The organism is Catenulispora sp. GP43 (genome assembly GCF_041260665.1).
Lineage (GTDB): Bacteria > Actinomycetota > Actinomycetes > Streptomycetales > Catenulisporaceae > Catenulispora.
This window is the reverse complement of record NZ_JBGCCT010000029.1, coordinates 1-55873: the sequence shown is the minus strand read 5'-3', so window position 1 is coordinate 55873 and position 55873 is coordinate 1. Positions and strand designations below refer to the sequence as shown.

At 70.8% G+C, this 55873-nt stretch carries 54 protein-coding genes (1 of these 54 cut by a window edge); 36 read left to right on the top strand and 18 right to left on the bottom strand.

Features of this window, described 5'->3' with window-relative positions:
- Positions 1-1026, bottom strand: partial view of a LacI family DNA-binding transcriptional regulator gene (locus ABH926_RS40935; RefSeq protein WP_370371675.1) — the 5' portion only. The gene continues 6 nt to the left of window position 1, outside the view; only the first 1026 of its 1032 coding nucleotides appear in the window; the start codon lies at positions 1024-1026; the stop codon falls past the left edge of the window.
- A 174-nt stretch (positions 1027-1200) separates the two neighbouring features.
- On the opposite strand from ABH926_RS40935, the gene ABH926_RS40930 reads away from it, so the two are divergent.
- The 21 genes from ABH926_RS40930 to ABH926_RS40830 all read left to right on the top strand — a co-directional run bounded on the left by ABH926_RS40930 (position 1201) and on the right by ABH926_RS40830 (position 23328).
- A complete protein-coding gene (locus ABH926_RS40930; RefSeq protein WP_370371673.1) occupies positions 1201-2499 on the top strand; it encodes an ABC transporter substrate-binding protein in 1299 nt (432 codons plus the stop codon).
- 48 nt (positions 2500-2547) lie between these two features.
- Entirely contained in the window at positions 2548-3429 is an 882-nt protein-coding gene (locus ABH926_RS40925; RefSeq protein ID WP_370371672.1) for a carbohydrate ABC transporter permease, read from the top strand.
- A complete protein-coding gene (locus tag ABH926_RS40920) occupies positions 3426-4367 on the top strand; it encodes a carbohydrate ABC transporter permease (RefSeq protein ID WP_370371671.1) in 942 nt (313 codons plus the stop codon). Before ABH926_RS40925 ends, ABH926_RS40920 begins: the two co-directional genes overlap by 4 nt.
- A gap of 64 nt (positions 4368-4431) precedes the next feature.
- The gene (locus ABH926_RS40915) at positions 4432-5817 is read left to right on the top strand and encodes a glycosyl hydrolase (protein WP_370371670.1); all 1386 of its coding nucleotides are present in this window, start codon (positions 4432-4434) and stop codon (positions 5815-5817) included.
- Positions 5818-5821: 4 nt separating this feature from the next.
- Positions 5822-8881, top strand: a complete 3060-nt coding sequence (locus tag ABH926_RS40910; RefSeq protein ID WP_370371669.1) for an alpha-mannosidase — start codon at positions 5822-5824, stop codon at positions 8879-8881.
- A gap of 5 nt (positions 8882-8886) precedes the next feature.
- A complete protein-coding gene (mgrA, locus tag ABH926_RS40905; RefSeq protein WP_370371667.1) occupies positions 8887-9897 on the top strand; it encodes an L-glyceraldehyde 3-phosphate reductase in 1011 nt (336 codons plus the stop codon).
- Positions 9898-10018: 121 nt separating this feature from the next.
- On the top strand, positions 10019-10936 hold the full coding sequence (locus ABH926_RS40900; RefSeq protein ID WP_370371665.1) for an ROK family protein: 918 nt from the start codon (positions 10019-10021) through the stop codon (positions 10934-10936).
- Positions 10937-11198: 262 nt separating this feature from the next.
- Complete coding sequence (locus tag ABH926_RS40895) at positions 11199-11789, top strand: hypothetical protein (protein WP_370359938.1); 591 nt, start codon at positions 11199-11201, stop codon at positions 11787-11789.
- 298 nt (positions 11790-12087) lie between these two features.
- Entirely contained in the window at positions 12088-12774 is a 687-nt protein-coding gene (locus tag ABH926_RS40890) for a DUF4328 domain-containing protein (RefSeq protein WP_370342321.1), read from the top strand.
- Positions 12775-12870: 96 nt separating this feature from the next.
- Positions 12871-13602: a helix-turn-helix transcriptional regulator gene (locus ABH926_RS40885; protein WP_370371810.1), complete on the top strand. Its 732-nt coding sequence runs from the start codon at positions 12871-12873 to the stop codon at positions 13600-13602.
- Positions 13599-15011 carry a Fe-S cluster assembly protein SufB gene (gene sufB, locus ABH926_RS40880; RefSeq protein WP_370371664.1) on the top strand — a complete coding sequence of 471 codons (1413 nt, stop codon included), beginning with the start codon at positions 13599-13601 and terminating at the stop codon, positions 15009-15011. The genes ABH926_RS40885 and sufB overlap by 4 nt, the downstream gene beginning before the upstream one ends.
- Positions 15012-15075: 64 nt before the next feature.
- The gene (sufD, locus tag ABH926_RS40875; RefSeq protein WP_370371662.1) at positions 15076-16299 is read left to right on the top strand and encodes a Fe-S cluster assembly protein SufD; all 1224 of its coding nucleotides are present in this window, start codon (positions 15076-15078) and stop codon (positions 16297-16299) included.
- On the top strand, positions 16296-16622 hold the full coding sequence (locus ABH926_RS40870) for a non-heme iron oxygenase ferredoxin subunit (RefSeq protein ID WP_370371660.1): 327 nt from the start codon (positions 16296-16298) through the stop codon (positions 16620-16622). Before sufD ends, ABH926_RS40870 begins: the two co-directional genes overlap by 4 nt.
- Before the next feature lie 5 nt (positions 16623-16627).
- Entirely contained in the window at positions 16628-17386 is a 759-nt protein-coding gene (gene sufC, locus ABH926_RS40865) for a Fe-S cluster assembly ATPase SufC (protein WP_370371658.1), read from the top strand.
- A gap of 5 nt (positions 17387-17391) precedes the next feature.
- A complete protein-coding gene (locus tag ABH926_RS40860; RefSeq protein ID WP_370371656.1) occupies positions 17392-18648 on the top strand; it encodes a cysteine desulfurase in 1257 nt (418 codons plus the stop codon).
- Positions 18649-18669: 21 nt separating this feature from the next.
- Entirely contained in the window at positions 18670-19158 is a 489-nt protein-coding gene (sufU, locus tag ABH926_RS40855; protein ID WP_370371655.1) for a Fe-S cluster assembly sulfur transfer protein SufU, read from the top strand.
- Positions 19155-19478 (top strand): metal-sulfur cluster assembly factor, encoded by a 324-nt coding sequence (locus ABH926_RS40850; protein ID WP_370371654.1) that lies wholly within the window; start codon positions 19155-19157, stop codon positions 19476-19478. Before sufU ends, ABH926_RS40850 begins: the two co-directional genes overlap by 4 nt.
- 177 nt (positions 19479-19655) lie before the next feature.
- A complete protein-coding gene (locus tag ABH926_RS40845; protein WP_370371652.1) occupies positions 19656-20183 on the top strand; it encodes an NUDIX domain-containing protein in 528 nt (175 codons plus the stop codon).
- A 91-nt stretch (positions 20184-20274) separates the two neighbouring features.
- Positions 20275-21873 (top strand): ABC-F family ATP-binding cassette domain-containing protein, encoded by a 1599-nt coding sequence (locus tag ABH926_RS40840; protein ID WP_370371650.1) that lies wholly within the window; start codon positions 20275-20277, stop codon positions 21871-21873.
- Positions 21874-22116: 243 nt separating this feature from the next.
- The gene (locus ABH926_RS40835; RefSeq protein ID WP_194897647.1) at positions 22117-22335 is read left to right on the top strand and encodes a helix-turn-helix domain-containing protein; all 219 of its coding nucleotides are present in this window, start codon (positions 22117-22119) and stop codon (positions 22333-22335) included.
- Positions 22336-22551: 216 nt separating this feature from the next.
- Positions 22552-23328 carry an enoyl-CoA hydratase/isomerase family protein gene (locus tag ABH926_RS40830; RefSeq protein WP_370371648.1) on the top strand — a complete coding sequence of 259 codons (777 nt, stop codon included), beginning with the start codon at positions 22552-22554 and terminating at the stop codon, positions 23326-23328.
- Positions 23329-24580: 1252 nt separating this feature from the next.
- Here ABH926_RS40830 and ABH926_RS40825 read toward each other — a convergent pair.
- Positions 24581-25387 carry an SGNH/GDSL hydrolase family protein gene (locus tag ABH926_RS40825; protein ID WP_370371646.1) on the bottom strand — a complete coding sequence of 269 codons (807 nt, stop codon included), beginning with the start codon at positions 25385-25387 and terminating at the stop codon, positions 24581-24583.
- Entirely contained in the window at positions 25369-26346 is a 978-nt protein-coding gene (locus ABH926_RS40820; RefSeq protein ID WP_370371645.1) for a phosphotransferase, read from the bottom strand. The genes ABH926_RS40825 and ABH926_RS40820 overlap by 19 nt, the downstream gene beginning before the upstream one ends.
- Positions 26347-26442: 96 nt before the next feature.
- On the opposite strand from ABH926_RS40820, the gene ABH926_RS40815 reads away from it, so the two are divergent.
- Positions 26443-28395, top strand: coding sequence for an ABC transporter ATP-binding protein (locus ABH926_RS40815; protein ID WP_370371808.1), 1953 nt, complete (start codon positions 26443-26445; stop codon positions 28393-28395).
- A gap of 148 nt (positions 28396-28543) precedes the next feature.
- Here ABH926_RS40815 and ABH926_RS40810 read toward each other — a convergent pair whose 3' ends face one another.
- On the bottom strand, positions 28544-29119 hold the full coding sequence (locus ABH926_RS40810) for a transposase (protein ID WP_370371643.1): 576 nt from the start codon (positions 29117-29119) through the stop codon (positions 28544-28546).
- A 299-nt stretch (positions 29120-29418) separates the two neighbouring features.
- Here ABH926_RS40810 and ABH926_RS40805 point away from each other — a divergent pair, with 299 nt between their 5' ends.
- Positions 29419-30390, top strand: a complete 972-nt coding sequence (locus tag ABH926_RS40805; protein ID WP_370371641.1) for a hypothetical protein — start codon at positions 29419-29421, stop codon at positions 30388-30390.
- Here ABH926_RS40805 and ABH926_RS40800 read toward each other — a convergent pair.
- Both ABH926_RS40800 and ABH926_RS40795 read right to left on the bottom strand, forming a co-directional pair.
- Positions 30371-31291: an SURF1 family protein gene (locus tag ABH926_RS40800; RefSeq protein WP_370371639.1), complete on the bottom strand. Its 921-nt coding sequence runs from the start codon at positions 31289-31291 to the stop codon at positions 30371-30373. The two genes, ABH926_RS40805 and ABH926_RS40800, sit on opposite strands and share 20 nt — an antisense overlap.
- Before the next feature lie 59 nt (positions 31292-31350).
- A complete protein-coding gene (locus tag ABH926_RS40795) occupies positions 31351-32298 on the bottom strand; it encodes a DMT family transporter (RefSeq protein WP_370371637.1) in 948 nt (315 codons plus the stop codon).
- Between the two features lie 69 nt (positions 32299-32367).
- Here ABH926_RS40795 and ABH926_RS40790 point away from each other — a divergent pair, with 69 nt between their 5' ends.
- A complete protein-coding gene (locus ABH926_RS40790) occupies positions 32368-33741 on the top strand; it encodes a PLP-dependent aminotransferase family protein (RefSeq protein WP_370371636.1) in 1374 nt (457 codons plus the stop codon).
- A gap of 16 nt (positions 33742-33757) precedes the next feature.
- Here the strand turns inward: ABH926_RS40790 and ABH926_RS40785 are convergent, their stop codons facing one another.
- Both ABH926_RS40785 and ABH926_RS40780 read right to left on the bottom strand, forming a co-directional pair.
- The gene (locus tag ABH926_RS40785; RefSeq protein ID WP_370371634.1) at positions 33758-34639 is read right to left on the bottom strand and encodes an SDR family NAD(P)-dependent oxidoreductase; all 882 of its coding nucleotides are present in this window, start codon (positions 34637-34639) and stop codon (positions 33758-33760) included.
- Positions 34636-35490 (bottom strand): SDR family NAD(P)-dependent oxidoreductase, encoded by an 855-nt coding sequence (locus tag ABH926_RS40780; RefSeq protein WP_370371632.1) that lies wholly within the window; start codon positions 35488-35490, stop codon positions 34636-34638. Before ABH926_RS40780 ends, ABH926_RS40785 begins: the two co-directional genes overlap by 4 nt.
- A gap of 120 nt (positions 35491-35610) precedes the next feature.
- Between ABH926_RS40780 and ABH926_RS40775 the strand changes: the two genes are divergently transcribed.
- Positions 35611-36231: a PadR family transcriptional regulator gene (locus tag ABH926_RS40775; RefSeq protein WP_370371630.1), complete on the top strand. Its 621-nt coding sequence runs from the start codon at positions 35611-35613 to the stop codon at positions 36229-36231.
- A gap of 18 nt (positions 36232-36249) precedes the next feature.
- On the opposite strand, the gene ABH926_RS40770 is transcribed toward ABH926_RS40775, so the two are convergent.
- The 4 genes from ABH926_RS40770 to ABH926_RS40755 form a co-directional block, all read right to left on the bottom strand.
- Entirely contained in the window at positions 36250-36531 is a 282-nt protein-coding gene (locus ABH926_RS40770) for a hypothetical protein (protein ID WP_370371628.1), read from the bottom strand.
- Between the two features lie 158 nt (positions 36532-36689).
- On the bottom strand, positions 36690-37604 hold the full coding sequence (locus tag ABH926_RS40765; RefSeq protein WP_370371626.1) for a GNAT family N-acetyltransferase: 915 nt from the start codon (positions 37602-37604) through the stop codon (positions 36690-36692).
- Between the two features lie 85 nt (positions 37605-37689).
- Positions 37690-38436: a cyclopropane-fatty-acyl-phospholipid synthase family protein gene (locus ABH926_RS40760; RefSeq protein WP_370371624.1), complete on the bottom strand. Its 747-nt coding sequence runs from the start codon at positions 38434-38436 to the stop codon at positions 37690-37692.
- A gap of 34 nt (positions 38437-38470) precedes the next feature.
- Positions 38471-39106 carry a TetR/AcrR family transcriptional regulator gene (locus ABH926_RS40755; RefSeq protein WP_370371622.1) on the bottom strand — a complete coding sequence of 212 codons (636 nt, stop codon included), beginning with the start codon at positions 39104-39106 and terminating at the stop codon, positions 38471-38473.
- 89 nt (positions 39107-39195) lie between these two features.
- Between ABH926_RS40755 and ABH926_RS40750 the strand changes: the two genes are divergently transcribed.
- The 7 genes from ABH926_RS40750 (at position 39196) to ABH926_RS40720 (ending at position 46130) form a co-directional block, all read left to right on the top strand.
- A complete protein-coding gene (locus ABH926_RS40750) occupies positions 39196-40014 on the top strand; it encodes an acetoacetate decarboxylase family protein (RefSeq protein WP_370371620.1) in 819 nt (272 codons plus the stop codon).
- A complete protein-coding gene (locus ABH926_RS40745; RefSeq protein WP_370371618.1) occupies positions 40004-40900 on the top strand; it encodes an SDR family NAD(P)-dependent oxidoreductase in 897 nt (298 codons plus the stop codon). Before ABH926_RS40750 ends, ABH926_RS40745 begins: the two co-directional genes overlap by 11 nt.
- Before the next feature lie 17 nt (positions 40901-40917).
- Complete coding sequence (locus ABH926_RS40740) at positions 40918-42252, top strand: amidohydrolase family protein (protein ID WP_370371616.1); 1335 nt, start codon at positions 40918-40920, stop codon at positions 42250-42252.
- Positions 42252-43517, top strand: a complete 1266-nt coding sequence (locus ABH926_RS40735) for an amidohydrolase family protein (protein WP_370371614.1) — start codon at positions 42252-42254, stop codon at positions 43515-43517. Before ABH926_RS40740 ends, ABH926_RS40735 begins: the two co-directional genes overlap by 1 nt.
- 363 nt (positions 43518-43880) lie before the next feature.
- Complete coding sequence (locus ABH926_RS40730) at positions 43881-44966, top strand: serine protease (protein ID WP_370371613.1); 1086 nt, start codon at positions 43881-43883, stop codon at positions 44964-44966.
- A gap of 153 nt (positions 44967-45119) precedes the next feature.
- A complete protein-coding gene (mscL, locus tag ABH926_RS40725; RefSeq protein WP_370371611.1) occupies positions 45120-45515 on the top strand; it encodes a large conductance mechanosensitive channel protein MscL in 396 nt (131 codons plus the stop codon).
- 123 nt (positions 45516-45638) lie between these two features.
- The gene (locus tag ABH926_RS40720; RefSeq protein WP_370371609.1) at positions 45639-46130 is read left to right on the top strand and encodes a DUF1003 domain-containing protein; all 492 of its coding nucleotides are present in this window, start codon (positions 45639-45641) and stop codon (positions 46128-46130) included.
- Positions 46131-46226: 96 nt separating this feature from the next.
- Here ABH926_RS40720 and ABH926_RS40715 read toward each other — a convergent pair whose 3' ends face one another.
- Together ABH926_RS40715 and ABH926_RS40710 are read right to left on the bottom strand one after the other, a co-directional pair.
- On the bottom strand, positions 46227-47141 hold the full coding sequence (locus ABH926_RS40715; RefSeq protein ID WP_370371608.1) for a D-alanyl-D-alanine carboxypeptidase family protein: 915 nt from the start codon (positions 47139-47141) through the stop codon (positions 46227-46229).
- Between the two features lie 57 nt (positions 47142-47198).
- Positions 47199-47996: a LuxR C-terminal-related transcriptional regulator gene (locus ABH926_RS40710; RefSeq protein ID WP_370371606.1), complete on the bottom strand. Its 798-nt coding sequence runs from the start codon at positions 47994-47996 to the stop codon at positions 47199-47201.
- A gap of 258 nt (positions 47997-48254) precedes the next feature.
- Here ABH926_RS40710 and moaA point away from each other — a divergent pair, with 258 nt between their 5' ends.
- Together moaA and ABH926_RS40700 are read left to right on the top strand one after the other, a co-directional pair.
- Positions 48255-49244: a GTP 3',8-cyclase MoaA gene (gene moaA / locus ABH926_RS40705; RefSeq protein ID WP_370371604.1), complete on the top strand. Its 990-nt coding sequence runs from the start codon at positions 48255-48257 to the stop codon at positions 49242-49244.
- Positions 49245-49386: 142 nt separating this feature from the next.
- The gene (locus ABH926_RS40700) at positions 49387-50193 is read left to right on the top strand and encodes an isocitrate lyase/phosphoenolpyruvate mutase family protein (protein WP_370371602.1); all 807 of its coding nucleotides are present in this window, start codon (positions 49387-49389) and stop codon (positions 50191-50193) included.
- 51 nt (positions 50194-50244) lie between these two features.
- Here the strand turns inward: ABH926_RS40700 and ABH926_RS40695 are convergent, their stop codons facing one another.
- The 4 genes from ABH926_RS40695 to ABH926_RS40680 all read right to left on the bottom strand — a co-directional run bounded on the left by ABH926_RS40695 (position 50245) and on the right by ABH926_RS40680 (position 54106).
- Positions 50245-50481, bottom strand: a complete 237-nt coding sequence (locus ABH926_RS40695) for a hypothetical protein (protein ID WP_370371600.1) — start codon at positions 50479-50481, stop codon at positions 50245-50247.
- 216 nt (positions 50482-50697) lie between these two features.
- A complete protein-coding gene (locus ABH926_RS40690) occupies positions 50698-51081 on the bottom strand; it encodes a DUF3099 domain-containing protein (RefSeq protein ID WP_370371598.1) in 384 nt (127 codons plus the stop codon).
- Positions 51082-51182: 101 nt separating this feature from the next.
- The gene (locus ABH926_RS40685) at positions 51183-52598 is read right to left on the bottom strand and encodes a metallopeptidase TldD-related protein (protein ID WP_370371596.1); all 1416 of its coding nucleotides are present in this window, start codon (positions 52596-52598) and stop codon (positions 51183-51185) included.
- Positions 52595-54106, bottom strand: a complete 1512-nt coding sequence (locus ABH926_RS40680) for a TldD/PmbA family protein (protein WP_370371594.1) — start codon at positions 54104-54106, stop codon at positions 52595-52597. The genes ABH926_RS40685 and ABH926_RS40680 overlap by 4 nt, the downstream gene beginning before the upstream one ends.
- 157 nt (positions 54107-54263) lie before the next feature.
- Between ABH926_RS40680 and fabG the strand changes: the two genes are divergently transcribed.
- Both fabG and fabI read left to right on the top strand, forming a co-directional pair.
- Positions 54264-54968 (top strand): 3-oxoacyl-[acyl-carrier-protein] reductase, encoded by a 705-nt coding sequence (fabG, locus tag ABH926_RS40675; RefSeq protein ID WP_370371592.1) that lies wholly within the window; start codon positions 54264-54266, stop codon positions 54966-54968.
- 2 nt (positions 54969-54970) lie between these two features.
- Positions 54971-55741 (top strand): enoyl-ACP reductase FabI, encoded by a 771-nt coding sequence (gene fabI, locus ABH926_RS40670; protein ID WP_370371590.1) that lies wholly within the window; start codon positions 54971-54973, stop codon positions 55739-55741.
- Positions 55742-55873 lie beyond the last annotated feature (132 nt).

Genomic DNA, 55873 nt, shown 5'->3' with positions numbered 1-55873 from the left:
CCCGCGGTCGCTGTAAGGGGCGCGGGTGCTCTCGCGCACCGTGAGCCGGGGCGTGGCGCTCTGCACGTCGCGCCCCGATCCCGGCTCGTCGATCGCGGCCAGCAGCATCGCCGCGACCTGGCCGCCGAGGGCGAAGGTGTCGCGGCTCAGCGCGGTGATCGCCGGGTGCACGATCCGGGTGAGCAGCGAGTCCTCGAAGGAGACCACCGACAGCCCGGCCGGCACCGCCACCCCCATCTCCGCGGCCACCGCGAGCCCGGCGACCGCCATCACGTCCGAGTCGAAGATCAGCGCGCTGGGCCGGTTCGGGCTGCTCAGCAGCGCGCGGGTGGCCGAGGCGCCCTGGGCGTCGCTGAAGTCGGTGGGGACCGAGACCGCGTCCACCAGGTGCAGGCGACGGGCCGCGTCCTTCAGCGCCCGGATGCGGCGCCGGGTGTGGTGGAAGGCCTCGTCGCCGGCGACGTGCGCGATCCGGCAGTGGCCGAGCGCGGCCAGGTAGTCCACCAGCGACAGCATCGCCTCGCGGTCGTCGGCCCAGACGCTGGGCAGCGTGCCGTGCCCGCCCGGCCCGCCGATCACCACCGCCGGGACGCCCAGGCCCTCCAGGACCGGCACGCGCTTGTCCCGGTGCTGCAGGTCGACCAGGACGAAGCCGTCCACATGCCGCTCGGAGGTCCAGCGCCGGTAGACCTCGATCTCGGCCGCGGTGTCCTCGACGATCATCAGGTGCAGGGCCACCGAGCGGGCCGAGAGCCCGGCCTGCAGACCGGCCAGCAGCAGGCCGAAGAACGGCTCGGCGCCGATGGTCTGCGCCGGGCGCGCGACCACCAGGCCGACGGCGTCGGCGCGGGCGCCGCCCAGAGCGCGCGCCGCCTTGTGTGGCCGCCAGTTCATCTCCGAGGCGACGCGCAGGATCCGCTCCCGGGTGGCGGGGCTTACGCCAGGGCGGTCGTTCAGCGCGAACGACACGGCGCTCTTGGACACCCCGGCACTGCGGGCGATGTCGTCGATCGTGGGCCTGGTCACGAATCGGTATCCCTTCCCCGGTGGGGGTCGTCTCGCCCCTTGACACCCCGGATGACGCAGAGCATAGTCCCATTTCACTAGAGCGGTTTAGTAAAACTCTCGTGAACGAGAGAGCACTCCCCGAACGCACCTCCACCACGAACCCCCTCACACGGAAAGCCGGGAGTCATGACCATGCGCAGGATCACAGCGGTATCCGCCATAGCCGTCACCGCGACGCTGCTGGCGGGCTGCGGCGTCGGGAGCAAGTCCTCCTCCACGGACGCGAACAAGACGGTCTCCACGACCGCGGCGCTGTCCGGCTCGATCACCTTCCAGACCTGGTCGCTGAAGAACGACAAGTTCACGCCGTACTTCACCAAGCTGATCGCCGACTTCAAGGCCGCGCACCCGGGCACGGACATCAACTGGATCGACCAGCCCGGCGACGGCTACCCGACCAAGGTGGCCAGCCAGGTCTCCACCGGCAGCCTGCCCGACGTGATCAACCTGCCGCCGGACATCGCGCACGCCGTGGCCAAGACCGGCAACCTGCTGGACCTGAAGCAGAACGACGCGAGCCTGACGACGGACTACGTCAAGAGCGGCCTGAGCGCGTACAACTACCAGGACATCTCCGGCGGCTCCCAGGACTTCGGCTTCCCCTGGTACCTCGGCACCGACGTGAGCTACTGGAACAAGACGATGATGGCCAAGGACGGCCTGGACGCGTCCAACCCGCCGAAGACCTTCGACGACCTGGTCGCCCAGGCCAAGACCATGCACGACAAGTCCGGCGGCAAGGACTACCTGATGTCCCGCGCCCCGGGCCTGTCGGACATCGCGAACACCGGCACCAAGCTGCTGTCCGACGACGGCACGAAGTTCGCCTTCAACACCGCGCCGGCCGAGGCGATGCTGGACAAGTACACCGCCGCCTACAAGGCCGGGTACCTCCCCTCGAACGTGCTGGACAACAGCTACGAGGGCAACTCCACGCTGTTCAGCAAGCAGCAGGTGGCCTGGACCACCGGCGGCGGCAACCTGATCACCAGCCTCCAGCAGGACAACCCGACCCTGGCCCCGAACGTGGTCCCGTCCCCGGCGCTGGACACCGCGCCGCTGTACGTGCAGGGCCTGTCGGTCGCCAGCAAGAGCAAGAACCTGCCGCTGGCGCTGGCCTTCGCCGAGTTCGTGACGAACAACGAGAACCAGACCGCGTTCATCAAGCTGGCCCCGGGCTTCCTGCCGGGCTCGGCCGCCTCGGCGAACGACCCGCAGTACAGCAAGAGCGACGGCACCTCGCAGGGCGACGCCGCGGTGATCGCGTACAAGGACATGCAGACCGCGGTGAACTTCACCCCGCCGATCTGGACCGACGCGATGAACACGATCCTGAACCAGGAGATCGCCAAGGCGATGACCGGCAAGGAGACCTCCAAGCAGGCCCTGGACAACACCGTCAACCAGGCGAACGCGCTGCTCACGCAGTGATGTGTGTCCCCAGGCCTGAGTAGGAGTAATAGGAGTTAGAGGAAACCGATGAGGTCCCACCGGTTCTACACCCCATGGCTGCTGATGCTGCCGGCGCTGGTATGGCTCGCGCTGTTCAGCGTGTGGCCGGCGATCAACACCGTCACGTTGTCGTTCACGAACGTGCACCAGCTCACCGGTGGGCACTTCATCGGTCTGAAGAACTACTGGCTTCTGTGGCATGACCCGCACATCCGGGACGCGGTGATCAACACCATCGTCTTCATGGTGATCTGCGTCCCGCTGCTCACGCTGCTTCCGCTGCTGCTGGCCATGCTGGTGCAGCGGAACATCCGCGGCATCGCCTTCTTCCGGACCGCTTTCTACTTCCCGGTCATCGCTTCGGCGGTGACCGTGGCCCTGATCTGGAAGTGGATGCTCGACGACCGCGGTCTGTTCAACAACCTGCTGCAGACCATGGGCGTCGTCCACAAGACGGTCCCGTTCCTCACCGACCGGTGGCTGCTGCTGCTCAGTGCCATCGCGCTGACGGTGTGGAAGGGCCTGGGCTACTACATGCTCCTGTACATGTCCGCGCTGGGCAGCGTGCGGCGGGAGCTGCATGAGGCCGCCGCCGTGGACGGCGCCGGGTCGGTGCGCCGGTTCTGGAGCGTCACCGTTCCCGGGGTGCGCGGCACCATGATCCTGATCTCGGTGCTGATCGCGGTGAACGCCATGCGGGTGTTCAGCGAGCTGTACATCCTCGGCGGCGCGACCGGCGGCGTCGGGGGCCAGGACGTGTCGATCGTGATGCTGGTGCAGCAGGCGGCCTCCGGCAGCGACGGCCGCCTCGGGTACGCCAGCGCGATCAGCGTGTTCCTGTTCTTCCTCACCGCCATCCCGCTGTTGTTCCTGACCCGCCTGAACAAGAACAGCCAGGAGGAGTCGTGACCGCGACCACCGCCGAGGACAGCCGCGAGTCGAAGACGCGCGGGAAGCGGCCGGCGCGCCGCGGTACCGCGGTCCGGCATCCGGACCGCAAGGGGCGCTCGCCCATCTTCGACGCGCCGACGCCGCACGGGCTGGTCCTGCGCTACGCCGCGCTGATCGTCGTGCTGCTGATCTCGATCGGCCCGATGCTGTGGGAGCTGTCGACCTCGCTGAAGAGCAAGGCCGAGGACGTCTACACCCAGAACATCCAGCTGCTGCCGCACCATCCCACGCTCGGCAACTACGGCGAGGTGCAGAACACCATCCCGGTGTGGCACTTCGCGCTGAACTCGCTGACCGTGGCCGTCATCAACGTCACCGGCAACGTCATCGGCGCCACGCTGGCCGGCTACGTGCTGGCCAGGCTGAAGTTCAAGGGCCGCAAGCTGCTGCTCGGGGTGTTCGTCGCGACGCTGATCCTGCCGGCCGAGGTGACGATCATCTCCAAGTTCCAGATGATCACCAGCATGGGCCTGGGCGACTCGATCCTCGGGGTCTGTCTGCCGGACATGATCGCCATGACCAACGTGCTGCTCATGCGCAACGCGTTCATGGCGCTGCCCAAGGAGGTGGAGGAGGCCGCGATTATCGACGGCGCCAATGTCCTGCAGCGGATGCGCTACGTCGGCCTGCCGTCGGTTAAGGGCACGCTGAGCGTGATCTCGATCTTCGCCTTCATCGGCGCCTGGGACGACTTCCTGTGGCCGCTGCTGGTGCTGCAGAGCCCGAACAAGCTCACGCTCACCGTCGGCCTGTCCTACCTGAACGGCCAGTGGTCGCACGACCCGCGCACCATCGCGGCCGGAACCATGATGGCGCTGCTGCCGATCCTCGCGCTGTTCCTGATCCTGCAACGGTACTTCTTCCGAGGCGTCGCCGAGGGCGCCATCAAGGGCTGATCCGCGCCCGCGCCACCCGGCACCAGATCCACCCGAACACACACGAGGGAAGCCCACCCCCGCCATGACCGCAGCACCGCTGGCCGCCACGCAGCCCACGACGACGCAGCCCACGACGACGCAGGCCCCGACGACGCAGGCCCCGACGACGCAGGCTCCGACGGCCCAGGCCGCGACGACGCAGCCGCTCCCGGCGCGGCCCACACCGCGCACCCCCCGCTTCGGCGTCAACTACACCCCCAGCGCCGGCTGGTTCCACCACTGGCTCGACTTCGACCTGGACTCCGTGCGCGCCGATCTGGACTCGATCGCCGCGCTCGGCCTGGACCACGTGCGGGTCTTCCCGCTGTGGCCGGTGTTCCAGCCCAACCGCACCCTGATCCGCCCGCGCGCCGTCGAGCAGCTGGTGGCGCTGGCCGACGCCGCCGGCGAGCGCGGCCTGGACGTCAACGTCGACGGACTGCAGGGCCACCTGTCCAGCTTCGACTTCCAGCCGGCCTGGGTCAGCACCTGGCACCGCCGGAACATGTTCACCGACCCCGACGTGGTCGCCGGGGAGGCCGAGTACCTGCGCACGCTGGCCGCGGCGCTGGCCGACCGGCCCAACTTCATCGGGATGACCCTCGGCAACGAGACCAACCAGTTCTCCGGCGACCCGCACCCGGACCCGGACCGCATCACCTCCGCGCAGGCGGCGGCGTGGCTGGACCGGCTGCTCGAGGCCTGCGAGCAGGGCGCGCCGGGCAAGTTCCACCTGCACTGCTCGTACGACGCCGCCTGGTACCTCGACGACCATCCCTTCACCCCGGCGCACGCCGCCCGGTACGGCGCCGCGACCGCGATCCACTCCTGGGTCTTCAACGGCACGCAGCAGCGCTACGGCACGGACTCGGCGGCCGTGGCGCACCACGCCGAATACATGATCGAGCTGTCCAAGGCCTGGTCCGCCGAGCCGCACCGGCCGGTGTGGCTGCAGGAGGTCGGCGCGCCGCAGCCGCACATCCCGGCGGACAAGGCGGCCGACTTCACCCGCGCGACCGTCGCTAACGCGCTCGACTGCCCGGACCTGTGGGGCGTCACCTGGTGGTGCTCGCACGACGTGAGCAAGGACCTGGCCGACTTCCCCGAGCTGGAGTACAGCCTCGGGCTGTTGACCACCGCCCGCGAGGCCAAGCCGGCCGGACTGGAGCTGGCCAAGATCGTCGGCGAGGTCCGCGAGACCTGGGCGCCGCCCGCGGCGCGGAGCGTCGGCCTGGTCCTGGACCTGCCCGAAGAGGTCACGGCGCGCGCCACGTGCGCCCCCGGCGGCCGTTTCTACGAAGCCTTCATGCGTCTGTTGGAAGAAGGTGCCCGGCCGACAGCTGTACTCGCCGGGCTCGCTGGGGATAAGAATCACTTGACTGCGCGCGGCATCACCGAGGTGCTGGCCGTCGAGGACGTTGGGAGCTAAAGCGATGCACGATAACCGGTCCTTGGTGGAACACCGCCTGAAGCGCGTCCTGGAGGAGCGCATCACTCCGGCGATCTACCCGGAGTCGGTGCCGTTGACGGGTTCGATCTGGGTCGCGCCCGGCGAGCCGGTGCCGGTCGCCGAAGGCTTGGCCGCGCCGCGCGAGCCGGTCGCGGTCGGCGACCGGTGGGGCGCGCCGTGGGGCACCAGCTGGCTGACGGTCGCCGGGACGGTGCCCGAGCGGTGGGCGGGCAAGACCGTCGAGGCGATCATCGACCTCGGGTTCGACAAGAACATGCCCGGCTTCCAGTGCGAGGGCCTGGTCTACCGGCCGGACGGCTCGCCGGTGAAGGGCCTGAACCCGCGCAACCAGTGGGTGCGCGTGGCCGACCGCGCCGAGGGCGGCGAGGACGTGCTGCTGCACGTCGAGGCGGCCTCGAACCCGGTGATCCTGGACTACCACCCCTTCCTGCCGACGCTGCTCGGCGACAAGGAGACGGCCGGCGACGAGCCGCAGTACCGGCTGGAGAAGCTGGAGCTGGCGGTCTTCGACGAGACGGTCTGGAACCTGGTCGCCGACCTGGAGGTCCTCGGCGAGCTCATGGCCGAGCTGCCCGAGGACTCGGCGCGCCGTTATGACATCGTGCGCGCGGTGGAGAAGGCGCTGGACGCCGTCGACCTGCAGAACGTGAACGCCACCGCCGCCGCGGCCCGGGAGTGCCTGGCCGAGGTGCTGGCCAAGCCGGCCGTGCCCTCGGCGCACAAGATCTCCGCCATCGGCCACGCGCACATCGACTCGGCCTGGCTGTGGCCGCTGCGCGAGACGGTGCGCAAGGTCGCGCGCACCACGGCGAACATGACCAACCTGCTGGACTCCGAGCCCGAGTTCATCTACACGATGTCCCAGGCCGCGCAGTACGACTTCATCAAGACCCACCGCCCCGAGGTCTACGAGAAGGTCAAGAAGGCCGTCGCCGAGGGCCGCTTCGTCCCGGCCGGCGGCATGTGGGTGGAGTCGGACACGAACATGCCCGGCTCGGAGGCGATGGCCCGCCAGTTCGTGCACGGCAAGCGCTTCTTCCTGGACGAGTTCGGCGTCGAGAACGACGAGGCCTGGCTGCCGGACACCTTCGGCTTCGCCGGGGGCCTGCCGCAGATCATCAAGGCGGCCGGCAGCAAGTGGCTACTGACTCAGAAGATCAGCTGGAGCCAGGTCAACAAGTTCCCGCACCACACCTTCCTGTGGGAGGGCATCGACGGCACCCGGATCTTCACGCACTTCCCGCCGATCGACACCTACAACTGCTCGATGAAGGGCAGCGAGATCGCGCACGCCGCCCGCAACTTCAAGGACAAGGGCCGCGCCTCGGTGTCGCTGGCCCCCACCGGCTGGGGTGACGGCGGCGGCGGGACCACGCGCGAGATGGTCGCCAAGGCGCGGCGGATGAAGGACCTGGAGGGCTCGGCGAAGGTCGCGTGGGAGAAGCCCGCGGACTTCTTCGCCAAGGCCGAGGCCGAGTATCAGAACCCGCCGGTGTGGGTGGGGGAGCTGTACCTGGAGCTGCACCGGGCCACGCTGACCAGCCAGGCGGGGACCAAGCAGGGGAACCGGCGCAGCGAGCACTTGCTGCGCGAGGCTGAGCTGTGGGCCGCCACGGCCGCGGTGCGGAACGCGTTCGAGTACCCGTACGCCGCGTTGGACCGGATCTGGAAGACGGTGCTGTTGCACCAGTTCCATGACATCCTGCCGGGATCCTCGATCGCGTGGGTGCACCGCGAGGCCGAGAAGACCTACGCCGAGCTCGGCGCGGAGTTGACGGGGCTGGTCCTGGAGGCCCAGGGCTCGATGTCCGGCGACGAGGTCGCCGACCACGCGGACCGGGTCGTCTTCAACGCGACGCCCCACACGCGGGAGGGGGTGCCGGCCGGCGGTGCGCGCGTGGCCGACTCGGGCCCGGGGCAGACCTCGGTCACCGAGCGGGCCGGCGGCGGCCACGTCCTGGACAACGGGCTGCTGCGGGTCGAGATCGACGACCGCGGCCTGGTGGTGTCGGCGTTCGACATCGAGGCCGGCCGCGAGACGGTCCCGGCCGGCGCCGCGGCCAACCTGCTTCAGATCCACCCGGACTTCCCGAACATGTGGGACGCCTGGGACGTCGACGAGTTCTACCGCAACACCGTGACCGACCTGACCGACGTCGACAAGATCGAGGTCGAGAGCGACTCCGCGCCCGGGCAGATCCGGGTCTCGGTGTACCGCTCGTTCGGCGCGTCCAAGGTCGCGCAGCGCCTGACCCTGCGGACCGGGGCCAAGCGCCTGGAGATCACCACGACGGTCGACTGGCACGAGACCGAGAAGTTCCTGAAGCTCGCGTTCCCGCTGGACATCCACGCCGACCGCTACGCCTCGGAGACCCAGTTCGGCCACATCTTCCGGCCGACGCACACGAACACCTCGTGGGAGGCCGCGAAGTTCGAGGCCTGCAACCACCGGTTCGTGCACTTCGAGGAGCCGGGCTGGGGCGTGGCGCTGGTCAGCGGCTCGACCTACGGCCACGACGTGACCCGGACGGTCCGCGAGGACGGCGGCACCACCACGACCGCGCGGATCTCGCTGCTGCGCGCGCCGCGGTTCCCGGACCCCGAGACCGACCAGGGTGTGCACCACTTCCAGCACGCGCTGGTGCCCGGCGCCGGGATCGGCGACGCGGTGCGCGAGGGGTACTCGGTCAACCTGCCGGCCGAGCGGATGGGCGGGACCTCGGCGGTCGAGCCCCTGTTCACCATCGACAACGACGCCGTCACCGCCTCCGCCGTCAAGCTCGCGGACGACCGCAGCGGCGACGTGATCCTGCGCGTCTATGAGTCGCACGGCGGCCGGGCCTCGGCGCGCGTCACCCCGAACTTCGGTTTCTCGGGCTTTGAGATCTGCGATTTGCTAGAGCGGCCGATCACCCGAGAAGGTGTGACCGTGGTCTCGGACAACGATGGACTCCGCCTGAGTCTGCGGCCGTTCCAGCTCGTCACACTCCGCTTCACTCGCACGACCGGTTCGGAGGCCTGAACCCGATGAACGTCCTTCCCACCTACTCTGCCGATCCGGGGCGCTACGACGACCGCATGCCTTATCGGCGCAGCGGTCTGAGCGGGCTGAAGCTGCCGCTGGTCTCGCTCGGGCTGTGGCACAACTTCGGGGACGGCAAGCCGCTGGAGGACCAGCGCGCGGTGCTGCGGCGGGCCTTCGACCTCGGGGTCACGCACTTCGACCTGGCGAACAACTACGGGCCGCCCTACGGCTCGGCCGAGATCAACTTCGGGCACGTGTTCGCCCAGGACTTCCGGCCCTACCGGGACGAGCTGGTGATCTCCACCAAGGCCGGGTACGACATGTGGCCCGGGCCGTACGGCGAGTGGGGCTCGCGCAAGTACCTGCTGGCCTCCCTGGACCAGTCGCTGGCCCGGATGGGCCTGGACTACGTCGACATCTTCTACTCGCACCGCTTCGACCCGGAGACTCCGCTGGAGGAGACGATGGGTGCGCTGGCTTCGGCCGTGCAGCAGGGCAAGGCGCTGTACGTCGGCATCTCCTCCTACAACTCCGAGCAGACGCGCGAGGCCGCGGCGCTGCTGCGCGACATGGGTGTGCGGGCGCTGATCCACCAGCCTTCGTACTCGATCCTGAACCGCTGGATCGAGGAGGACTCGCTGCTGGACGCCACCGCCGAGACCGGCATGGGCTGCATCGCCTTCAGCCCGCTGCAGCAGGGGCTGCTGACCTCGCGGTACCTGGACGGGAACATCCCGGCCGGCTCGCGGGCCTCGGTCGGCCGGTTCCTGTCCAAGGACAACCTCACGCCCGAGGTGCTGGCCAAGCTGCGCGGGCTCAACGAGCTGGCCGGCAAGCGCGGGCAGTCGCTGGCGCAGATGGCCACGCAGTGGGTGGTCCGCGACCCGCGGATGACCTCGGCGCTGATCGGCGCCTCGTCGGTGGCGCAGCTGGAGGAGAACGTGGCCGCGGTGTCCGGGCCGGAGTTCACCGCCGAGGAACTGGCCGCCATCGACGAACTGGCGCTCGGCTAGCCGTTCGGTCCACAGGCCGGACGCAGTCTCGCAAACCGCCGCCGAGCCGGGGATCCTGAGCCCCCGGCTCGGCGGTTTCGCCCGTTCGTTGAGAACGTTCACAAGAGCACCCGGAGGAAGTGTGTACGCGGCCATCGACATCGGCGGCACCAAGATCGCGGCGGGGTTGGTCGATGCCGAGGGCGAGCTCCTGGCCCGGCACGAGCGGCCGACGCCGGCCGTCGAACCGGTGTCGGCGGTCCAGGACCTGCTCGCGGCCCTGACCGCGGACCCCCGCTGGGAGCAGGTGACGGCCGTGGGCATCGGCAGCGCCGGGCCCATCGACGCCTCCAAGGGCACCATCAGCCCGGTGAACATCCCCGCCTGGCGCGACTTCCCGCTGGTCGAGCGGGTCGCCGATGTCACCGGCCGGCCGGTGACGCTGGCCGGCGACGGCGTCGCGATGGCCGCCGGCGAGCACTGGCGCGGCGCCGCGAAGGGCCGCGAGAACGTGCTGTGCATGGTGGTCTCCACCGGCGTCGGCGGCGGTCTGATCCTCGGCGGCCGCCTGCGCCCCGGCCCCAGCGGCAACGCCGGGCACATCGGGCACATGTGCGTGGAGCTCGACGGCCCGCCCTGCCCCTGCGGCGCCCGCGGCTGCGTGGAGATCATCTCCAGCGGCACGGCCATCGCCGCGCGCGCGGTCCGCGAAGGCTGGCAGCGCCCCGGCGGCGGCCCCGCGACCGAGGCGACGGCCGCGGAGGTGGCGGCGTCGGCGGTGGCCGGCGACCCGATCGCGCTGGCCTCGTTCGACCGCTCGGCCAGGGCGCTCGCGGCGGCGATCGCCGGCACCGCGGCCCTGGTGGACATCGAGGCCGCGGTGATCGGCGGCGGCGTGGCGAAGTCGGGGGAGTTGCTGTTCGGCCCGCTGCGCGAGCACCTGAAGGAGTACGCGCGGCTGTCGTTCACACGGGATGTGACGGTGCACCCGGCGGCGCTCGGCGGCGATGCCGGGCTGATCGGGGCGGCGGCGCTGGTGGGGCACGCGGAGTCGATATAGCGGATAGATGAAGTGTGAGCGCGGCGGAGGCTTGCGTAGCGTGCGTGCATGCCTCCTCTCGCACATGCCTTGGTCGTGCCGCTTCAGGCGGATCGGGTGGACAGGCCACGCCTGGAGTATGTCGGCTTCGGAGCGATGCGAAGCGGTAGGAACGAGGCTTGCGACGCGCTCTACTTCCCTTTGCCGTACGGCGAGGACGTCGGCCAGGGCCGGGTGACATTCGAGGGGCTTGGACGCGGCGCGGGTGTGTCGCGGAGAGCACATGCCGTACCCGGGGGCAGCCCCGTATAGGCGGGGCGATTGGGTATACGAGATCTCCGATTCGCCGTGGCTGCTCGAACGCCATGAGTACGAGGTCGCGCACTATCGGACGCCGCTGTTGGAGACGTATCGGCACTACTTGTTCGTGTTCCACGGCGAGTTCGTCGAAGTCATCGCGCAGGGCATCTGGTTCGACCGGCCGGACCCGGCCGACCCGTCGGCGCTTCCCGTCGGCCATCCACTGCGCAGGCTCGACGGGCGCGCCGCTCCGGAGATCCACACGTCGCCGACGGGCATCGTGTGGGAGCTGCGCCGCAATCCTGAGGCGGTGCCCGACCTCGTGGCGGGTTCGAGGCTCTGCTCGCAGCGTCTGTATCAGTTCAACTTCGTCTTCGACGGTCAAAGCAGCGAGTCGGCCAGCGTCTGGCTGCGCACGGCCGAGGGCCGTACGACAGCGCGGTTGGACCGCGACTGGGTCGGGACGTTCGCGACCTTGGACGGCGTCCCGTCGGCGGAGGACTTCTTCGAGGTGTGGGAGGCGTACGTCGCCGAAGTGGCCGCGCGGCGGCGGGAGATGGGAAAGGTCCCGTAGCCCTGGGGTTCCCCGTCGGTCCGTGGTCGGAGCGGTATCGCGGGCAGAGCTTCACCGGGTGTACCGCGGCTGCCCGGACACTCCGGGATCGTTGTGGACATGCTGCCCGGGCCTGATGTGCCCGGCGAGCAGGGCGCGGTGCTGGACATCGTCACGGTCGTGCGGCGACGGCAACCTGTGGATGTGGAACGTCGACGACTCGTCGGACTCCAAGCCGGGATATGCGTCGACAAGCAGTTCTGCGCGGCTCTAAGATTCAGCGCCCTTATCAGTGCCCAGCTGCGGAGTCACCAAGCCCATGGACTGCCCGACCTGCGCAAAGCCCGCCGAGCCAGGCGCGGTCGACTGCTACCGGTGCGGCGAGCGGCTCATGCCGTCCGCCGCGCATCCCGGCTACGCCGCGCCCGTTCCGCGGCTGTCGGCGGTCGCGGGTCTCGGCAAAGCCCTGACCGTCCTGCTCTCGGTCTTGGCGGTGGGGGAGGCGGCGCAGTTCGTGGTCACCCTGGCCGGTGGGCCGGCGGCTGCGCTGATCGCGGTGAACCTGCTGCTCTTCGTGGGGATCGCGCCGGTGTTCCTCGTCTGGTTCTTCCGGGTCCGCAAGAATGCCGGGTTGTGGGGTCCGCAGACCCGCGCGCAGGGGTGGACGATAGGTGCCTGGTTCACCCCGGTGGTCAACTTCTGGTTCCCGGTGCAGATCATGCGGGACGTCTGGAGGGCCTCCGGCGCCGAGCCGGGCGGGCGGGCCGGCGTCGCCCGGGTGGCCGCCGGGTGGTGGACCTGTTGGAGCCTGGCCTGGCTGACCGGTTACCGCACCTTCACCGTGCACGGCACGGCGGCGGACGGGTCTATCGTGGTGACCCAGCAGGCCGGATTCTTCCTGGACGGGACCGTCGTCAGCGCGTCGTGCCTGGGGCTGGGCGCGCTTCTGATGGCGCGGATGATCGCGGGGATCACCGGGATGCAGGCGGCGCGCGGGGCGGCGTGAATTACGTCACATCCCCGTGACTTATTAGGTCTCCCTTACTTGGTGCCGGGGAACGAATAAAGGCACACTGGTGTTGTGGAAAGTGTGCCGAGCCCGATCGTGAGTACGTCGTCGTCCGCCGACGACACCTCCGACGTGCACGTCGGCACGCGCAACCGGGTCGCGCGGAGCATCCTGGCCAACGGCCCCTCGACCGCGGTGGATCTCGGCAAGCGGCTGAAGATGACGCCCGCCGGTGTGCGGCGTCACCTGGATGCGCTGCTCGCCGAGGACCTGGTCGAGGCGCGGCAGCAGCGGACGTACGGGCAGCGGGGCCGGGGCCGTCCGGCCAAGGTCTTCGCGCTCACCGACCGCGGCCGCGGGGTCTTCTACCAGGCGTACGACCAGCTGGCCGTCGACGCGCTGAAGTTCCTCGCCGACAGTGCGGGGCCGGCGGCGGTCGAGGCGTTCGCGCGCAAGCGCGTCGCGGAGCTGGCCGACCGGTTCCGGGAGCGGATGGACTCCGTGCCCGAGCAGGAGCGTCCCGCGCTGCTGGCCAAGCTCCTCACCGAGGACGGCTACGCCGCCGGACTGCGCGAGACCGGCAAGGCGCCAGCCGCCGGCGAGCAGCTGTGCCAGCACCACTGCCCGGTGGCCCATGTCGCCGAGCAGTTCCCGCAGTTGTGCGAGGCCGAGACCGAGGCCTTCGCGGAGCTGCTGGGGACCCACGTCCAAAGACTCGCGACCATCGCCCACGGCGACGGCGTGTGCACCACCTTTATCCCGATGACCGCTACAGCCACCGGGAGCAGCAAGAGCAACGAGGTTTCCGGAGGGAACGCGCTATGACCACCACCTCGCATGAGCAGCTCGAAGGCCTTGGCACCTACGAGTACGGCTGGGCCGACTCCGACGTCGCCGGATCCTCGGCGCGCCGCGGCCTGAACGAGGACGTCGTCCGCGACATCTCCGCGAAGAAGAACGAGCCGCAGTGGATGCTCGACATGCGGCTGCGGGGCCTGCGGCTGTTCGAGAAGAAGCCGATGCCGGTGTGGGGCGCGGACCTCGGCGGGATCGACTTCGACAACATCAAGTACTTCGTGCGCTCCACCGAGAAGCAGGCCGAGTCCTGGGACGACCTGCCGGCGGACATCAAGAACACCTACGACAAGCTGGGCATCCCGGAGGCCGAGAAGCAGCGGCTGATCGCCGGTGTCGCGGCGCAGTACGAGTCCGAGGTCGTCTACCACCAGATCAACAAGGAGCTGGAGGAGCAGGGTGTCATCTTCCTGGACACCGACACCGCTCTGAAGGAGTACCCGGAGCTGTTCCGGGAGCACTTCGCGACGGTGATCCCCACCGGCGACAACAAGTTCTCCGCGCTGAACACCGCGGTGTGGTCCGGCGGGTCCTTCATCTACGTCCCCAAGGGCGTGCACGTCCAGATCCCGCTGCAGGCCTACTTCCGCATCAACACCGAGAACATGGGCCAGTTCGAGCGGACGCTGATCATCGCCGACGAGGACTCCTACGTCCACTACGTCGAGGGCTGCACCGCGCCGATCTACTCCTCGGACTCGCTGCACTCGGCGGTCGTGGAGATCGTGGTGAAGAAGAACGCCCGCGTGCGCTACACCACCATCCAGAACTGGTCGAACAACGTCTACAACCTGGTGACCAAGCGCGCCGCCGCCCAGGCCGGCGCCACCATGGAGTGGATCGACGGCAACATCGGCTCCAAGGTCACGATGAAGTACCCGGCCGTGTGGCTGCTCGGCGAGCACGCCAAGGGCGAGACGCTGTCCGTCGCCTTCGCCGGCGAAGGCCAGCACCAGGACGCCGGCGCCAAGATGGTGCACGCGGCTCCCCACACCTCCTCGACGATCATCTCCAAGTCGGTGGCCCGCGGCGGCGGCCGCACCTCCTACCGCGGCCTGGTCCAGGTGCAGGAGGGCGCGCACCACAGCAAGTCCACCGTGAAGTGCGACGCGCTGCTGGTCGACACCATCTCCCGCTCGGACACCTACCCCTACGTGGACGTCCGCGAGGACGACGTGTCCATGGGCCACGAGGCGACCGTCTCCAAGGTCAGCGAGGACCAGCTGTTCTACCTGATGAGCCGCGGCATGACCGAGGACGAGGCGATGGCGATGATCGTGCGCGGCTTCGTCGAGCCGATCGCCCGCGAGCTGCCGATGGAGTACGCGCTGGAGCTCAACCGGCTGATCGAGCTGCAGATGGAGGGCTCGGTCGGCTGACGCCGCCCAGAGCCGGCACAGACCCCTTACGAACCGAACCACTAGTCACGAGTACGGGACATCGATGTCTGATCCGCAGAACCAGGTGGGCGCCGTCACGGCCGCCGCCGTCACCGTGAACGAGCCCGGCGCGGGCAACCGCCTGGCCGGGCCGGGCACCGGCCGTGCGGTGAGCCAGCCGACCGACGCGCGCATCGAGCGCCACAAGTCCTTCGACCCCGCGGACTTCCCGGTGCTGACCGGCCGCGAGGAGGACTGGCGTTTCACGCCGCTCAAACGCCTGCGCGGGCTGCACGAGTCGCCGGCCGCCGACGGCAAGGTGGCCGTCGAGGTCGCCGCCCCCGAGCCGGTCTCGGTGGAGACCGTCGGCCGGGACGACGCCCGGCTGGGCAAGGCCGGCACGCCGGTGGACCGCACCTCGGCGCTGGCGTGGGCCGGGTTCACCGAGGCCACCGTCATCACCGTCCCGCAGGAGGCTGAGGTCTCCGAGCCGGTGCGGGTGACGCTGACCGGCAGCGGCGGGACCGTGTTCGGGAACGTCCTGGTGGACGTGAAGCCGTTCGCGAAGGCCGTCGTGGTCTTGGACTACCAGGGCAGCGCCACGTACTCGGAGAACGTGCAGTTCCTGGTCGGCGACAGCGCAGACCTGACCGTCATCGCGCTGCAGGACTGGGCCGACGACGCCGTGCACCTGTCGCAGCAGCAGTCCCAGCTGGGCCGCGACGCGCGCTTCCAGTCGATCAACGTCATCTTCGGCGGCGACCTGGTCCGGATCACGCCGCAGGTGGTGTACACCGCGCCCGGCGGCGACGCCGAACTGCTCGGCGTGTACTTCGCCGACGCCGGCCAGCACCTGGAGTCCCGCCTGCTGGTCGACCACAGCGCCACGCACTGCAAGTCGCGCGTGACCTACAAGGGCGCGCTGCAGGGCCAGGACGCGCACACGGTCTGGGTCGGCGACGTCCTGATCCGCGCCGAGGCCGAGCAGACCGACACCTACGAGCTGAACCGCAACCTGGTCCTGACCGACGGGGCGCGGGCGGACTCGGTGCCGAACCTGGAGATTGAAACCGGCGAGATCGTCGGCGCCGGGCACGCCAGCGCGACCGGCCGCTTCGACGACGAGCAGCTGTTCTACCTGCAGGCCCGCGGCATCCGCGAGGACGAGGCCCGCCGTCTGGTGGTCCGCGGCTTCTTCGCCGACGTGATCGGCCGCATCGGCATCCCGGACGTCCAGGAGCGGCTGATGACCAAGGTGGAGGAAGAGCTCGCTGGAGCCGTCGCATGACCGACACCCAGACCTGGATCCGCGTCTGCGGCGTCTCGGAGGTGACCCCGGACCAGCCCAAGGCGGTCGTGGCCGGCGACACCCCGGTGGCCGTGGTGCAGCACGAGGGCGAGTTCTACGCGATCCACGACGTGTGCTCGCACGCGAACGTCGCCCTGTCCGAGGGCGAGGTCGTGGACTGTGAGATCGAGTGCTGGCTGCACGGCTCGATGTTCGACCTGAAGACCGGCAAGCCCTCCAGCCTGCCGGCCACCGAGCCGGTGCCGGTGTACCCCGTGAAGATCGAAGGCGATGATCTGTACGTCGCCGTGAAGGAGGCGTAACAGACATGGCGACCCTGGAAATCAAGGACCTGCACGTCACCGTCGAGGGCGAGAACGGCCCGCGCGAGATCCTGCGCGGGGTGAACCTGACGGTCAAGCAGGGCGAGACGCACGCCATCATGGGCCCCAACGGCTCGGGCAAGTCCACCCTGGCCTACTCGATCGCCGGGCACCCGAAGTACACCATCACCTCCGGCACCGTCACCCTGGACGGCGAGGACGTGCTGGCGATGACCGTGGACGAGCGCGCCCGCGCCGGCATGTTCCTGGCCATGCAGTACCCGGTGGAGATCCCCGGCGTCACGGTCTCCAACTTCCTGCGCACCGCGGCCACCGCGATCCGCGGTGAGGCCCCGAAGCTGCGCACCTGGGTCAAGGAAGTCAACGGCGCCATGGAAGCCATCCAGATGGACAAGGCGATGGCCGAGCGCAACGTCAACGAGGGCTTCTCGGGCGGTGAGAAGAAGCGCCACGAGATCCTGCAGATGGAGCTCCTCAAGCCGAAGATCGCGATCCTCGACGAGACCGACTCCGGCCTGGACGTGGACGCGCTGAAGACCGTCTCGGAGGGCGTGAACCGGGTTCGCGAGTCCGGCGAGGTCGGCACGCTGCTGATCACGCACTACACGCGGATCCTGCGCTACATCAAGCCGGACTTCGTCCACGTCTTCTCCGACGGCCGCATCGTGGAATCGGGTGGCCCGGAGCTGGCCGACAAGCTGGAATCTGAGGGCTACGAAAGCTACGCCAAGGCTGGAGCCTGATCCTCATGGGCATTACCCCTCAGTTCCTTGACACGGATGCCATCCGCAAGGACTTCCCGATCCTGCAGCGCCTGGTGCACGGCGACAAGCCGCTGGTGTACCTGGACAACGCGGCGACCTCGCAGTCGCCGCAGCAGGTGATCGACACCATCGTCGAGTACTACTCGCTGCACAACGCCAACGTGCACCGCGGCATCCACGTGCTGGCCGAGGAGGCCACGGCGCTGTACGAGGGCGCCCGCGACAAGGTGGCCGCGTTCATCAACGCCCCGCGCGAAGAGGTCGTGTTCACCAAGAACTCCTCCGAGGCGCTGAACCTGGTCGCCAACGTCCTCGGCTGGGCCGGCGAGCCCTACGGCATCCGCCCCGGCGACGAGATCGTCATCTCGGAGATGGAGCACCACTCCAACATCGTGCCGTGGCAGATGACCGCCGAGCGGCTCGGCGCGAAGCTGCGCTGGTTCGGGATCACCGACGAGGGCCGCCTGGACCTGTCGAACCTGGACGAACTGATCAACGAGCACACCAAGGTGGTCTCGCTGGTCCACATCTCCAACATCCTGGGCACGGTCAACCCGGTCGAGACCATCGTCAAGCGCGCGCACGAGGTCGGCGCGCTGGTGGTCCTGGACGCCTCGCAGTCCGCCCCGCACCTGCCGCTGGACGTGCAGGCCCTGGGCGCCGACTTCGTCGCCTTCACCGGCCACAAGATGCTCGGCCCGACCGGCGTCGGCGTGCTGTGGGGCCGCCGGGACCTGCTGGAGGAGCTGCCGCCCTTCCTCGGCGGCGGCGAGATGATCCAGACGGTCACCATGGAGAAGTCCACGTACGCGGGCCTGCCGCACAAGTACGAGGCCGGCACCCCGCCGATCGCCGAGGTGATCGCGCTGGGCACCGCCGTGGACTACCTCACCGGCATCGGCATGGAGAACGTCGCGGCGCACGAGCACGCGATCACCGAGTACGCGCTCAAGCGGCTGCAGGAGGTCGAGGGTCTGCGGATCATCGGCCCGGCCACCAACGAGGACCGCGGCGCGGCCATCTCGTTCACGCTCGGCGACATCCACCCGCACGACGTGGGCCAGGTCCTCGACGAGCACGGCATCGCGGTGCGCGTCGGCCACCACTGCGCGCGTCCGGTGTGCGTGCGGTTCGGAATTCCCGCGACCACGCGAGCGTCGTTCTATCTGTACTCCACGCCGGCCGAGGTCGACGCCCTCGTGGAGGGCCTGGACGAGGTCAAGCGGTTCTTCGGAGTCTGAAAGCCGTAGGAGGAGCAGGAGATGCAGCTGGAATCGATGTACCAGGAGATCATCCTGGACCACTACCGCCACCCGCACCACAAGGGTCTGCGCGAGCCGTACGCGACCCAGGTGCACCACGTGAACCCGACGTGCGGTGACGAGGTGACCATGCGCGTCGACCTCAAGGGCGACGTGATCAGCGACATCTCCTACGAGTCCCAGGGCTGCTCGATCAGCCAGGCCTCGGCGTCGGTCATGGCGGACCTGCTCATCGGCAAGTCGGTGGAGCAGGCGCGCGAGGTGCAGGAGACCTTCCTGCAACTGATGCAGGCCAAGCTGGACGGCCCGGAGTTCGCCGAGGAGCACGAGGAGGTGCTGGAGGACGCCGTGGCGTTCGCCGGCGTCGCCAAGTACCCCGGGCGTGTGAAGTGCGCGCTGCTGTCGTGGATGGCGTGGAAGGACGCGACCGCGCAGGCGCTCGAAGCTGACGGCAGTGTTGAATTCGAAGGCAAGGGTGTGAAGGCATGACTACGACCGAACTGGCGCCGATCGAGGACGTCACCGAGGCGCTGCGCGACGTGGTCGACCCCGAGCTCGGGATCAACGTCGTTGATCTGGGCCTGGTGTACGGCCTGACGGTGGACGACGCGAACATCGCCGTCGTCGACATGACCCTGACATCGGCGGCCTGTCCGCTGCAGGACGTCATCGAGGACCAGATGCGCATGGCCCTGGACGGCCTGGTCGCCGACTTCCGGGTGAACTGGGTCTGGATGCCGCCGTGGGGTCCGGACAAGATCACCGACGACGGCCGGGAGCAGCTGCGCGCCCTCGGATTCAATGTCTGAGTACTGATTCGAAAAACGCCCGATCCGTTACGGATCGGGCGTTTTCGTGTGCGCACTCGTCAGATGCATGTGCATTCGCAGGCGCGGAAGTCTTGCGTAAACGACGGTACGTGTGGGTAGGTTGGTACCTGTTACAAGTAACGGGATGGTCAAGACCCGCGTACAAAGGGGGAGCCTGTGTCCGGGATCCGGAAGGCGACTGACAGCGGCCGAGAGGCGTGCATGCTCGCCGTCCACCTCATTCTGCAGCGGCCCGATGACGAGCGCGTGCTCCTGGGGTTGCGCAGAGGGGCCGTGTGGGGTTCCGGACGGTGGCACGTGCCCGCCGGCCACGTCGAGCCCGGCGAGGACGCTGTGCAGGCTCTGGTCCGCGAGGCGCGCGAGGAACTCGGCGTGCGCATCGATCCGGCCGACCTGGAGCACGCGGTGACGGTCCACCACCGCGAGGCCGACGGCGAGCCCCGCATGCAGCTGTTCTTCGCGGCCAGCCGCTGGTCCGGCGGCCCGGTGAACGCCGAGCCCGGCAAGTGCGAGAAGCTCGGCTGGTTCACGGTCGACGACCTGCCCTCGGCGACGGTCGGCTACACCCGCACGGCGTTGAGCTCGTGGCGGGCCGGCCGGTCCTTCGCGGTGTGCTGGCGGGACAGCAAGCGGGTGGACCGGGGCCTGGGCAGCCGTCTGATCGCCGGTCTGCAGGCGATCTGAGTCACATCGCCCGTGCTGCGGGCGATGTGGGGCGTACCAGCACGAAAACTCGTTCCGGAGCGGTGCCGTGCGCACCGTAAAATGGTGCGACGTGATCACCGCAACCGACGTCGAGCTCCGGGCCGGCAGCCGCATCCTGATCGAGAAGGCCTCCTTCCGAGTGGGTCCCGGCGACCGCATCGGCCTGGTCGGCCGCAACGGCGCCGGCAAGACCACGCTCACCAAGACCCTGGCCGGTGAGACCATCCCGGCGGCCGGCACCATCCACCGCTCCGGCCAGGTCGGCTATCTGCCGCAGGACCCCCGCACCGGCGACATGGACGTCATCGCCCGCGACCGCATCCTGTCCGCCCGCGGGCTGGACGACATCATGCGCCGCATGCGCGAGAACGAGAAGCGCATGGCCTCCGACGACCTGGCCACCCACGAGAAGGCGATGCGCCGCTACACGCGGCTGGAGGACGAGTTCGTCGCCGCCGGCGGGTACGCCGCCGAGTCCGAGGCCGCGACCATCGCCTCCGCGCTCGGTCTGCCCGACCGGGTCATGAGCCAGCCGCTGCACACCCTGTCTGGTGGCCAGCGCCGCCGCGTCGAGCTGTCCCGGATCCTGTTCGGCGACAACGAGGTCCTGCTCCTGGACGAGCCGACCAACCACCTCGACGCCGACTCGATCGTCTGGCTGCGCGAGTTCCTGAAGTCCTACAAGGGCGGGTTCATCGTCATCTCCCACGACGTGAACCTGGTCGAGGCGTCGGTGAACAAGGTGTTCCACCTGGACGCCAACCGGGCCACCATCGACTACTACAACATGGGCTGGAAGCTCTACCTCAAGCAGCGCGAGGACGACGAGCGCCGCCGCAAGCGCGAGCGCGCCAACGTGGAGAAGAAGGCCGCGGTGCTCAACGCGCAGGCCGACAAGATGCGGGCCTCGGCCACCAAGACCGTCGCCGCGCAGAACATGGCCCGGCGCGCCAACCGGATGCTGGCCGGGCTGGAGGAGGTGCGGCAGGCGGACAAGGTCGCCAAGCTGCGCTTCCCGACCCCGGCTCCGTGCGGCAAGACCCCGATCATGGCGACCGGGCTGTCCAAGTCGTACGGCTCGCTGGAGGTCTTCACCGACGTCGACCTGGCGGTGGACCGCGGTTCCAAGGTCGTCATCCTGGGCCTGAACGGCGCCGGCAAGACCACTTTGCTGCGGCTGCTCGGCGGCGTGGAGCAGGCGGACACCGGCCAGGTCGAGCAGGGGCACGGCCTCAAGCTCGGCTACTACGCGCAGGAGCACGAGACGCTCGACCCGGAGCGCACGGTGCTGGAGAACATGCGCAGCGCGGCGCCGGACCTGGACCTGGCCGACGTGCGCAAGACCCTCGGCTCGTTCCTGTTCTCCGGCGACGACGTCGACAAGCCGGCCGGTGTGCTCTCCGGCGGTGAGAAGACGCGTCTGGCGCTGGCCACGCTGGTCGTCTCCACGGCGAACGTGCTGCTGCTCGACGAGCCCACCAACAACCTGGACCCGGCCTCGCGCGCGGAGATCCTCGGGGCGCTCGGGACGTATGAGGGCGCTGTGATCATGGTGACCCACGATGAGGGCGCGGTGCAGGCGCTGAATCCGGAGCGGGTGATCCTGCTGCCGGACGGCGACGAGGACTTGTGGAGCGAGCAGTACCTCGACTTGGTCTCGCTGGCCTGACCGACGCCCAGCGCTGGCCTTCGGGAGAAAACGCCACCCCACGCCAGGGCGGGACTTTTCATCGTGGGCTGATTCGTCCAGGGAATTAGATCATGCGATAACCGGACAAATCCGCATGATCTACTGGTCGGATCGGGCGACGTGACATTGATGTTATGGGCAACATCGCCGAATCGGTGGCCAAGAGCGCTGCGAGGGGTGATCATGTGTACCTAGAGCGCACATCCACTCCAGGAGGCACGTGTGGCCGAGACTCTCAAGAAGGGCAGCCGGGTGACCGGCGACGCGCGGTCGCAGCTCGCGATCGACCTCAAGACGAAGTACGAGGCGGGCGAGTCCATTCGCGCCCTCGCCCAGTCCACCGGGCGTTCGTACGGGTTCGTGCACCGGATGCTCAGCGAATCCGGTGTGACGCTTCGGGGTCGGGGCGGCGCGACGCGCGGCAAGGCGAAGACTGCCTGACGAGCGTGAAGGAGCCGGGCGGAGTTCGGGCAGCCGACCGGTGACGAAGGGGCGGGGTGCGTGATGGGCACCCCGCCCTCTTCTGTTCCCTCTTCCGTCCGGTGCCGCTCCAGGCCGGCGTCGGACACCTCCATTGTCCGGGCCCGCGCTGGCGCAACAAGTTACCCGCGGGTAGTCTCGCTCTTCGGCACCGTCCGCACGGATTCAGGAGAGCTCATGAGCTGGGAAGACACCGCACGCCAGGCCGCGGACGCGGGCATCGACGTGCTGCTGGAGGGCGAGGCCGCGACCATCACGCTGAACCGTCCGGACAAGCGCAATTCTCAGACCCCTGAGTTCTGGACCGCGCTGACCGCGATCGGCGCCGCGCTGCCGGGCACGGTGCGCGTCGTGGTGCTGCGCTCGGAGGGCAAGTCGTTCTCCGCGGGCCTGGACCGGTCGATGTTCGAGAACTTCGCCACCTTCGCGGCGTCCTCCGACGAGGAGGTGGACCGCACCATCGAGGGGTATCAGCAGGCGTTCACCTGGTGGCGCCGCACCGATCTGGTCACCGTCGCCGCGGTCCAGGGCCACGCCATCGGCGCCGGCTTCCAGCTGGCGCTGGCCTGCGACCTCCGGATCGCCGCCGAGGACGCGCTGTTCTGCATGAAGGAGCCGGCCCTGGGGCTGGTGCCGGACCTGGCCGGGACGCAGCCGCTGGTGGACGCGGTCGGGTACCCGCGTGCGCTGGAGATCGTGGCCACCGCGCGCTATGTGGACGCCGCGGAGGCGCTGCGCATCGGCCTGGCCAACCACGTCGTGCCGCGCGAGGAGCTGCACGCCGCCGCCGCGAAGCTGGCCGCTGACCTGCTGGCCGCCCCGCGCGGCGCGGTCACGGAGTCGAAGGCTCTGCTGCGGGCAGCGGCTGGGCGTCCGTACGACGAGCAGCGAGCTGCGGAGCGGGCGGCTCAGACCCGGCGGTTCCGGGACCTGGCCGGGACGGGAGAGTCCTGAGGCTCCACTCGCGCGACCGCCAGAAGTCCGCGACCAGCATCAGCGCCATCGGGTACATCGGCACGAAGTAGCGCAGCGAGGTGCGCCCGGTGGCGTCCAGGATGCTCAGGAACGCGCAGGCCAGCGCCGAGCCGACGACCATGGCCGCGTAGACGTTCCGGAAGCGCAGCACGACGGCGACCGCGGTCAGCAGCCACAGCACCTGCAGGCCGTGGTCGCCGGCGAAGGCGCCCCGGAACTCGCGCGCGAACATGTCCACCACCAGGCCCGGGATCTTGCCGAGGGTCTGGCCCAGGTGCGCCTTGACGTAGGCGGTGTTGCCGAGGTGGTTCACCTCGGAGTAGTGGCGCAGCTCGTTGAACGGGAACAGCGCGCTCACCAGCCCCACGGCGAACACCCCGATGCCACCGGCGACCAGCGCCGGACGGCACCAGACGTTCGCCTTGCCCCAGGTCTTGGTGCGCACCGCGGTCCACAGGTACGCGAAGACGATGGCCGCCACCGGCACCGGGACCGTCTGCCGCGTGAAGGCCAGGACCAGCAGCAGCACGCCGATGCAGATCAGGTCGTTGCGCGAGGTCTCGCGGTCCAGCGGGAGTCTGGTGATGATCAGGACTATGAGAAGTGCGGCCAGGGACTCGGTGTATATACCGGTCTGGAAGAACCAGAACGCGTAGGCGATCTGGTACAGCAGCAGCATCCCCAGGGCGAGCTGTACGCCGAACAGGCGGGTCAGCAGGCGCATGCTGACGAACAGGAACGCCGCTGCGCACAGATAGGACAGGACCCAGATCCCCTTGGCGCCGAACATCCAGATGAACGGAACCGCCAGCGCCGAGTAGAAGAAGCGCGGCGCCTCGAGGTTGAACTCCCCGACGCCGGGCTGGCCGGCGACGCCGGTGAGGGTGCCGCGTATTCGCCCGACGGTGGCCTGCTGGTGGAAGAAGACCCCGGTGAGACGCAGCGCGTCGTCGGTGGAGTGTCCGGCGAACTTCAGGGCGGCCGCGACATAGTAGAGCGCGTCGCCGTCCCACAGGGTGACCCGGCTGTGCCACCACCAGTACTCGGTGACGAACACTGCCAGCAGGATCAGCCACGCGGCGGTGGGGACGTCGCCGCGGGCCCGCAGGCCCAGTCGCCGGAGCGTGTCCAATTAGGGGCCCTGCCTGTCGGTCGTGGGGTTGTCGGTCCTCTGCCGTGGGATCGCGCCATTTTTGTGGACGGCGCGGTCCCTGCACAACCCCGTCGCCGGCTATGCCTGCGTGGGCTCCACCACCACCGGCAACGGCTCGGGCCGCTTGGCCGCGCGGCCGTCGCCGGAGGATTTGCCGGTGATCCGGCGGCCGATCCACGGCAGCAGGTAGACCCGCATCCACCGTAGGTCCTGCCCCCGGGCCTGGAGCCACGGCTTGGGCCGCTCAGGGGGCAGGCCCGCGCGCCACTCGAAACTCGGTTCGGCGCCGAGCGCCTGGAGCACCGCCTCGGCGACGCGCCGGTGGCCTTCGGGGGAGAAGTGCAGGCGGTCCTCGGCCCACATGCGCGGGTCGTCGAAGACCCGGGCCGTGAACAGGTCCACGACCACCGCGCCGTGCGATTCGCCGAAGGCGTCGACCAGTTCGATCAGCCGGTTGACGGCCGGCATCAGGCGCTGCGAGCCGCGCATCCGGCGGCGCGGGTCGGTCGGGCGGAACAGGACGATCGTGGCCTTGGTGGTGGCCAGCTGCTGGAAGCAGGACTGGACGCTGGCCTCGACGGCCTTCATGTCGCAGCCCGGGCGCAGCACGTCGTTCAGGCCGCCGGCCAGGGTGATCAGGTCGGCGTCCATCTTCGCCGCGAGCGGGATCTGGTCGCGCTCGATCTGGCCGATCAGCTTGCCGCGCACCGCGAGGTTGGCGTACCGCAGGTGCGGGTCGTCGGCGGCCAGTCGTTCGGCGACGCGGTCGGCCCAGCCGCGGAACGAGCCGTCCGGCAGCGTGTCGTCGCACATGCCCTCGGTGAAGGAGTCCCCGACCGAGACCATGATCTTGCCCTGGCGGGCGCTCAGTGCCGTGAAGTCCATGATGGCTCGATCCTAGCGGCGGTAGTTTCCAGGTTCGCCAGGGTGTCCGCCAGGTTGATCCAGCTCGCCCGCTCGTTGGCGTCGCCGAGGTGGGGCCGGCTGAAAAGGCCCAGGTAGATCGCGGTCTCGGTGAGGTCCCAGCGCAGGCTGTAGAGGTCCTGCAGCCCCGGGTCGCCGAGCTCGAAGTCCCACAGATCGCGCTCCGGAGGGGCGATCAGGGCGGTGTCCCAGTCGATGAGCAGCAGACGGTCCCGGCCGCGCAGGAAGTTGCCGAGGTGGGGCTCGCCGTGGGTGAGGACGAAGGTCTCCGGGCGGGCGCGGGCGGCGTCGGCGAGGGCGTCGTGGTGCGCCAGCAGGCGGCCGAGCAGCGGGGCGTGGCGGGCGGCGAGGGCGCCGGCCGGGCCGGAGAAGGGGCCGGCCGCCGGGTCGGGGAGACGGCCGTCGAGGATGGCGTCGAGGGCGTCGCGCTGCGGGATCGCGAAGTCCTCGGTGTCGGCGGCGCCCCAGGCGGAGCGGGGCGCGCCGTGGAGTTCGCCGACGATCGCCAGGGCCTGGTCCCGCAGCGACGGGTCGGCGCCTTCCCAGGGCTGCCAGGGGAAGGCGTCGCCGTCCTGGTACGGGTAGACCGACACCGCGAAGCCGGGGGCGAGTTCGGCGACGATGGTGCCGTCCGGGGCCGCCACCGGAGCGACGGCGAACTCGTAGCCGTGCTCGCGTAGGGTTCGGGGGACGGAGAGAGCGTTCCTCAACTCCCGCAGCCGCTCCGCCGCGGCCTCGGCGCCGCCGGGGAGCTCGTCCACGGTGACGAACCATCGTCCGCCCGCGGCGTCCCGGATAGACCAATGGTGTGATCCGAAGCCCACCGGGGCGTACGCCGACGCCGCGACCTGCACTTCCCAGGTGTTCGCCAACAGCGCACGCAACTCGTCTTCAGGAAACGAGTCCGGAGGGTTCAACATGGCTGAAGGTTATGGGAATGGCCGCATCGCCTCACGGCTTTTATCTCTGACAGGATCACGACAAAGGGAGCAAGACGCGTGTCGATGGGTGGTGGGATGGGTTCGCCGGGCATGGGCATGATGATGCGCGGCGCCCGTGGCCGGAACGACAAGGAGATCCTGAACCACAAGCTGGCTCCGGGGACCATCAAGCGGATCTTCAAGATCGCCCGGCCCTACCGGCCGCTGATCGCGGTGTTCCTGGCGATCACGATCGTGGACGCGGTGCTGGTGGTCCTGCCGCCGCTGCTGGCGCAGAACCTGGTCGACGACGGCGTGCTCAAGGGCGACCGGGGCGTGGTGACCAGGCTGGCGCTGATCATCGCCGCGGTCGCGGTGGGCGACGCCGCGGCCTCGCTGGTGAACCGGTTCCTGTCCTCGCGGATCGGCGAGGGGCTGATCTACGACCTGCGGACCCGGGTGTTCGCGCACGTGCAGCGCATGCCGATCGCCTTCTTCACCCGCACCCAGACCGGCGCGCTGATCTCCCGGCTGAACAGCGACGTCATCGGGGCCCAGCAGGCCTTCACCTCGGTGCTGTCGAACGTGGTGTCGAACGTCATCAGCCTGGTGCTGGTCGCCGGGACCATGTTCTACCTGTCGTGGCAGATCACCCTGCTCTCGCTGGCGCTGCTGCCGGTGTTCCTGATCCCGGCCCGCCGGGTCGGCAAGCGTATGCAGGGCCAGGTCCGCCGCCAGATGCAGCTGAACGCGGACATGTCGGCGATGATGACCGAGCGCTTCAACGTCTCCGGCGCGCTGCTGGCCAAGCTGTTCGGCCGGCCCGCCGAGGAGGACGCGGAGTTCGCCGAGAAGGCCGCCGGGGTGCGCAACGCCGGCGTCAGCATCGCCCTGACCGGCGCGTGGTTCATGACGGCGCTGACCCTGGTCGCCTCCCTGGCCACCGCGCTGACCTACCTGATCGGCGGCCGCCTGGCGATCAGCCACTCCATCACCCTGGGCACCCTGATCGCCCTGGCCGCGCTGCTCGGCCGGCTCTACGGCCCGCTGACCGCGCTGACCAACGTCCGCATCACGGTGATGTCGGCGCTGGTCTCCTTCGACCGCGTCTTCGAGGTCCTGGACCTGGAGCCGATGATCAAGGAGAAGCCGGACGCCGCCACCCTGCCCGCCGGACCGGTCGCGGTCGAGTTCGACGACGTCGCCTTCCGCTACCCGACCGCCGACGAGGTGTCGCTGGCGTCCCTGGAGTCGGTGGCGCGCCTGGACCAGGCGCCCTCGGCGCCGGTGCTGCGCGGCGTGACCTTCACCGCGGCGGCCGGCGAGATGGTGGCCCTGGTCGGCCCGAGCGGAGCGGGCAAGACCACGATCACCTCCCTGGCCAACCGGCTGTACGACCCGCTGTCGGGCACAGTCCGCATCGGCGGCACGGACATCCGCGACGTCACCCTGGAGTCGCTGCACGCCACGGTCGGCACGGTGACGCAGGACGCGCACATGTTCCACACCACGATCCGCGGCAACCTGCTGTACGCCCGCCCCACGGCCACCGACGAGGAGCTGACCGAGGCGCTGCGCGACGCCCAGATCCTGGACCTGGTCCACAGCCTGCCCGACGGCCTGGACACCGTGGTCGGCGACCGCGGCTACCGCCTGTCCGGCGGCGAGAAGCAGCGGCTGGCGATCGCCCGACTGCTGCTGAAGGCCCCGAGCGTGGTCGTCCTCGACGAGGCCACCGCGCACCTGGACAGCGAGAGCGAGGCGGCGGTGCAGCGGGCGCTGGCGCGGGCGCTGCGCGGACGGACGTCGCTGGTGATCGCGCACCGGCTGTCGACGGTGCGGGACGCCGACCAGATCCTGGTGGTGGACGGCGGGCGGATCGTGGAGCGGGGGCGGCATGAGGAGCTGCTGGCCGCTGAGGGGCTTTATGCGGAGCTGTATCGGGTGCAGTTCCAGGGGCAGGAAGGTTTGCGTGGCGGGGACGGGGAGGCTGGAGCTGGCGTCGGGCCGGATGCCGTCGAGCCTGAGGTGGCTGCGGCTGCCGGGTGACGGTTTTGCAGGCACGGGGGATCCGGGACAGAGGCGACCAACACTCGAACCGCAGCTCACGCGGGGTGTTGGGATCCCTCAGAGCCGAAAATCGCCTTTGACTGTCAACCCACAACGCACCCGCACCCGTCCCGCGAGCGCTCTGCCCCTACCGGCTCTTCCGCAGCGCCGTGAACCCGAACTCCATCGCCACCGGCGAGGGCTGCCGGATCAGCGTCGTGGACCGGGGCCGCCGGGCCACCCGGGTCTCGCCCTCGACCGCGCCGGTCTCGCCGCTGTCGATCACCCGGTCGAAGTCGATGCGGCGCGCCTCGGGGATCTCCTCGCGCAGCACGCGGGCGATGTCCGGCCAGATGCCGGCGCGCTGCCAGTCGCGCAGGCGGCGCCAGCAGGTCATGCCGCTGCCGTACTCCAGTTCCTGCGGCAGCTTCTCGAAGCCGATGCGGCGGCCGAGGACGACCAGGATGCCGTTCAGGACCGCGCGGTCGTCCAGGGGCTTGCGGCCCGGGTTGCGGCGGCGGCGGGGGCGCTCGGGGAGCAGGGCGCTGATGCGCTCCCAGGCGCGGTCGGTCACCACCGGGTCCTGGTGGCCGGTGCGGCGCAGGCGGGTCAGGGTGTTGCCGCCGGAGGGCGTGGCGGCGGGGTCGCGGCGGGGGGCCGGGACCCCCAGGAGCACCGCGCTGTGGACATCCGGCGGCTCGGTGCGCGGCGGGGTGTGGGGCACGTATCGCCCAACGCGGTCGAAACAGCAGACGTCACGCTTTCGGGTCGCTTGTCACCCATTGGAGGCAGACGGAAGCATCGCGTGGCGTTACCCTGTCCGATGGTCCACTCGATGGGAGAGCCGGAAGGGATACGTGGCGCTTATACGCCGAAAGGACTAGCTGGGGACTAGATCGGGACTGTTCGGCAACCGAACGCGACCGGCTTTCGTCAAAATATTGAGTGCGGGGGAGCGATCGCGGGTAGCCGGGGGCTGCTTCGCAATCCGGTACGACGACTCTCTCTTGGGGGGATCCGCAGGTGGGAACGAACGGACGCCACGCCGCCGAGGCTCGTAGGAGCTGGCCGGAAGGGGACCCGGTAGCGGTGGCGATGGTGGGTCTGCTCGACGTGGAGCTGCGCCGTCGCGGCTGCGCGTGGTCGATCGTCGAGGAGGGGCTGATCGAGGTCTACGGCCCACACCGGGGCCGCTGGCCGCTGGCCGCCCTCAAGCGCCGGATGGAGGTCGCCGAGAAGGCCGACTGGCCCGAGCTGGTCGAGGAACTGGTGCTCGCGCGCGTGGACCCCTCAGGGTTCTACGCCAGCTCCGTGTCCTCCACCGGCGACCACGACTCGGAGTGGGCCTCGGTCCGCGGCCGGATCCGCGCCCGGCTGTTCGGCGGCGACGACGCCGACTCCGCGGCCCTGGCCGGCATAGAGCACCGGTTCTGCGCCGACGGCCTGGTCGAGGTGCTGGAGCTGGTCCCGCCCTCGCCGCTGCGCGACCCGCTGGGCGCCGGCGTGCGCTGGTACCGGCCCGAGGAGGGCCCGGTCGCGTATGGGGACCTGGCGCGCTGGAAGGTGACCGCCCGCGAGGCCTACCGGACCGCGCGGGAGAACGTGCGCCGCGAGGGGCTGCTGGAGACCCGCCTGCTGGAGGCCGAGGGCGTCAGCATCACGGTGGTGCGCGGCGGTTCCGGCTACGCGCCGACGCACTCCTTCTGGCTGCCGGACTACGTGTCCGTCGACAGCAACGGCGCGCTGGTGGTCATACCGAACCGCGGCCTCTTCGCGGCGCACCCGGTGCGCGGACCGGAGGCGGTGGCCGCGGCCGAGGGCATGCTGCGCCTGGCCCGGCGGCAGTACGAGACCGGGCCGGGCCCGGTCAGCGACCAGCTGTTCTGGTGGCGCGACGGGGTCCTCTACCGGCAGGGCTCGCGCCGGGCCGAAGACGGGATCCGGTTCGAGCCCACGCAGGAGCTGGCAGACGTGCTCAGGGCGCTGGCGCGGTAGCCGGGGCGGAGGCCGGGTCCTCGGCCTCCGCGTCGGCTCCGGCGCCGGCGCCGGGCTCGCCGTCCTCGTACTGGTCCTCGTGCTCGTCCTCGTCGTACTCGTCCTCTTCGGCCGCCTCGGCGGCCTCCCGGTCCCGGTGCTGGGCCTCGCGCCGGATGATCGTCACCCAGCCTCCGGCCGCGATCACGCAGAACAGCCACCACTGAAACCAGTAGGACAGGTACGGGCCCTCATCCAGGGACGGCGCGTCGACCGGGGTGATCTGCACCCCCGCGGAGTTCGCCGCCGAGTCGGCCGGCTTCGAGGTGATCACCTCGGCGTAGCCGCCGCGCAGTTGCAGCCCGGTCTTCAGGGCCAGCGCGTCGGTGTTGATGAGACTGATCTGGCCGGTCGGCAGCCCGGTGGTGACGTCCCGGATACCGGTGTTGCCCTTGGTCTCGGACTGCTGCAGGCGCCCGGTGACGGTGACCGTGCCGGACGGCGGCGCCGGGATCGTCGGCGACTGCTGCTCATCGGAGCTCACGGTCGGGATCCATCCCCGGTTGACCAGGACGGACGTGCCGTCGCCGAGCGTCATCGGAGTGATCACGTAGAAGCCCGGGTTGCCGTTCTCCTGGTGGTTGCGCGCCAGGAACTGGTGGGCCGTGTCGAAGGTCCCGACCAGCGTGAGCTGCTTCCAGCGGTCCTGCTTCGCGACGGCGGCGCCCACCGGGTCGGCGCCCTCGATCGGCACCGGCGGGGCGTTCATCGCGGTCCGGATGACGGCGTTCTCCGCCGTGCGCTCGTGATAGCGGCTCCGCTGCCACATCCCCAGGCCGATGAACGAGGGGATGAGGATCAGCCAGATCAGGACATGCAGGCGGATCCAGCGCCAGGAGAAGACGAATCGGTACCGAGACACGGGTTGACGCTACCCGACGTCGCTAAGCGTGCTGGAGGCAGGTGGCACTAACGAGGGCCTCAACTCTTCGCCAGTCCGACCACGATCCCCGCCACCACGACCGCCACCCCCGCCAGCTGCGCGATCCCCGGCGTCCCGACTCCGAGCGCGGCGCTGGCGGCGCAGGCCGCGACCGGCACGGTCCCGATCAGCAGTCCCGCGCGCTGCGGACCGAGGCCGCCGAGCGCGCGGTACCAGAGCAGGAAGGCGCCGACGGTCAGGGGCAGCGCGAGGTACAGCAGCGCCGCGCCCTCGCCGAGCGTGGGCACGCGCAGGATCGCGGTGCCGTCTGTGGCCAGGCCCGCGACCAAGAGGACCGGGACGGCGACGGCGGTGACGTACGCCGAGACCCGCAGCTCGCCGAACTTCGGCAGCAGCGGCACCGCCAGCAGCGAGAACAACGCCTCGCAGCCGAGGGTCAGCACGGCGAAGACGATCCCGGCCGCGCTCCCGTGCCCGAAGCCCTGCACCATCGCGCTCCCGGCGACGACCAGCCCTGCGGCGCCGATCGCCGGGCCCCTGCGCAGCCGGTGGCCGCCGCGGCTGACCAGCGGCCCGGCGATCGCCAGGACCAGCGGCGAGCAGGCCACGACGCTGCCGAGGGTGGCGGCGTCGGTGTGCCGGAGCGCGGCCAGGACGAAGATGTTGAACAGCACCAGGCCCGTGGCCGACAGCAGGGTCAGCAGGAGCCATTCGCGGGCCGTCGGGCGGATGCGGGGCAGGCCTCGGCGCCGCACGATGACCGCGAAGACCGCGGCGGCGAGCGTGTAGCGCAGGGCCTGGCCGCCGAGGACCGGGTAGCGGGTGAGGTGGGCGCTGACGGCGGTGGAGGCACCGAGCACCGCCATGGCCAGGGTGCCCTGGGCGATGTGGCGGGTTCCGGCGCGGCGGTCCGGGGCCTGCGCACCCTCGGCGGTGCGGCCGCCCGGCGCTTCCCTGGTCCCCGCCGCTTCCGTGATCGTGGACATGCTGCGAGGCTAGGATCCGATTGGTCTGCGAGTAAGAACCAATCAGCGCCGTGAAAAGGGGACCAATCGATGGCCGAGATCCTGGTGACCGTGGACCGCTCGGCTGGCCGCCTGGTCGAGCAGCTGGTCGTCGGGCTGCGCGACGGCATCCGCGCCGGGCGGGTGGCCGGCGGGACCGTGCTGCCGCCGAGCCGGCAGCTGGCGGCCGAGCTGCGGGTGTCGCGGGGGCTGGTGGTCGAGGCGTATCAGCAGCTGGTCGCGGAGGGGTACCTGCTCAGCCGGACCGGCGCCGGGACCTGGGTGGCCAGCGGGCACGCGGTGGGGGAGCAGGCCGCGGCCGCGCCGGACCCGGCCGAGGCGGAGCCGGAGTTCGACCTGACGCCGGGGCGGCCGGACCTGGGCGCGTTCCCGCGCACGGCGTGGGTGACCGCGCAGCGCCGGGTGCTCAGCGACCTGCCCAACACCGAACTGGGGTACGGCGACCCCGGCGGCGTGCCGCGCTTCCGCGAGGAGGTCGCGGCCTACCTGCGGCGGGTGCGCGCCGCCGAAGCCACGCCCGAGCGCGTGGTCGCCATCAACGGCTCGGCCCAGGGCCTGGCCCTCGGCCTGCGGGCGCTGCACGAACTCGGACACCGGGTGCTGGCCGTCGAGGACCCCTCGGCGGACCGGCCGCGCCACCTGCTGGAGGCCTCGGGGATGACGCTGGTCGGCGTGCCGGTGGACGAGGCCGGCCTGGTGGTGGCCGAGCTGCGGCGGACGGCGGCGACCGTCGTCTTCGCCGGCCCGGCCCACCAGTACCCGACCGGCGTGGTCCTGGCCCCGAACCGCCGCGCCGAGCTGATCGCCTGGGCCCGCGCCGCCGACGGCCTGGTCATCGAGGACGACTACGACGCCGAGTTCCGCTACGACCGCGACCCCGTCGGCTGTCTGCAGGGCATGGCCCCGGACCGGGTGCTGTACCTGGGCACCACGAGCAAGTCCCTGGCCCCGGCCCTGCGCCTCGGCTGGGCCGTCGCCCCGCCGCGCCTGGCCGAGCGGATGCGCGAGATCCGGCTGAACAGCGACCTCGGCGGCTCGGTCCTGGACCACCTCGCCATGGCCCACCTGATCGGCACCGGCGCCTACGACCGCCACCTGCGCACCGTCCGCCGCCGCTACCGCACCCGCCGCGACGCGCTGGTGACGGCCCTGGCCGCGGAGCTGCCGCACTGGAAGATGCGCGGCGTGGCGGCGGGGCTGCACGTGCTGGCGGACCTGCCGCCGGGCAGCGACGAGGACGCGGTGACCGTGGCGGCCGCCGCGCACGGGGTCCGGGTGCAGCCGCTCGCGCCGATGCGGTTCGCGCCGGGGCCGCCGGGGCTGGTTCTCGGCTACGCGGGGCTGCCGCCGAGCCGCCTGGAAGAGGCGGCCCGGCGGTTGGGGCTGGCGGCGCGGGAGGCGTAGGCGCCGGGCAGGCTGGCTACGCCGCGACGAACGGGCCGCGCAGCTTCTCAGTCACCTGCCAGAGCTGCTCGGCGTCGGCGCGGCTTGCCGCGTGCGGTGAAGGAGTGGAGGGGCGGCTGCCGTTGTAGTACCCGCCGTTGTGGATCGCCGGGGCCGTCGCCAGGTCGGCGAGCGGCCGGCCGCCCCGGGCCGGCGACGCGAGCATCCAGCGTGTCGCCGTGCTGAGCAGCCAGAACCCCGGACTGTGCATGGAGCGCACGAGCCTGGTGCGGACCATGCCCGGGTGCACCGCGACGGTCTGGAAGGCGGGCTGGCGGCGGTGGAACTCGGCGGTGAACAGGAGATTCGCGAGCTTGGAACGGCTGTAGGCCAGGTAGGGGCTGTAACCGTGCGCTGATTGCAGGTCGTCGAAGTCGAGTCGGACGTCGCCTCCTCCGAACAGCGGTGCGCGGTGTCCTTCGGAGTTGGTGTTGACGACACGTCCGGCACCGCGCGCGAGCAGCGGCATCAGCAGACTGGTCGTGGTGAACGGCGCCAGGTGGTGGACGGCGAAGTTCAGCTCCAGGCCCTCGTCGGTCAGCGTCCGGCGGGGGATCATGACACCGGCGTTGTTGACCAGGGTGTCGATGCTGTCGGTCTCGGCTTGGACGCCCGCGGCGACCGCCTCGATGCCGGCACGGGTGGAGACATCTCCGCCGACGAAGACCGCGCCGGTCTGCTTCGCCAGTTCCGCACCGCGCCGACGGTCCCGGCCCACCAGGATCAGTCGGTGACCCGCGTCGGCGAGTCGGAGTGCGCAGGCCCGGCCGATGCCCGAGGTGGCGCCGATGACCACGATCGTGCGCGGGACGGTCTCGCTGGTCTTGCCGTCCTCGCCGGCCTCCCGGGCTCCGCTCATCGCGCCGCGGGGATCTTGTTCAGGCCCATGACGCCCGCGAGCAGCCGGTCGCGGGTGCGCAGGGGCAACCGGGCCAACAGGCCGAGCAGGCGGGTGTCGGGGCCGACGGTGTAGCGGGGCTTGGGCCTGCGCGCGGTCAGGGCCTTGACCACGGCGTCGGCCACGATCGCCGGCGGCGCGGGCTTGGACTTGGCCAGGGCGGCGTCGACCGCGCCGACCTGCGTCTCGTAGAGCGCTCGCTGGGCCGGGCTCAAGGTGGCCTTCGCCTTCGCGGTGGTGGCCGCGGCCTTGGTGAAGATCCCAGTGTCGATGAGCCCCGGCTCGATCACCACCACCGGCAGGCCCCAGTGCGCCAGCTCCAGGCGCTGGGCGTCGGACAGCGATTGCAGCGCCGCCTTGCTGGCCGAGATCGGGCCGAAGAAGGGGCCTGCGACGCGGGCGGTGGCGGCCGTGATGTTCACCAGGCGGCCGTGGCCGGCGCGCAGCAGCGGCAGGAACGCCTGGGTGACGGCGACCGCGCCGAAGACGTTGACGTCGAACTGGCGGCGCAGGTCGGGCGCGCTCACCAGCTCCAGCGGGCCCTGGACGATGATGCCGGCGTTGTTGACGATGCCGTGCAGCGCGGTGCAGTCGTCGTTCCGGACCTGGGCGACGGCGTCGGCGACGCTCGCGGGGTCGGTCACGTCCAGGCGCAGGGTTCGGACATCAGGGTGTTGCGGGGGCTCCCCGCCGGGTTCGTGCACCGCGGCGTAGACCCGGAATCCGCGCTCGGTCAGCGCCTGCGTGGTCGCGCGGCCCACTCCGCCGCCGGCTCCGGTCACCAAGACCGCGCGTATCTGCTCGTCCTGCATGGCAGCCCCTCCCATACGTACAACTCAACATGTCTCTTCTTACATGTCATCGTCTACATGTACCGGCGGATGTGTCAAGATGGTCGTCAGCCCGCCCACGCCGCCAGGAGGACCCCGCCGATGTCGCTGCGCCACGGCCTGCTCGGCCTGCTCGCCGAAGGCCCGGCCAGCGGCTACGACCTCGCTCGCCGCTTCTCCGAAGCCCTCGGCTCGGTCTGGCCGGCCCAGCACCCGCAGATCTACTCGGAACTGGCCCGCCTGGAATCGGCCGGCCTTATCGAGGTCGAGAGCACCGGCCCGCGCCGCCGCAAGGCGTACCGCATCACCGACGAGGGTCTGGCCGAGGTCCGCCGCTGGCTGGCGGCGGCGGAGGTGGACCACACCTTCCGCATGGAGACGCTGTTCCGCGCGTACTTCTTCTGGCTGATGGAGCCCGAGGATCTCAAAGCCCACCTGGCGTCCGAGCAGGCGTTCTTCGCCCAGACGGCGGAGGCGCTCCGCGGCTACGCGGCCACCAAGGACCGCGGCGACTGGGGCACGAGCACGCAGACACGCGCGATGCGGATAGCGCTGGAGGCCGGGATCCGCATCAACGAGGCGCTGGCGGGCTGGGCGCAGTGGGCCCACGACACCGACATCATGACGGCCGAGGACTTCGGCACGGCGAAGCCCGACACGGAAGCCGTCGCGGAAGCCGATGCGGAAGCTGCCGCGGCCGAGGCCGAGGCCGACGGCAGCTGACCGGCCGAGATCGTCAGCTCACGCACCGCCGCCGGCGGCGATCAGGTGCCCGGGGTGCGAAGCCTTGTCGACGTGGTCGGCGATGCCCCTGGCGCCGGCGGAGTTCGCGCAGTGCGCGCAGCAGTAGAACTTGCCGTCGGACTCCACGCCGTGGCCGACGATGCGGCAGCGGCAGTGCTCGCACGTCGGCGCCATGCGGTGGATCGCGCACTCGAACGAGTCGAAGGTGTGCTTCACGCCGGCGGCGACGACGTCGAACGACATGTAGTAGTCGTTGCCACAAACCTCACACACGGCCATTTCCGACTCCCGGGTCAAGTGATGGGCACGGCGGCGTGTCCCGCCGACAGGCGGCCTACCCGGGGTCGGACGGCGGTAGTCGATCGCTAGGCCATGCAGGTCTGGGCCATACAGGCCACCGCGGCGCGCCACGGCTCACTGCGACCCGCTACGACCCGCTACGGCTCGCGCGGCAGTATGTGCACGACCTCGATCTGCTCCATCACGATCTGCGCCGTCAGCACCTGCGGCTCGCCGACCTTGTCCGGGTCCGGCTCGTCGGTGAAAGCCGGGCCGTCGTCGAGTGTCTCGCCGACCAGCGGTTCGCGGGTGGCCTGCTCGGTGCCGGCCTGCGGCTCCCCGGCCGGGGACGGGATCGGCACGCCGAGCGCCGGTTCCTCGGGTCCGCCCTCGAACGAGACTGTCACCGTCGGTGTCGTGCCGGCGGGCTTGGCGAAAGCGTCGAAGGCATCGGCGGTCTCGGGAGCCGAGGCAGCCTCCGCGGTCGCCGGCGCCGCCGCCGCGTGCGCGCCGCCGCGGCCGCCGCCGCGCCATTCCGGCATGGTGATCGCGTACATCGCCCGGTCCTGCCACTGGCCGCCGACCAGGAAGCGGTCCAGGAGCACGCCTTCGGGGCGCATCTTCACGTGCTCGGCGACCCGCATGCCGGCGGTGTTGCGCGGGTCGACGGTGGTCTGCACGCGGTGCAGTTCCAGGCGGGAGAACGCCAGCTCCAGCAGGAGCCGGGAAGCCTCGGTGCCCAGGCCCTCGGCCCAGCGGTCGGGGCGCAGGTACACGCCGATCTCGCCCTGCCGGTGCGGGAAGCTCAGGATGTCCAGCGTCGCCGAGCCGATCAGGTCCCCGTACTGCTCGACCGCCAGGTAGAAGCTGCGCCGGGGCTGGAGCTGCGCGATGCGCGCGGTCTCGGCCAGCCACGCGCCGGCGGTGTCCGGCGTGGCCAGGGCCGGCCACGGGGTGTGCGCGGCCACGCGGGGATCGCCGGCGATGCGCTGCCAGGGCAGGAGGTCGTCGGGGCGGAACTCGCGCAGGGACAGGCGAGGGCCCCTCGGGTAGTCGTCGAGCGGAGAAGGCACGGCAGAACGTTATGCGATCGCCGCCGCCGCGTCAGCCCGAAGGCGACAATGCTTTGAGAGTATCAGCGCTTGGACAAGGGCCGCACTATCCGGGAACACCCAGGGTGAGCATGGAGAATCCGAAGTAGTCGCGGTGTCCGCGCAGCCAGATGCCCCGCTTGGTGTCGAGTCGGTCACGCACCGCGTCGGCGTCCGGATGGTCCGGATCGGCCAGCAGCCACTGCTCGGCATCCATGGTCTCCAACGATTCGTAGTCGTCCCATTCCGAGCGGGTCGAGGACTCGATGCGCAGCGGGCGGAACCCGGCGGCGACGGCGCGATCGACGAGGTCCGGCAGCAGTTCGTAGCGCTCGGCGGTGGCCCCGGGCCACATCGCGGCCAGCCGCTCCGGCGGCGGGACCGTCTCCCAGTGCTCGACCCCGAAGAACAGCCGGCCGCCGGGATTGACCAACGGGCGCAACGCGTCCAGTGACTGTGTCACCGTCTTGCCGAGTGCCTGCCACGCTCCGCAGTTGATCACCACGTCCGCAGGCTGCGTGTGCTCCTTCACCGGGCCCTCGACGAACTCCACGCGATCGCCTAGTCCGCGTGCCTCGGCGTTCTTCCGTCCCCGCGCGAGGTCCCGGGCCGACAGGTCCACGCCGAATCCCCGCGCGGACGGCGCCAGCGCCAGAATCCGCAGCATCAGCTCGCCCCAGCCGCAGGCATAGTCGGCGACCGTGGCCGGCCCCGTCGCCGCCAGGTCCGCGGCGATCCGGTTCGCGCGCTCCTCGGTCATCGGTGAATGGAACACCATGTGGGTGGCCGGGCCGACGATCTCTTCGACAGTCATGCCGATTCAGCGTAGGCGCGATGGAGATTGCAGGCTACTGATCCGCCAGCAGCGAGCGCACCAGCGCCTCGGTCGACACCGCGAACAGCCGGTCGGCGTCCACCGGGGTGGCCAGCGCCCCGGCCAGGGCGGCGTCCGGGGCCGGTTCGGCCTGCCACAGTTCCTCGGCCGAGGGACGCTGCTCCGGCGAGCGGTCGGTGTGCCGCTCGACGAGGACGAACCCGATGACGTGGTACTGCAGGGCTCGGACCGCCTCGGCGGCCCGGGCGCCGCGCAGGCCGGCCGCCGAGATCTCCGCCGCCAGCGTGCGCTGGGAGGGCAGGAACATCGCCGGGGTCAGCCCGCGTTCGTTCACCAGCCCGATCAGGTGCGGGTGCTCCCGCAGCACCCGGCGCAGCTCCATGGCCAGCGACAGCACGCGCGCCGCCGGCGCGGTGCCGCGGGCCGGGAGCGTGTCCAGGCCGTGCACCATCTCCTGCACCAGTTCGTCGAGCAGCGCCTCGCGGTTGCCGACGTGCCAGTAGATCGAGGTGACCGCGACCCCCAGCTCGGCCGCCAGTTTGCGCATCGACAGTCCGGCCACGCCCTGCTGCTCGATCAGGCGCCTCGCGGCATCCAGCACGGCCCGCCGGGTCACGGTTTCACGCCGATCAACACTGTGCTGAGCCACGCAGCCATCCTCTCGCCACCGACGACTCTTTACCCTTCACGCTCCCGGGTGTAACGGTGTTACAGAAGGCTTATGACGAGGAGTCAGATATGCCGAAAGTGCGTTATGGCCCGCGCGACCTCGCAGCCGTCGCCGCCGCCCGCGAATCCGCCTCGAAGCTCCCCGACCTGTGGTCCACCGGCGTGCACGCCGTCTGGGAGACCGACCCCGACGCCCTGGCGCAGGTCCTGCCGCCGCCCCTGAAGCCCACCGCCAAGCCGTACGTGCGCGCCACGATCAACCAGGTCGACATCTTCGGTTCGCCGCTTGGTGCCGCAGCCATCTCCGTGGCCTGCGCGCATGGTGACGAAGAGGGCTGGTACAGCCTGGTCATGCCGATGACCACCGAGCGCTCGCTGATCGGCGGCCGCGAGGTCTTCGGCGAGCCGAAGAAGCTGGCCGAGGTCGTCGTCGACCGGGACGGCGAGCAGATCGCCGGCACCGTCACCCGGCACGGCGTCACCTTCGCCGAGATCCGCGGCCGGATCGCCGGGGCCCTCGAACCGCCCGCGCCCTACGTCAAGGTTGACTGGTACCTGAAGTTCCTGCCGGCGGTGGACGGTTCCGGCTTCGACGCCGATCCGTTGCTGGTGCGGTGCCTGCGGACCGAGAAGACCAGGGCCCTGAACACCGTCGAGGGCGAGGTGATCCTCCGCGAGTCCGACCTCGACCCGATCGCCGACCTCCCGGTGCTGCGGCTGGTGGAGATCACCTTCGGGGAGAAGACCTCCGACCAGCGCGGCGAGGTCGTGGCCCGGCTGGACCCGACCGAGATCCTGCCCTACGTGCACCAGCGCTACGACGACCCGGCGCAGGTCCATGACTCGGTACTCGTCGAAGACGCAGCGGGGGTGCCCGATGCTGGCTGACCTGCCTGGCAAGACCGCGGTCGTGACCGGGGCGGCCAGCGGCATCGGCCTGGCGATGGCGCGGCTGTTCGCCTCCGAGGGCATGAACGTGGTGCTCGCCGACGTCGAGGAACCCGCGCTGGACAAGGCCGTCGCGGAGGTGAATCAGCAGGCGGCCAAGGGGGCGAAGGCCATCGGCGTGGTCACCGACGTCTCCCTGCCGGAGTCCGTGGAAGCCCTGGCCGACCAGGCTTTCGCCGCCTTCCCGAGCGTCGACGTGCTCTGCAACAACGCCGGTGTCGGCTCCGGCGCCGAGGGCCCGATGTGGCAGCACGAGCGCACCGACTGGCAGTGGGCCTTCGCGGTCAACGTCTGGGGCGTCTTCCACGGCATCCAGGCGTTCCTGCCGCGCATGCTGGCCCAGGAAACCCCGGGCCACGTCGTCAACACCAGCTCCCCGGACGGCGGCATCGCCCCGCTGCCCACGGCCAGCGTCTACGCCGTGACGAAGGCGTCGATCGTCACGATGACCGAGGCGCTGTACGCGCAGCTGAAGCAGGCCGACGCCAAGATCGGCGCGTCCGTGCTCTTCCCGGGTCCGCACATGGTCCGCACCGGACTGTGGGAGAGCTACCGCAACCGCCCCGAGCGCTACGCGAAGACCAAGCCCCGGCAGAACCCTTATCCCACCCTCGAAGGCTGGGAGCAGGCGATGAAGGACGCCGGGCTCGAAGCGAAGATGACCGAGCCCGAAGAGGTCGCGGCGCACGCTCTGGAGGGGATCAGGACCGGCGCTTTCTGGATCCTGCCGACCGGCGGCAGCTCCGACGACATGATCCGGCGGCGCTCGCAGTCGATGCTCGAGCGCGCCAACCCCGGTTACCTCGAGAAGTTCATCCTTGACTGAGGGGAGTCAAAGGTCCCATGCCTGAACCGACAGAGTTCGACAACAGCCCGTACGTCGTCGTCTCCTCCGACTGCCATGCGGGGCTGCCGACCGAGGAGTACCGCACCTACATCGAGAGCGAGTACCACCCGGCCTTCGACGATTTCCTGGCCGAGCAGGCCGCCCGCATCGAGGCCGCGACCAGGCTCGGGGTCCGCAACCCCGAGTTCGCGCGCAGCTGGTTCGAGGAGCACGAGGAGGGCCTGCGCGGCGGCTGGGACTCCGCGCAGCGCGACAAGGAGCTCGACGCCGACGGCGTGACCGCCGAGGTGATCTTCCCGGACGCCGACGCCGTGGAGTCCACCACCGCCGCGCCCTTCGGGGTCGGCCTGACCTTCTCCGGCGGCCTGGACCAGGAGCTGGCGCTGGTCGGGGCCCGCGCGCACAACCGCTGGCTGGCCGAGCTGTGCGCGCACTCGCCGGAGCGCCGGCGCGGCGTGGCGCTGGTGCCGATCACCGGCGACGTGGACGCCGCGGTCGCCGAGATCCGCCGGGCCAAGGAGTCGGGCCTGGGCGCGGTGATGATCCCGGCGATGTGGGAGGACAAGGCGCCCTATCACGATCGCCGCTACGACCCGGTCTGGGCGGCGTGCGAGGAACTCCAGATGCCGGTCTCGACCCACTCCGGCGTCGCCCCGCGCGACGAGTACGGCGACCACCTGGGCATCTATGTCTCCGAGGTCACCTGGTGGCCGGCCCGGCCGCTGTGGTTCATGATCTGGTCCGGGGTGTTCGAGCGCTTCCCGGGTCTGAAGTTCGGCGTCACCGAGGCCGGGTGCTGGTGGGCGCCGAACCTGCTGTGGTTCATGGACCGGCTCTACCTCGGGGCCCACGCCACCGCGAAGCTCACGCCGTTCGAGGAGGTGAAGCGGCCGCCGAGCGAGTACTTCGACCGCAACTGCTTCATCGGCGCGACCAACACCAAGCGCCGAGAGCTCGCGCACCGGTACGAGATCGGGATCGACAACATCCTGTGGGGCAACGACTTCCCGCACCCGGAGGGCACCTGGCCGAACAGCCGCAAGTGGCTCAGGACCGCCTTCCACGACATGCCGGTCGACGAGACCCGCCGGATGCTCGGCCTGGCCGCCGCCGAGGTGTACGGGTTCGACGTCGCCAGGCTTCAGTCGATCGCCGAGCGGATCAACCTGCGGCCCTCCGACCTCGGCCAGAGCGGCGGCGAGGCGGCCGGCTGGGCCGCCGCGCGCGAGGTCGGCCGGCACTGGCTGACCGGTCACGACTTCCCGGCCATCGGCTACGGCGCCACGCTCGGCGGCCACCGCACCGAGGGCGTCGGACCGGAGGTGTCGTGATGACCGGGAAGACGGATGTCGCCGCGGCGAGGTACACGGTCGTCTCCGCCGACGGCCACGCCGGCGCCGATCTGCTGGACTACCGGCCCTACCTGGAGTCGAAGTACCACGAGCAGTTCGACGCGTGGGCCGCGGCGTACGTGAACCCGTACGAGGACCTCCTGCACGGCGACGCCGAGCGCAACTGGGACTCCGCACGCCGCCTGGCCGACCTGGAGCGCGACGGCATCGTCGCCGAGGTGCTGTTCCCCAACACCATCCCGCCCTTCTACCCGAGCATGTCCCTGAGCGCCCAGCAGCCGTCCGCCGAGGAGTACGAACTGCGCTGGGCCGGCCTTCGCGCCCACAACCGCTGGATGGCCGACTTCTGCGCCCAGGCGCCCGGCCGGCGCGCCGGCACCTGCCAGGTCCTGCTGGGGAACATGGACGAGGCGGTCGCCGAGGTCCGCTGGGCCCGGGAGCACGGCCTGTTCGGCGGCGTCCTGCTGCCCGGCACCCCGCCGGGGACGTCCGTCCCGCAGCTGTACTCGGACGTGTACGAACCGTTGTGGGCGGTGTGCGAAGAGCTCGACATGCCGATCAACCACCACGCCGGCTCGGCCTCCCCGGAGATCGGCCAGGAACCGGCGGGCCGCGCGGTCTTCATGATGGAGATCACCTGGTTCGCCCACCGGGCCCTGTGGCACCTGATCTACGGCGGCGCGTTCAAGCGCCACCCCGGCCTGAAGTTCGTGCTCACCGAGCAGGGCTCCGGCTGGGTGCCCGGCGTCCTGGAGATGCTCGACTACTACCACCGCGCGCTGGTCCGCCGGATGTCCTCGGCGATGGACGACGCCGGCGCGGTCACCGCCGAGAGCCGGTTCGGCGCCGGGATCGCCGAGGCGGTGGGCCTGGCGCCGAGCGAGTACTGGAAGCGCAACTTCTTCCTCGGCGCCTCCTTCATGCGGCCCGACGAGGTGCCGCTGCGGCACGCCATCGGCCTGGAGAAGCTGATGTGGGGCAGCGACTACCCGCACGACGAGGGCACCTTCCCGTACTCGCGCGAAGCGCTGCGCAACTCCTTCGCCAGGCTCCCGCACGCGGAGATCACCGCGATCCTCGGCGGCAACGCGGCCCGGGTCTACGGTTTCGACCTCGCCGCGCTCGACCGGATCGCGGCGGCGGTGGGCCCGACCGCCGCCGAGATCGACGAGCCGCTGAAGCAGCCGCCGGCCGACGCCACCTCGCCGACCTTCGGCGCCGACAGCGTGATCCGGGTGTGGTGAGGCCCGCGGTGGTCTCAGTGAATCCCTGACCAGTACCTTTTGGTAACCGGAGCTTAAGCCGGGGCTCGACGGGCATACGAGCTCTCGTGGAACACGGCACATGGCACCAGGCGATCCGCCGCCCTCACCCGGCCGGCGGGTCGCTTCCCGTTCGGCGCGGTCCCGGGGTACCTTCATCGCTCGCTCAGGTCCTGGAGGTTCGCTGTTTGGACCGGAGCCACTTCGCGGCGGCGGTTGCTCCTCCGTGTTGATCTGCATCTGCATCTGTATCTGTACCTGCGGCTTACATGCCGCACGGCAGGCTGACACGGGAACGGCCGCTCGCGCGGCGGACAGGTCTGAGGTGAGCGGAGGGTGACGCCGATGGAGGTTCCCGACCGGCTGTCGCGGGTCGCACGCAGGCGGCAGCGCGCCCAGGCCCGCAAGCGGGCCAGGGCCCGGCGCGCGGCGCTCGCCGCCGGGGTGGCCGGCTTCCTGGTGATCGCCGGGATGCTCGGCGCCGCGTTCAGCAAGCCCTCCCCGGCCAAGGCGGTGGCCGCCGACGGCGCGGCGCAGCCCGCGGCGCCCACGACCGCCGTGTCGACCAGCCTCTCGACCTCGAGCTCGACCTCGGCGCCGGCCCAGGGCGCGGCCGCCGCGGCCCCGCCCGCGGCGCTGGCGGCCGGCGTGAGCAGCGCCGACGCGCCCGGCCGCGTCACCCCGGAGCCGACCGCCCGCGACACCGCGAGCACCTCCGCCGCCGCGGCCGCCGGACCCGGCTCCACGGTCGACCCGCCGGCGCAGCCGACGAGCTCGCCGAGCGGGAAGCCGTTCGGCGGCACCTCGGTGGCCGGCGTGCTGTACCAGCCGGACTCCGGCGTCTCCAGCCACTTCTGCAGCGCCTCGGTCGTGCACAGCGCGGCCGGGAACCTGGTCATCACCGCCGCGCACTGCGTCTACAGTGACGGCCCCAAGTCCGACATCGCCTTCGCCCCCGGCTTCCACGACGGCCAGCTGCCCTACGGCTCCTGGCCGGTCACCAAGGTCGTGGTCTCCCAGAACTGGCAGAACTCCGACGACCCGGACGAGGACGTGGCGTTCCTGCAGGTGGCGCCGTCGGCGAGCGGGGCCTCGCTGGAGTCGGTGACCGGCGCCGACCAGATCGCCTTCGACCAGGGCTTCGGGATGCCGGTCACGGTCCCGGCCTACCCGCAGGGCTCGGACACGCCGATCACCTGCGCCGCGCCGGCCAAGAAGTTCAGCGCGACCCAGACCGAGTGGGACTGCCGCGGGTATCCGGACGGCACCTCCGGCGCGCCGTTCCTCACCAACGTGGACTCCAGTGGCGAGAAGGGCACCGTCACCGGCGTGATCGGCGGCTACCAGCAGGGTGGCGACACCCCGGACGTGTCCTACAGCGCCTACTTCGGCTCGGCCGTCCAGGCGTTGTATCAGAGCGCGACATCGTGACCGGGGCGTTTCGGCGCATTCCATACCGTCGGGTGAGATAACATCCGACACACGCGCAACCGCCCCTAGATCGCGTTCGGTACCATTTAGCCTCCCACCGACGCGGCGGGCCGTCGTGGTGCCCGCCGTCCCCACTCGTGGAAGGCTGGCATTTTGCTCTCCGGTTTCAAGAAGTTCCTGATGCGCGGCAACGTCGTCGACCTGGCGGTCGCGGTCGTCATGGGCGCGGCGTTCGGCGCGATCGTCAAGTCGCTGGTCAGCGACATCATCATGCCCCTGATCACGGCGATCTTCGGCAAGCAGGACTACACCAAGCTGAGCTTCACGCTGAACAAGTCCACGTTCGCCTACGGCGACCTGCTGACCAACGTCATCAGCTTCGTGAGCATCGCGGCCGCGGTCTACTTCCTCATCGTCATGCCGATCAACCACCTCAACGACCGGCGCAAGGCGCGGCTGGGCATCCCGGAGCAGGCGACGGCGCCCACCGACGTCCAGCTGCTGGCCGAGATCCGCGACCTGCTGGCGGCGCAGCGCAACGCCGAGTAGTGCCGCCGGGTAGCGGCGGGTAGCGGCGGCGCTCACGGGACTCTCACACGGCCGGCGGTGGATCGGCGGAGAGTATCCAGGTCGGCGACGAATCCGTGACCTCGTTCTGCGAAACTCGCTCGCATGACCGCACAAGCTCAGCTCAAGACCACCGTGAAGTCTGCCGTCAAGCACATATCCCCGGGCAGCTGGCGGCGTCACCCCGGAGTGCGTACCGGCGAACAGCTCACCCGGGGTGAGCGGGCCGCGGACTCGATGCGCAACAGCATGGGGTCGTGGGGGTTCGTCTTCGTGGCCGTGGGGTTCCTGGTTGTGTGGATGACGCTCAACGTCATCCTGGACAAGTCGACGGGGCACACCTTCGACGCTTACCCGTTCATCCTGCTGAACCTGGTGCTCTCCTGCGTGGCGGCGCTGCAGGGCGCGATCCTGCTGATCGCGGCCAAGCGCTCGGACCAGGTGGCCAGCGAGCTGGCGCAGCACGACTACGAGGCGGACTGCCAGTCCCGGGAGATGCTGCAGGTGCTCACCGAGGAGTTCTCGGCGCTGCGCGCCCAGCACGCCGAGCAGAGCCAGCAGCTGGCCGAGCTGATCGCGCGGCTGCCGCAGGCGTAGCGGCGGACGCGGCCGACGGCGCCGGGGAGCCCGGCGCCGGGCCGCGACGCGCGGTCGCGGCTATGGGTGCGGCTATCGGTGCGGCTATGAGTGCGGCTACGGGTGCGGCAGCAGCGCCGGGCATCCCTGGGTCTTGTAGCGGGCCTGGTACTCGAAGTGCCAGGTCTCGTCCTCGTAGCGGCGGCAGAGCCCGTACTGGCCCTTCGTGGACTCCAGCCACGAGGCGGCCGAGGGCGGTGCGATGTCCATGGCGTAGCCCTGGACATGCGCCGACTCGCTCGGCGGGAGCGCGTACTGGCGCGCGGCCTGCGGCGAGCCGAGCTGCTTGACCCAGCAGTCGAAGACGCGCTGCTGGTAGGCCGCGGAACGGTAGCCGGAGTTGAGCTCGAAGCTCAGGCCGGCGGCCTCGGCGGCCTTCTGGGCGCTCAGGAACGCCGCCTGCGTGCCCCGGGTCATGCCGGTGAACTTCATCGCCTCGTCGGCGGGGGTGTCATGGCTGGTGTTCTCGCAGTCGCCGTTCTCGCCGTCCCCGGACTCGGTCGGGGCGCCGGTCGTGCTCGGCGAGGACTTCGGGCTGGTCGCCGGGGTCTTCGGGGCCGAGGTGGGCTTGGTGCCCGAGGTCGGCGAGGTCGGCGAGATGCCCGGGGTGGTCGGGGCCGTCGTGCCGTCGGTGCCCGCGGTGCTTTGCGGGGTGGTCGGCGGGACCGTGGGGCTCTGCTCGGTGCGCGCGGCGGCCGCGTTCAGGGCCGTGTCGTTCGACGTGTTGTGCGAGCGGCCGGCGAGCGCCGCGGCGGTGCCGGCCACGGCCAGCGCGGCCACCGCGACACCGCCGACGATCAGCCAGCGCCTGGGCCGGCGGCCGGCCGGTTCGGCGTAGCCGTCGCCGGGTCCGTACTCGCCGGCCCGGGCCGCCGCCTCCGCCGCGGCGCGGCCGATGTCCTCGGCAGCGGGCTCGTGGGCAGCAGGCTCCCGGCCAGCAGGCTCCTGCGGCGTCTGATCGCGCTGTTCCATGTCAGAGAAGACGTGCGAAAGACCCTTTCCGTTGCCATTCCCGGTGTCTCGGTTCTGTCACGACCGCCAGCGCGTGGCCGCCTGCACGCGGCAGCGGACGCCGAGTTTCACGTAGGCGTGCTCCAGGTGCTTGTCCACGGTCCGCGGGCTGATCCCCAGCCGGGTGGCGATCTGCCGGTCCGTCAGGCCCCGGCACAGCAGGTCCAGCACGTCGGCCTCGCGCGGCGAGACCTTCTCCCGGCGCGGTCCCGGCCCGCCGAACCGGGCCAGCGCGCTGCCGATCCGGGGCCGCACGGCCTCGGCGACGGCCACGTCGTGCTGCGTGAAGTCGGGGGAGGAGCGGTTGAAGAGCACGACGATCCGCCGCTCCTGGTCCGGCCGCACGGCCATCACCAGCTGGCGCCGGGCGCCCAGCGGCGCGAACAGCGCGGCGAAGACCGGCAGCCGGTGGAACTCGTGGTCGGTGTGCAGGTCCGAGCGCCGCGTCGCGGTGCCCGGGCCGTGCCAGGCCGCCGCCATCAGCGGATCGTCGGCATGCGCGGCCAGCACGGCGGCCTGCTCGGCGCCGACCGATCCGGGCGGCTCGGCCCGGCAGGTCCCCGGATGCCGCCGCTCGGAGTCCAGCCACAGCACGGTGTCGGCCGGGACCGAGCGGCGCAGCACCGGCAGCAGCCGGTCCACCAGCTCGCCCTCCTCGACCGCGCCGAGCAGGACGTCGGCCACCGCCAGGACCCGGCGCAGCCCCACCTCGCCCGGTGTCGGGACACGGGTTCCGGGCGCCGATCGGGGGCGGGGCGTGAGCTGGGCCGGCGAAGGCTGTTGGGCCGGAGAAGACTGCTGGGCCGGAGAGGGCATGGAGTCACCTGCGATCGCTACGGGTGCGGGGGCTTCGGTAGCGGGAGATGCCCATGGTGGCGCTGCTCGGCAGGACATCACCGTCAAAGTGGACACCAAGCAGACTAGCGAGCCTCAGCGGCCTCGGAAACGCCCATCCGCCCCGACAGATTCTCGGCAAGCGCAGGCTCCGGCCCGTGGACGGGAACAACCTGTGCTTCTGAGAAGCTGGGATCGTAAGGCGGGATGATCCCGAAGCTCGGCGGAAGAGGGGCGCACATGCTGGTCGACACGTTCGGCAGAACGGCGACGGACTTGCGGGTGTCCCTGACCGACCGCTGCAACCTGCGCTGTACGTACTGCATGCCCGCCGAGGGACTGCCCTGGCTGCCGAAGGCCGAACTGCTCACCGACGAGGAGATCCTGCGCCTGATCGGCGTCGCGGTCCGGCTGCTGGGTGTGGACCAGGTGCGCTTCACCGGCGGCGAGCCGCTGATCCGGCCGGGGCTGGCGGCGCTGGTGGCCGAGGTGGCGCGGCTGGAGCCCCGGCCCCGCATCTCGCTGACGACGAACGCGCTCGGACTGGCCCGCCTGGCCCCGACGCTGAAGGCCGCCGGCCTGGACCGGGTCAACGTCTCGCTGGACACCCTGGACCCCGCGGTGTTCCGCGAGCTGACCCGCCGCGACCGGTTCGCCGATGTGGTCGCCGGCCTGGAGGCGGCGGCCGCGGCCGGGCTGACGCCGGTGAAGGTGAACAGCGTGCTGATGCGCGGCGTCAACGACGCCGAGGCCCCGGCCCTGCTCAGGTGGTGTCTGGAGCGCGGCTACGAGCTGCGCTTCATCGAGCAGATGCCGCTGGACGCCCAGCACGGCTGGGACCGCTCGCAGATGGTGACCGCCGACGAGATCCTGACGGCCCTGCACCGCGAGTTCGAGCTGACCCCCGAGGGCCCGGCGGTCCGCGGCGCGGCGCCGGCCGAGACCTGGCTGGTGGACGGCGGCCCGGGGCGGGTCGGGGTGATCGCGAGTGTGACCCGGCCGTTCTGCGGGGCGTGCGACCGGGTGCGGCTGACGGCCGACGGCCAGGTGCGCACCTGCCTGTTCGCGCGCGAGGAATCGGATCTGCGCGGCGCGCTGCGCGACGGGGCGGGCGACGAGGAGCTGGCCGAGCGCTGGCGGGTGGCGATGCTGGGGAAGAAGCGCGCGGCCGGGATCGGCGAGCCGGGGTTCGTGCAGCCCGAGCGGCCGATGTCGGCGATCGGCGGGTAGGCGGCGCGTTCCGCGGGGTGGCGGCGCGCTCAGTGGGTTGGCGGCGCGTTCCACGGATAGGCGGCATGGTCCGCGGGCGACACCGGATTCAGCTCCAGCCGAATCCAGTGCGGGTGTCGGCGGCGTCTGATTCGCTGGCCGCATGACATCTCAGCACGACAAGGCCACCGGCTTCCACGCCCTGCACGTCCCCGGCACGCCCCTGGCCCTGGCCAACGCCTGGGACGGCGCCAGCGCCCGGGTCGTCGCCTCCACCGGCGCGCCCGCGGTCGCCACCACCAGCGCCGGTGTGGCCTGGGGCCTGGGCGCGGCCGACGGCGGCCACCTGGACCGCGACCGCGCGGTGGCGCTGATCCGCCGGGTCGTGGACACGGTGAGCGTGCCGGTCACCGCCGACATCGAGGACGGCTTCGGCCCGGACGCCGACGCCGTGGCCGAGACGGTCGCCCAAGTGATCGCGGCCGGCGCGGTCGGCATCAACATCGAGGACGGCCCGCGCGACCCGGCCGAGCTCGCCGCGCGCATCGCCGCCGCCCGCCGGGCCGCCGACGAGGCGGGGATCCCGCTGTTCGTCAACGCGCGCATCGACGTGTTCCTGTTCGGGCTCGGCGCGCCGGAGGACCGGCTCGGCGAGACCCTGGCCCGGGCCGAGCGCTATCTGGCGGCCGGCGCCAGCGGCATCTTCGTGCCCGGGGTGTCGGCGCCGGAGACGATCAGCGCCCTGGTCGAGGGCATCGACGCGCCGCTGAACGTGATGGTCGGGCCCGGCGCGCCGGCGGTCGCGGAGCTCGCCGCGCTCGGCGTGGCGCGGGTCAGCCTGGGCGCCGCCGTCGCCGAGGCGGCTTACGGGCTGGTCCGGCGAGCCGCCGAGGAACTGGCCAAGAGCGGTACTTACACGGCGGTCGAGGGCGGGATGCCCTACCCGGAGCTCAACGGCTTGATGAGCTGACCGCTCGATGACGGTGCTTCCGCCGGGCCGGCCGGGCCCGGCGCGAGCTCACTAGTCCTGCGTGTCTGGCTGTCCCGACCCCGGCTGGAAAGGCTCCACTCCGATCAGGAACCCGCGCACATCCAGGAAGTCGGCCAGGTGCTCCCGGTGCTCCTCGCAGGCCAGCCACACCTTCCGCCGCTCCGGCGTGTGCAGCTTCGGGTTGTTCCAGACCACGCTCCACGCCGCCGGCGCGCGGCAGCCCTTCGCCGAGCAGATGGCGGTGGCGGGGGAGTCGTCCGAGGTCACGAAGCCACCATAGAACAGCTCCGCCGGACGGTGTTCTCGGGGGAAGGAGACGCGGCGTCGAACGGCCACGGGGGGAGCCGCTCGACGCCGCAAGTGGCGCCCCGACGGGGGTTCAGGGCGCAGGTAAGAAGTATGACATGCGTAGACCCGCTAAGGGAATGGGCCCCTTACTTTTCCCGGGTCGGCGCACCGATGCCGCTCAGTCGGTCGGCGGGCTCAGTCGTCGTCGCCGAGGATCCGGCCGGAGATCGGTTCCCCGGGCGTGTCGTCGTCGTTCTCCGGCGGGCCGCCCTGCCCGGAGAGCAGCGCCCGCCGCTCGGCGTGCGAATACGGGGAGTCCGCACCCGGCTCCGGCTCGCGCCCGCCGTTCGCGTAGACCACCGCGACGTAGGGGAGCACCAGCGCCAGCACCGCCAGCCCGATCTTCCACGGCCAGGCGATCGGCAGGATCACGATCAGCAGGAACGCCGCGATCCTTATCCCCATCGCCATCAGGTACTTCGACTCGCGCGACCGGATGTCCTGGCTCAACGGCTTCGGGGCGTCGGTGATCCCGTACACGACGTCCTGCTGCGCGTTCTTGTCCCGGCCGATCCGCATACCTCCAGGCTACGCCCGCCGTCGGGACTGCGGACAGGACCCCGCCGGCAGTGGGCCGGCGGGGTCCTGATATGGCATCGGCGCAGGCCGGGGACCGGGTTCTAGGAGGCCGGGCTCACCGAGGACATGTTGAAGTCCGGGATCCGCAGCGCCGGCATCGCGGTCCGGTTGAAGTAGTCGCCCCACTCCCGGGAGAAGGTCCGCTCCGTCCGGCCCGCCTCGGCGATCCGCGACAGCAGCGAGACCGGCGACTCGTTGAACCGGAAGTTGGTGACCTCGCCGACCACCTCGCCGCCCTCGACCTTGTAGACGCCGTCCCGGGTCAGCCCGGTCAGCAGCAGGGTCTGCGGGTCCACCTCGCGGATGTACCACATGCTGGTCAGCAGCAGGCCGTCGCCGGTGGCGGCGGTCATCTCGGCCAGCGACGGACCGGTCCCGCCCGGGTTCGCCTCCAGGATCAGGTTGTCGACGAACGGCGTCAGCGGGGCGTCCGCCGCGGCCGCGGTCTGCCGGGTCGCCGGCAGCGCGGCCAGCACGCCGTCCTTGATCCACTCCGTCGGCGCGAGCGCGAGCCCGTTGTCGAAAACGGACGTCGCGGCACTTGAGGAATAGGCGTCCACGTAAGGGGCGCACTCCAGACCCGGCGCGGCCGGGTCGCTGCGCAGCGTGGGCTTGACCTTCGAAGCGCCCGCCAGGCTCTCGCCGATCCGGGACCCGCCGCCGCTCGTGCTGAACACCGAGCGGCCGTCCACCGCGTCCCGCAGCGCCGCCGACCAGTAGGCGTAGATCATCAGGTCGGCGACCGAGGTCGGCGGAAGCAGCGTCTCGTACCGGCCGGCCGGCAGGTCGATCCGGCGCTTGGCCCACTCCAGGCGGCGCGCCAGGTCCTGGCCGGCGGCCACGACGTCCACGTCGGAGAAGTCCGCGGTCGGCACCCCGGTCCAGGCCGAGCGGGACCGGTCGCCGGACTTGGCGTTGAGCTGCACCGACCCGGTGGGCTGCGCGTGCCGCAGCCGCAGGCCCGCCGAGGAGCCCAGGTACTGGGTGGTCATGCTGTGCTCGGCGTAGCCGAAGAGCAGGTTGCCCTCGGCGCGCGCGGCCGCGAGGGTCTCGCCGAGCGCCGGGGCGAACGCGGCGAACACCGAGATGTCGGTCTGCGCCGGCGCCTCGTCCCAGTCCGCCGAGACCCGGCCGGCGATCAGCTCGTTGGCGTCCTCGGCCGGCCCGGACTCCTCGGCCGCCTTCTCGCTGGCCCGGACCAGGTCCTCCAGGGTGGACAGGTCCACACCGGAGCGGCCGACCACGCCGACCGAGGCCGAGGCCGCGCCGCTCGCGCCGTTCTTCATGGAGATGACCGTGACCTGCTGCCCGGCCGAGACGCCGTTGGTGGTCAGGGTGTTGTTGGCCCAGCGCAGGTTGGCGTCGGTCCCGGCGTCGACGATGACCACGGCGCCGTCGGCGCGGGAGAGCTCCAGCGCCTTGTCGACCAGCTGCTGAGGTGTGGCTTGGGTGCTCACTGCCCGGCCTCCTGGACGGTGTTGAGGATGCGGATGCCGCGGAACAGCGCGGTCGGGGCGCCGTGGCTGACCGGCGCCACCTGCCCGGGCTGGCCCTTGCCGCACTGGAAGGAGCCGCCGACGACATAGGTCTGCGGCCCGCCGACCGCCTCCATCGCGCCCCAGAAGTCGGTGGTCGTGGCCTGGTAGGCGAAGTCCTTCACCTGGCCCTTGATCTGGCCGTCCTCGATCAGGAACGCACGCTGGCCGGTGAACTGGAAGTTGTAGCGCTGCATGTCGATCGACCACGACTTGTCGCCGATGATGTAGAGCCCGCGCCGCACCCGCGAGATCAGCTCCTGGACGGACGGGCCGTCCTCGGCCGGCTGGAGCGAGACGTTGGCCATGCGCTGGATCGGCACGTGGGCTGCCGAGTCGGCGAAGGCGCAGCCGTTGGAGCGGCCGCCGTTGAGGCCCTTGAGCTGTGCGATGCGCCGGTCGAGCTGATAGCCGACCAGGACGCCGTCCTTGATGATGTCCCACTGCTGCGTCTGCACGCCCTCGTCGTCGAACCCGACGGTGGCCAGGCCGTGCTCGGAGACGCGGTCGCCGGTGACGAACATCGCGGGGGAGCCGTATTCCAAGGTGCCGAGTTTGTCGGGCGTGGCGAACGAGGTCCCGGCGTAGGCCGCCTCGTAGCCGAGCGCGCGGTCCAGCTCGGTGGCGTGGCCGATGGACTCGTGGATGGTCAGCCACAGGTTCGAGGGGTCGATGACGAGGTCGTACTCGCCCGGCTCCACCGACGGCGCGGCGAGCTTGTCCCGCAGCAGGCCCGGCAGCGCGTCGAGCTCGGCGTCCCAGTCGTGGACGTCGTTGCCGGTGAAGAACTCCCAGCCGCGCCCGACCGGCGGCGCGACGGTGCGCATGGTCTCGAACGCGCCGGTCTCCTCGTCGACCGCGACCGCGGTCAGGGCCCCCTCGGTGCGGATCCGCTGCTGGGTGAGCCGGTTGCCGGCCAGGTCGGCGAAGTACTTGCACTCCTGCACGGCCTGGAACTCGGCGTCCACGTGCGCCACGCCTTCGGCCCCCAGCAGCCGCTCGGACCAGCGCTGGAAGTGCGCGATCTTCTCGGTGTCCGGCACGTCGAAGGGGTTGACCTGGTACCTGGAGATCCACACGTGCTCGCCGTGCACCGGCTCCGGAGCCAGCACCACCGGCTCGGAGTTCACCGGCTTGGACACCCTGGCCACCTCGACGGCCTGCTCGGCCAGCGCGGCGGCGCTCTGCGCGGTGAGCGCGACGCCGGCGGCGAAGCCCCAGGTGCCGTCGTACACGACGCGCACGCTCAGCCCGCTGTCCGAGGAGTCGCTGACGCCGTCGACGTTGCCGTCGCGCAGGTTGATGTGCTGGGAGCGGACGGTCTCGACGCGGAAGTCGGCGTGCTCGGCGCCCAGGTCGCGCGCCCGGGACAGCGCCGCCTCGGCGAGATCGCCCAGGGGGAGCGAGGTGAAGGACTCGTCTACGGTCATACCGCCCAACCTAACCGGAACGAGGGCCCCGAGCCCGGTTGTGGAGGTCCTACAAAGCTGACGCCCGACGATCTATGCCCCCTGCGGTTGCGGCTACCGCCGGGTAGCCCGATAGCTTGGCACGGACGTCTTGAAGAAGAAGAACAGAGGTGCTGAATTGAGCCGGTCCGTACTGGTCACGGGGGGAAACCGGGGAATTGGCCTGGCCATCGCGAAGGCCTTCGCGGCGAGCGGGGACAAGGTCGCGATCACCTACCGCTCGGGCGAGGTCCCCGAGGGGCTGTTCGGGGTGAAGTGCGACGTGACCTCGGCCGAGGACGTCGACCGCGCCTTCGGCGAGGTCGAGGCCCAGCAGGGCCCGGTCGAGGTGCTGGTCGCCAACGCCGGCATCACCCGCGACACGCTGCTGCTCCGGATGAGCGACGAGGACTTCGAGGCGGTGCTGGACACCAACCTGGTCGGCTCCTTCCGGGTCGCCAAGCGCGCCAGCAAGGGCATGCTGCGCCTCAAGCGCGGCCGCATCGTCCTGATCTCCTCGGTGGTCGGGCTGTCCGGCTCGGCCGGGCAGGCCAACTACGCCGCCAGCAAAGCCGGCCTGGTCGGCTTCGCGCGCTCGGTGGCCCGCGAGATCGGCTCGCGCGGCATCACCTGCAACGTCGTGGCCCCGGGCTTCGTCGAGACCGACATGACCGCGGTCCTGTCCGACGACCGCAAGGCCGAGATCCTCAAGCAGGTGCCGCTGAACCGGTACGCCTCCACCGACGAGATCGCCGGCGTGGTGCGGTTCCTGGCCTCCGAGGACGCCGCGTACATCACTGGAGCCGTCATCCCGGTTGACGGCGGACTGGGAATGGGGCACTGAGCATGGGAATCCTCGAAGGCAAGCGCATCGTCGTCACCGGTGTGCTCACCGACTCCTCCATCGCCTTCCACGCCGCGCGCATCGCGCAGGAGGAGGGCGCGCAGGTGGTGCTGACCGCGTTCCCGCGGCCGTCGCTGACCCAGCGGATCGCCAAGAAGCTGCCCAACGGCGACGCGCCGGTGATCGAGCTCGACGTGACCAACGCCGAGCACCTGGCGGCGCTCGCGGACAACGTGAAGCAGTACATGGACGGCGTGGACGGGATCGTCCACAGCATCGCGTTCGGCCCGCAGGACGCCCTCGGCGGCAACTTCCTGAACACCCCCTGGGAGTCGGTCGCGACCGCGGTCCACGTCTCGGCGTACTCGCTGAAGTCGGTGACCATGGCCCTGCTGGACCTGTTCCCCGAGTCCGGCGGCTCGGTGGTCGGCCTGGACTTCGACGCCCAGGTGGCCTGGCCGGGCTACGACTGGATGGGCGTGGCCAAGGCGGCGCTGGAGTCCACCTCCCGCTACCTGGCCCGCGACCTCGGCCCGCGCGGCATCCGCAGCAACCTGATCTCGGCCGGCCCGCTGAAGACCATGGCCGCCAAGTCGATCCCCGGCTTCGAGAAGTTCGACGGCGTGTGGGACGAGCGCGCGCCGATCGGCTGGGACCTGCTCGACATGGAGCCGACCGCGCGCGGGATCGTCGCGCTGCTGTCGGACTGGTTCCCGCGGACCACCGGCGAGATCATCCACGTCGACGGCGGCATGCACGCGATGGGCGCCTGAGCTTCGCCGAACGCTGTGGCCGGACAAAGCGGCCGGGGGCCGCCGCGCGCGGCCGGAGACGTTGGTGTCGGGCGGGCCCCGGGGGGCGGGGGTGGGGGGGGCCGGGCGGCCCCCCCCCGCCGCGCGCGGGAC

What these genes read in the sequence shown, in the direction of transcription:
- ABH926_RS40680 (WP_370371594.1), bottom strand. Translation starts at nt 54,106, where the DNA reads ATGACCGTAGACGAGTCCTTCACCTCGCTCCCCCTGGGCGATCTCGCC.
- ABH926_RS40895 (WP_370359938.1), top strand. Translation starts at nt 11,199, where the DNA reads ATGCCGTACCCGGGGGCAGCCCCGTATAGGCGGGGCGATTGGGTATAC.
- ABH926_RS40730 (WP_370371613.1), top strand. Translation starts at nt 43,881, where the DNA reads ATGGAGGTTCCCGACCGGCTGTCGCGGGTCGCACGCAGGCGGCAGCGC.
- ABH926_RS40735 (WP_370371614.1), top strand. Translation starts at nt 42,252, where the DNA reads ATGACCGGGAAGACGGATGTCGCCGCGGCGAGGTACACGGTCGTCTCC.
- sufD (WP_370371662.1), top strand. Translation starts at nt 15,076, where the DNA reads ATGTCTGATCCGCAGAACCAGGTGGGCGCCGTCACGGCCGCCGCCGTC.
- sufU (WP_370371655.1), top strand. Translation starts at nt 18,670, where the DNA reads ATGCAGCTGGAATCGATGTACCAGGAGATCATCCTGGACCACTACCGC.
- ABH926_RS40710 (WP_370371606.1), bottom strand. Translation starts at nt 47,996, where the DNA reads ATGCCCTCTCCGGCCCAGCAGTCTTCTCCGGCCCAACAGCCTTCGCCG.
- ABH926_RS40830 (WP_370371648.1), top strand. Translation starts at nt 22,552, where the DNA reads ATGAGCTGGGAAGACACCGCACGCCAGGCCGCGGACGCGGGCATCGAC.
- ABH926_RS40720 (WP_370371609.1), top strand. Translation starts at nt 45,639, where the DNA reads ATGACCGCACAAGCTCAGCTCAAGACCACCGTGAAGTCTGCCGTCAAG.
- ABH926_RS40785 (WP_370371634.1), bottom strand. Translation starts at nt 34,639, where the DNA reads ATGAGCGGAGCCCGGGAGGCCGGCGAGGACGGCAAGACCAGCGAGACC.
- ABH926_RS40930 (WP_370371673.1), top strand. Translation starts at nt 1,201, where the DNA reads ATGCGCAGGATCACAGCGGTATCCGCCATAGCCGTCACCGCGACGCTG.
- ABH926_RS40760 (WP_370371624.1), bottom strand. Translation starts at nt 38,436, where the DNA reads ATGACTGTCGAAGAGATCGTCGGCCCGGCCACCCACATGGTGTTCCAT.
- ABH926_RS40910 (WP_370371669.1), top strand. Translation starts at nt 5,822, where the DNA reads ATGCACGATAACCGGTCCTTGGTGGAACACCGCCTGAAGCGCGTCCTG.
- ABH926_RS40700 (WP_370371602.1), top strand. Translation starts at nt 49,387, where the DNA reads ATGACATCTCAGCACGACAAGGCCACCGGCTTCCACGCCCTGCACGTC.
- ABH926_RS40925 (WP_370371672.1), top strand. Translation starts at nt 2,548, where the DNA reads ATGAGGTCCCACCGGTTCTACACCCCATGGCTGCTGATGCTGCCGGCG.
- ABH926_RS40860 (WP_370371656.1), top strand. Translation starts at nt 17,392, where the DNA reads ATGGGCATTACCCCTCAGTTCCTTGACACGGATGCCATCCGCAAGGAC.
- ABH926_RS40770 (WP_370371628.1), bottom strand. Translation starts at nt 36,531, where the DNA reads ATGGCCGTGTGTGAGGTTTGTGGCAACGACTACTACATGTCGTTCGAC.
- ABH926_RS40815 (WP_370371808.1), top strand. Translation starts at nt 26,443, where the DNA reads ATGGGTTCGCCGGGCATGGGCATGATGATGCGCGGCGCCCGTGGCCGG.
- ABH926_RS40775 (WP_370371630.1), top strand. Translation starts at nt 35,611, where the DNA reads ATGTCGCTGCGCCACGGCCTGCTCGGCCTGCTCGCCGAAGGCCCGGCC.
- ABH926_RS40850 (WP_370371654.1), top strand. Translation starts at nt 19,155, where the DNA reads ATGACTACGACCGAACTGGCGCCGATCGAGGACGTCACCGAGGCGCTG.
- ABH926_RS40890 (WP_370342321.1), top strand. Translation starts at nt 12,088, where the DNA reads ATGGACTGCCCGACCTGCGCAAAGCCCGCCGAGCCAGGCGCGGTCGAC.
- mgrA (WP_370371667.1), top strand. Translation starts at nt 8,887, where the DNA reads ATGAACGTCCTTCCCACCTACTCTGCCGATCCGGGGCGCTACGACGAC.
- ABH926_RS40790 (WP_370371636.1), top strand. Translation starts at nt 32,368, where the DNA reads ATGGCCGAGATCCTGGTGACCGTGGACCGCTCGGCTGGCCGCCTGGTC.
- ABH926_RS40750 (WP_370371620.1), top strand. Translation starts at nt 39,196, where the DNA reads ATGCCGAAAGTGCGTTATGGCCCGCGCGACCTCGCAGCCGTCGCCGCC.
- ABH926_RS40740 (WP_370371616.1), top strand. Translation starts at nt 40,918, where the DNA reads ATGCCTGAACCGACAGAGTTCGACAACAGCCCGTACGTCGTCGTCTCC.
- sufB (WP_370371664.1), top strand. Translation starts at nt 13,599, where the DNA reads ATGACCACCACCTCGCATGAGCAGCTCGAAGGCCTTGGCACCTACGAG.
- ABH926_RS40915 (WP_370371670.1), top strand. Translation starts at nt 4,432, where the DNA reads ATGACCGCAGCACCGCTGGCCGCCACGCAGCCCACGACGACGCAGCCC.
- ABH926_RS40795 (WP_370371637.1), bottom strand. Translation starts at nt 32,298, where the DNA reads ATGTCCACGATCACGGAAGCGGCGGGGACCAGGGAAGCGCCGGGCGGC.
- moaA (WP_370371604.1), top strand. Translation starts at nt 48,255, where the DNA reads ATGCTGGTCGACACGTTCGGCAGAACGGCGACGGACTTGCGGGTGTCC.
- ABH926_RS40825 (WP_370371646.1), bottom strand. Translation starts at nt 25,387, where the DNA reads ATGGACTTCACGGCACTGAGCGCCCGCCAGGGCAAGATCATGGTCTCG.
- ABH926_RS40745 (WP_370371618.1), top strand. Translation starts at nt 40,004, where the DNA reads ATGCTGGCTGACCTGCCTGGCAAGACCGCGGTCGTGACCGGGGCGGCC.
- sufC (WP_370371658.1), top strand. Translation starts at nt 16,628, where the DNA reads ATGGCGACCCTGGAAATCAAGGACCTGCACGTCACCGTCGAGGGCGAG.
- ABH926_RS40715 (WP_370371608.1), bottom strand. Translation starts at nt 47,141, where the DNA reads ATGGAACAGCGCGATCAGACGCCGCAGGAGCCTGCTGGCCGGGAGCCT.
- ABH926_RS40780 (WP_370371632.1), bottom strand. Translation starts at nt 35,490, where the DNA reads ATGCAGGACGAGCAGATACGCGCGGTCTTGGTGACCGGAGCCGGCGGC.
- ABH926_RS40690 (WP_370371598.1), bottom strand. Translation starts at nt 51,081, where the DNA reads ATGCGGATCGGCCGGGACAAGAACGCGCAGCAGGACGTCGTGTACGGG.
- ABH926_RS40820 (WP_370371645.1), bottom strand. Translation starts at nt 26,346, where the DNA reads ATGTTGAACCCTCCGGACTCGTTTCCTGAAGACGAGTTGCGTGCGCTG.
- fabI (WP_370371590.1), top strand. Translation starts at nt 54,971, where the DNA reads ATGGGAATCCTCGAAGGCAAGCGCATCGTCGTCACCGGTGTGCTCACC.
- ABH926_RS40870 (WP_370371660.1), top strand. Translation starts at nt 16,296, where the DNA reads ATGACCGACACCCAGACCTGGATCCGCGTCTGCGGCGTCTCGGAGGTG.